This window comes from Cellulomonas sp. PhB150 (assembly GCF_003755175.1).
Taxonomy (GTDB): domain Bacteria; phylum Actinomycetota; class Actinomycetes; order Actinomycetales; family Cellulomonadaceae; genus Cellulomonas.
This window is the reverse complement of record NZ_RKHX01000004.1, coordinates 226187-282317: the sequence shown is the minus strand read 5'-3', so window position 1 is coordinate 282317 and position 56131 is coordinate 226187. Positions and strand designations below refer to the sequence as shown.

Below are 56131 nucleotides of genomic sequence, written 5' to 3'. Positions count from 1 at the left end.
AGATGACCACCATCGACAGGGCGAGCATGATCACCTGGTTGACGCCGGCCATGATCGTCGGCATGGCGAGCGGCAGCTGGATCTGCCGCAGGATGCGGCCCTCGCTGGAGCCGAACGCGTGGCCCGCCTCGACGACCTCGCCGTCGACCTGCCGGATGCCGAGCTCGGTGAAGCGGACGCCGGGCGCCATCGCGAAGATGACGGTGGCGACGAGGCCGGGCACCACGCCCACGTGGAAGATGACCACGGTCGGGATCAGGTAGACGAAGGCGGGCATGGTCTGCATGAAGTCGAGGACCGGCCGCACGACCCGGGAGACGTGGTCGTTGCGCGCCGACCAGATGCCCACGGGCACGGCCAGGGCGAGCGCGACGAGGCTCGCGAGCAGGACGAGCGCGAGCGTGTCCATCGCGTTCTCCCACTGGTCGACGCCCGCGATGACGACGAAGCCGACGAGGGAGCCGACCGCGAGGCGCCAGCCCTTGACCGCGTAGGCCAGTGCCGCGAGCAGCAGCGCCACCATCCAGAACGGCGGCCCGGCGAGCACGTGCTGGAGGAGCTCGTAGCACCACTCGATCACGGAGCGGACGTGGTCGAACACGTCGCGGAACGTGGTCGTGACCCAGTCGACCGCCGACTCGACCGCACTGCCCAGGGGCAGGCGGGGGACGAGATCGGTCGCAGCCTGCGCGCTCATCGGGCCACCTCCATGTCGTCGACGGGCACGACGGGCGTCTCACCGGTCGTCACCCCGGGCGGGACCATCGCCTCGAGGAGCGTCACGCGCGGTACGACGCCGACGAGGCGCCCCGCGTCGTCGGTGACCGGGAGGGGCAGGGGCGTCTCGGCGGACGGTGCGAAGACCTCCGCGAGCGGGGTGTCCACCGACACCGTCGGCACGGAGACGTCGAGCAGGGAGTCGAGGGTCTCGACCTTCCCGGCCCGCACGGCCGCGACGGCGTCGGCGTCGCGGACCACGCCGCGCAGCACCCGCGTGCGGTCGACGACGTACGCGGCCGCCACCTGGTGGTCGCGCATCGTGCGCAGGGCGAGCCGCGGGCCTCCCGAGAGCTGGACGACCGCGGCCGGGCGGCGCATCACCGAGCCGGCGGTGAGCACGCGCGTGCGGTCCACGTCGGCGACGAACTGCGCGACGTAGTCGTTGGCGGGCTCGGACAGGATCTGCTCGCTCGTGCCGACCTGGACGATGCGCCCGTCGCGCATCACCGCGATGCGGTCGCCGAGGTACATCGCCTCGTTGAGGTCGTGCGTGATGAACACGATGGTCTTGCCGAGCGTCTGCTGGAGCTCGAGGAGCTGGTCCTGCATCTCGCGGCGGATCAACGGGTCGAGCGCCGAGAACGCCTCGTCCATCAGCAGCACGTCGGTGTCGGCGGCCAGGGCTCGAGCCAGGCCGACGCGCTGGCGCATGCCGCCCGAGAGCTGGGACGGCAGCGAGTCGGCCCACTGACCGAGCCCGACGAGCTCGAGCGCCTCGCCGGCCCGGCGCCGCCGCTCACCGCGGTCCACGCCCTGGATCTCCAGCGGGTAGGCGGCGTTGTCGATCACCGTGCGGTGCGGGAGCAGGGCGAAGTGCTGGAACACCATGCTCACGCGGCGCCGGCGCAGCTCGCGCAGCTGTGCGCTGCTCACGGCCGACAGGTCGTCGTCGCCGAGCCAGATCTGCCCGGCCGTCGGCCGCCAGAGCCCGTTGAGCATCCGGATCAGCGTCGACTTGCCCGACCCCGACAGCCCCATGACGACGAACGTCTCGCCCGAGCGCACCTCGAAGCTCGCGTCGATGACGGCCGCAGTCCCCCACTGCCGCACCTCGTCGCGGCTCACGCCGGCCCGGAGCCGCTTGACGGCCTCGCCCGGCCGCCGGCCGAACACCTTGTACACGCCCTCGGCGCGCAGTCCTGTCACGTTCATCCCGTCTGTCAGCGGCGCACCGGGAACGCCGCGGCACGGGCTCGAAGCGGTCCCCCGAGGGGACCGTCCTGCCCGGGACGAGGGTCTGGCGCGCACCGACCGGCCGCACCGCACCAGGCCCGTCAGGGTCGCGCGGTGATTGCGTCGGAACGCTGCACCGCCGCGGGGGCGGTCCGCTGCGCCGAGCTCGGGAGCGGGTGCTCCGACTCGGGCTGCGCACGAGGTTCCGGACCAGCCGGTCGTCGATCTGGTCGCCGCCCACCCTGCCCCTGGATCGTTGCCTGACCAAACCTGCGATGCCGGGTCTGTCCGGGAATGTCCCGCCGGGGTGCCGCGGCGGCGTGCCCGCTGACCTGCACTTTTACCTGATCTTGGATCGTTACTGCTTCGTTACAGGCGTTAGCGTCCGTCGTCGCCGGCCAGCGCGCGGCGGACGGCGTCGACCGTGGCGGTGACTGCGGCCGTGTCTGTCTGGAAGTTGCTCACGGAGAAGCGGACCACGGCGCGGTCCCGCCAGCGCGAGGGGTAGGCGTACGCGACGCCGTCGTCCCGGATCCGGGCCGCGAGGGCGGTCGTCTCGTCGTCGTCGGGCAGCGCGATGCAGACCTGGGTGTAGACGACGTCGTTGACGACCTCGATCCCGGGCAACGCCGCCAGCTGCGTGGCCAGGTCCACCGCCGAGGCGTGCAGCCCGTCGACGAGGGCGGCGACCCCGGAGCGCCCGAGCGTGGCCAGCACCGCCCACACCGGGACGCCGCGAGCGCGCCGGGACATCTCCGGGACGTGCTCGTGCGGGTCGTGGCCCGTCGCGGCGGCCGGCAGGTACGCGGCGCTGCTGCCGAACGACGCGCGCGCGGCCGCCTGGTCGGCGACGATCGCGAGCCCGCAGTCGTAGGGCGTGTTGAGCGTCTTGTGCGCGTCGGTCGCCCAGGAGTCCGCCGCCGCGTACCCGCTGGTCAGGTGCGCGAGGCTCGGTGACGCGGCCGCCCACAGCCCGAACGCCCCGTCGACGTGCACCCACGCGCCGGCCGCGTGCGCGACGGCGATCGCCCCGGCCATGTCGTCGAAGGCGCCCGAGTGCAGGTTGCCGGCCTGGAGGCAGACGATCGTCGGGCCGCCGTCGAGGGCGGCGGCCAGCGCGCCGACGTCGATGCGCCCCTGCTCGTCGGCAGGCACGAGCTCGGCGGCGCCGAGCCCCAGGTAGCGCGCCGCGATGTCCACCGACGCGTGCCGCTCGGCGCCGGCGACCCAGCGCACCCGCGGACCCCCGCTCAGACCCAGCGTGGCCGCGTCCCACCCGGCCCGCGCGAGCAGCCGGTCGCGGCCCGCGCCCAGCCCGACGAAGTTCGCCATCGTCGCGCCCGTCACGAACCCGACCCCCGCTCCCGCGGGCAGCCCGAGCAGGTCGAGCAGCCAGTCCGCGGCCAGCTCCTCGACGGCGGCCGTGCCGGGCATCGGCGTGCGCATCGCGGCGTTCTGGTCCCACGCGCCGACCAGCCAGTCCGCGGCCAGCGACACCGGGTACGTCCCACCGATCACCCAGCCGTAGAACCGGGGCGACTGGCTCGCGAGCAGCCCGGGCTCGACGGCCTCGACCAGCCGGGCGACCACGTCGCGCGGGTCCTGCGGCTCGTCGGGCAGGTGCGGGCCGAGCGCCTCGATCACCTCGGGGATGCTCGCGGCGGCGGGGATCGGCCGTTCCGGCATGCCCGTGAGCCACTCGACTGCGCGGCGTTGCGCCAGGTCGAGCAGCTCGGGGTAGTCGCCGGACGTCCCGCCGCGGGTCATGGGGCGAGTGTTCTCCCCGGCGGTGCGCGGGTCAACGGTCGCGTCAGTGCCGGATCGAGAAGCCTTCCGCGCCCTCGCCCTCGGCGGCCTGCACGTCGGTCGACGTCACGACCGCCCCGGGCGGGCCGGCGCGGAACCACGCGACCAGCTCCTCGACGGCCTCGTCGGCGCCGGTGAGGAACGCCTCCACGCTGCCGTCGTCCTCGTTGCGCACCCAGCCGCGCACGCCCAGCCGCTCCGCCTCCGCGCGTGCCGACCAGCGGAACCCGACGCCCTGGACCGAGCCGTGCACGACCACCCGTCTGCTGCTCATGGCGACAGTGTCGACCGGCGGCGGGGTGCGCGCTCCCTGTACGGCTCGCGCGCACGGTCCTACGCTGCCGGTGTCGACACCCGCTCATCGAGGAGCACGGACATGGCTCACGGCGACATCACGCACATCGACATCCCGGCCGACGACATCCCCCGCGCCACAGCCTTCTACCGAGAGCTGTTCGGCTGGGACATCAAGGAGTACCCCGGCTACGAGGGCTACCCCATGTGGACGGCACCCAACACGATCAGCGGCGGCGGGATCAGCCCGCGCGACGACGTGCTCACGACCCCCCGCAGCTACGTCGAGGTCGACTCGATCGAGGAGACCCTCGCCAAGGCGGTGGAGCTGGGCGGCACGGTGGTCACGCCGAAGCAGGAGATCTCGCCCACCAGCTGGTGGGCCTCGTTTACGGACTCCGAGGGTAACCAGCTCGCCCTGTACGAGGGGACCACGGCATAGCCTCGACCCGTGACCGCACTCCCGATCGAGCTGCGCGCCGACTGCTCGCGCTGCGTCGGGCTGTGCTGCGTGGCGTCGTCGTTCAGCCGCTCGTCGGAGTTCGCGTTCGACCGCGACTTCGGCACGCCGTGCCGCAACCTGCAGGACGACCACCGGTGCGCCATCCACGCGCGGCTGCGGACGAGCGGGATGTCCGGCTGCACGACGTACGACTGCTTCGGCGCCGGGCAGCGCGTCACGCAGGAGCTGTACGGCGGTCGCAGCTGGCGTGAGGGGCCGGCGGTCGCGGAGCCCATGTTCGCGGACTTCTGGGCCGCGCAGAGCGTGCACGAGCTGCTCTGGTACGTCAGCGAAGGGCTCGAGCGGGTGGCCGCGGGGCCGGTGCAGGCGAGGCTGCAAGCGCTGGCCGACGAGCTCGACGCCCTCATGTCCAGCAGTGCGGCACTGCGGGCGGTGGACGTGCTGGCGCTGCCCGCCCTCGTGCAGCCCGCGCTCGACGAGGTCGTCGCGCTGGTCGGCGGCGGCGGACCGCAGCACCGCCGCGCCGACCTGGCCGGCCGGCGGCTCACCGAGCTGCGCGGGGCCACCCTGCGCGGTGCGAGCCTGCTGGGTGCGGACCTGCGCGGCGCGGACCTGCGCGAGGCCGACCTGCTCGGGGCCGACCTGCGGGGTGCGGACCTGCGGGGTGCGGACCTGACCACCGCGCTGTTCGTCACGCCGCGCCAGGTCGCCTCGGCGCACGGGGACGCGACGACGAGGTTGCCCTCGCGTCTGGGGGCGCCGCCGCAGCAGTGGGGATGAAGGGAGCGGGTGACGGGAATCGAACCCGCGCTATCAGCTTGGGAAGCTGAAGTTCTGCCACTGAACTACACCCGCACGACCACCGGCCGGGGCCCGCAGAGGCCCCTGCCGTCGTCGGCCCGGACAGCATACCCGGACCGTCGCGACCGGCGAACTCCGCATGTGAGAAGGTCGAGCGTGCCCCGATCGATCCGCCCGTTCCACCCCTCCGACCTCGGTGCGATCTACCGCATCTGCCTGCTCACCGGGCACGCCGGCGGGGACTCGTCGCACCTGTACGCGAACCCCGACCTGCTGTCCCACCTGTACGCCGGCCCCTACCCGGTCGCCGATCCGGGCATGACGTTCGTCGTGGCCGACGAGCAGGGGGTGGCGGGCTACATCGTCGCGACGGCGGACTCGGCGGGGTTCGAGCGGTGGCGCGAGGAGCACTGGTGGCCGGTGCTGCGCGCGCAGTACCCGCTGGTCGAGGACCCGCACGACGGCACCGAGGACCACGTGCTCGTCGCGCGCTTCCACGAGACGTGGCCGACCGAGGACCCCGTCTACGCCGAGTACCCCGCGCACATGCACATCGACCTGCTGCCGCGGCTGCAGGGGCAGGGGCTCGGGCGGGCGCTCATCGAGACGCTGGCCGACGCCCTGCGGGCCCGCGGCGTGCCTGGCCTGCACCTGGGCGTGTCCAAGGACAACCCCGGTGCGATCGCGTTCTACCACCGCGTCGGGTTCGTGACCCTCGAGGAGCACGCCTGGGGGCTGACCCTCGGGCTCGCGCTCGGGTGAGACGCCGACGGCCCGCCCCCGGAGCGGGGACGGGCCGGCGGGGAGCTGACGTCAGGACGTCGGCATCTCGGTGATCTGGGCCGCCGAGGGCGCCTCGATGGTGACCTTCTTGCCCCAGTCGGTCATCGTCATCTCGGTCGTCGTGCCGGCCTGGTCCATGACCATCTTGCGCGGCTTGTTGTCCGGGCCGATCCAGTACGTGTAGGTGAACGTCGCCGGGATGGCGTCGCCCGCGGCCTTGATCGTGTCGGCCATCGCGCCGGTGATCTTCGTCGTGTCCACGACGACCTCGTACGGCTGGGCGTCGACGCCGTCGAGCTTCTCGGGAGCGCCCGACTTCTTGACGCTGACCACGGCGTCCTCCATGGCCTTGACCGAGGCCGACGGGTCCATCTGGTCGGTGACGCCGGCGAAGCTCTTCGCCATCTCGTTCGAGTCGTCGCTCGGGTCGACCTTGATGAACTTGTCCTGCGTGAGCTCGCCGAGGTTCATGTACCAGATCCCGTCCAGGACGCGGACCTCCATGTCCATGCCCTGCGAGCTCATCGTCATGGCCATCGCGATGTCGTCGTCGTCGACCGCGGCGTCGCCCTCGGCGGTCATCGCGACCGTGCCGTTGGCGGAGGTCTTCATCACGGTGTGGTAGCTCGCGTCGTCCGCCATGGAGCCGGCGACGGTCTCCATGAAGTTGTCGGCGGTCAGCTCGCCGGAGGCGGACTCGTCCGAGGTGTCGTCCGCGGGCGCGGAGGCGGACGAGGCCCCGGAAGGCTTCGACGACGCGTCGTCGGACGCGCCCGAACAGCCGGCGAGAGACAGCGTCGCCGCGACGGCGGCGGCGACGAGGACGGTGGAACGGCGAGCACGCATGGCGGAGAGTCCCCCTGGGTAGTGGTCCTGAACCCCGACATGGTGACACGGAACGGGCGCGACCTGGGGATCGGCTGTGCGTGAACGGCGGGCGAAATCTGCAGACCCGCAGGTCAGCGGCTTAGATGCCTGGGGCTACACCGAGACGCGGAACGTGAAGGCGCCCGTGCGCTCCTCGCCCGGCTCGAGCACGAACACGCCCGTCCCGGGAACGCCCGCACCGTGCAGCGCGAAGCCGCCGTTGACGTTGGTCGCCGGCTCGATCGCGAAGCACGCACGCCGACGGGGCGCGTAGACGACGAGGTGCTCGTAGATCGGGTCGGCCCGCACGTCGAGGGTCACGCCCGCCTCGGGGTACGAGATCCGCACGTCGCGCCAGTCGCGCAGCACGTCGTCGATGAAGGCGCTGCCCAGTGCGCGCGGCGTGCTGAAGTCCGCCCGGGTGGGCACCGCGCCCGCGGCGCCGGTCGCGATCCCGTGGTCGAGCGGGTAGCCCCGGCCGGAGGGGATGTGCACGACGGGCTGCCCGGGAGGGCAGATGGGCGTCTGCTCGTGCGCGGGGTGCAGCGAGCGCTGCAGGTAGGGATGGTGCCCGAACCCGGCGGGGAACGAGGAGGTGTCGATGTTGCGGACCGACGTCGTCACCGTGAGCGCGTCGCCGTCCAGCGCGTAGCGGATGCGCGAGGCGAACCGCCAGGGGAAGTTCACGCCGGTCAGCGACGACGTCTCGAGCTCCAGGTCGATCGACGACTCCGACTGGTCGACGACCGACCATGCCGAGTACCGCACGGCACCGTGGATCGCGGTGCCGTCGGCGCCGTTGCGCTGCAGCTGCCAGGTCCGACCGCCGAACGAGAGCACGCCCTCGCGGAGCCGGTTGGACCACGGCACCATCGGGAAGCTCGCGCACTTCTCGGGGTCGCCGATGCCGCTGCGGCGGGTGGGGCGCAGCAGGTCGCGCCACACCCCGTCCGCCGTGCGGATGCGGCCGCCGGTGAGGGCCGCCCCCGAGCGGGGGGCGACGTCGAGCTCCCACGTCCCGCTGCGCAGGGTGGTGACGCGAGGGTCGGTGGGTGCGGGGGCGCGCACGGTCGACGGCGCCTCGAGCAGCGTCATCCGTGCGTCACCTCCCCCTGCCCACCGACCGCTCGTGCGGTCAGAGGGTGACCTCGACCCGGACCGTGGAACCGGCGGGCGCGTACGGGACGGTGTTGCCCTCGATGGGCGTCCCGTCGACGACGAGCGCACCGCGCGAGCCCTGCGCGCCGGAGTTGGTCACCGAGATCTCGTACGTCGCGCCGCGGGCGACGCGCGTGACCGTGAACGTCGGGACGTCCGGACCGATCTGCGGGTCGACGACGAGGCCGTCGTAGTCGGTCCGCACGCCCAGCAGGTGCTGGGAGACGGCGACGAAGTTCCACGCCGCGGTGCCGGTCAGCCAGGAGTTCTTGGCCTCGCCGTGGCGGACGGCCTCCTTGCCCGCGATCATCTGCGCGTACACGTACGGCTCGAGCTTGTGGACCTCGGAGATGTCCTCGCGGTAGGCCGGCGTGATCCGCTTGTAGTAGTCGAACGCGCGCTCGCCGCGGCCGAGCACGGTCTCGCCGATGATCACCCAGGGGTTGTTGTGGCAGAAGATGCCACCGTTCTCCTTGTAGCCGGGCGGGTAGGTCGAGACCTCGCCGAGCTGCACCTGGTAGGTCGTGTACGCCGGGTACTGCAGCACCATGCCGTGGTCGGTCGCGAGCAGCTCGCCGACCGAGTCGAGCGCCTGCTCGGCCGCACCGGACTCGAGCCCGATGCCCGCCATCGTCGCGAAGCCCTGCGGCTCGATCCAGATCTTGCCCTCGGGGTCCGCGTCGGTGCCGACGGGCGTGCCGTAGTAGTCGTACGCGCGCAGGAACCACTGGCCGTCCCAGCCGTCCTTGAGCACGGCGGTGCGCATCTCCTCGACGAGCTCGGAGGCGCGCGAGGAGACGTCCGCCAGGCCGCGGCGCGCGGCGAGGTCGGCGTACTGCTGGCCGTAGAGGACGAACTGCGCGGCGATGAACACCGACTCCGCGGCGCCGCCGGCCTGGTTCTCCGTGGTCTGGAACGACTCACCGGGCGTGGTGGAGAAGCAGTTGAGGTTGAGGCAGTCGTTCCAGTCCGCGCGGCCGATGAGCGGCAGGCCGTGCGGCCCGCGGTTCTCGACGGTGAACTCGAAGGAGCGCGTGAGGTGCTCGAACAGCGGGACCTCGGAGCCGGGCTCGTTGTCGAACGGCACGGGCTCGTCGAGGATCGAGAAGTCGCCGGTCTCCTTGACGTAGGCGGCCACGCCGGCGATCAGCCACAGCGGGTCGTCGTTGAAGCCGGAGCCGATGTCGTTGTTCCCGCGCTTCGTCAGCGGCTGGTACTGGTGGTACGCCGAGCCGTCCGCGAACTGCGTCGAGGCGATGTCGATGATCCGCTCACGCGCACGCTCGGGGATGAGGTGCACGAAGCCGAGCAGGTCCTGGTTGGAGTCGCGGAAGCCCATGCCGCGGCCGATGCCGGTCTCGAAGAACGAGGCCGAGCGGGACATGTTGAACGTGACCATGCACTGGTACTGGTTCCACACGTTGACCATGCGGTCGAGCTTCTCGTCGGTCGACCGCACCGAGTAGGTCGACAGCAGGCCGGTCCAGTGGGCGCGCAGCGCCTCGAACGCCGCGTCGGCCTGCTCCGCGGTGGCGAACCGGCCCAGCAGGTCGTGCGCGCGCTGCCGGTTGATCAGCTGGTGGTCGTCGTCGGCCCACTTCTCCTCGTCGGGGTTCTCGACGTAGCCGAGGGTGTAGACGAGGTCGCGGGACTCGCCCGGCGCGAGCGTGAGCTTCACCGAGTGCGAGCCGATCGGGTACCAGCCCGAGGCGACCGAGTTGGCCGAGACACCCGAGCGCGGCACGGCGGCCTCGCCGAGGCCGTTGTACTGGCCGACGAACGTGTCGCGGTCGGTGTCGAAGCCGTCGGCGGGCGTGTTCACGCCGAACACCGCGTAGTGGTCGCGGCGCTCGCGGTACTCCGTGCGGTGGTAGATCGCGGAGCCGTGGGGGCCCTCCTGCTCGATCTCGACCTCGCCGATCGACAGGTTCCGCTGGTAGTTCGTCTGGTCGTCCTGCGCGTTCCACAGGCAGAACTCGACGAACGAGAAGAGGGTGACCGTCTTCTCGGCGTCCGACTCGTTCGTGACGGTCACGCGCTGGATCTCGGCGTCCTCGCCCAGCGGGACGAAGAACAGCGTGTCGACCTTGAGGCCGCCGCGGGTGCCCGTGATGCGCGAGTAGCCCAGGCCGTGGCGCGCCTCGAAGTGGTCGAGGTCTGCCTTGACCGGCAGCCAGGACGGGGTCCAGACGTCGCCCTCGTCGTGCACGTAGAGGTAGCGGCCGCCCGCGTCGGCGGGGATGTTGTTGTAGCGGTAGCGCGTGAGGCGGCGCATCTTCGCGTCCCGGTAGAACGAGTAGCCACCGGCCTGGTGGGACACGAGCGAGAAGAACTTCTCCGACCCCAGGTAGTTGATCCACGGGTACGGCGTGTGCGGGGTGGTGACGACGTACTCACGTGCGTCGTCGTCGAAGTACCCGTAGCGCATTGGTGAAGCCCCTCGCGTGCTCGTCAGGATCACGCACTTCCCCCGGCGGTCCCGGCCGCTGTGCCGGTTCCTCGCCGCGGGGACGGCGTGGATATCAGTGGTGTGGGATCGCTCCCACGCAGCCCACGGACGAGAGCATAGCCCCCCGTCCGTGGGCCGTCACGTCACCTGGTCGGGGTCTCGGCGCCGGCCGGCACGCGCGAGGGCACGCCGGTGCGGCGCGCGTGGCGGGGGTCGAGGCCGGTGACGATGACCGCGCCGACGACCCCGTGCATGACGGACAGGGCGATGACCGCACCGGCGTCCAGCGCGCCGAGGGGGCCGAGGAGCGAGATCGCCAGGACGACCGCGCAGGTCACGCGCCATCCGACCGGGGCGGCGCAGGGATCGAGCTGCGCACGGTCGGCGCGTCGGGCGAACCACGTGCGCACGGGCCAGGCGACCAGGACGACGAGTGCCGCGAACAGGACGACCGCGGCGGGGCCGACCGTGGAGCCGTCGCCCGCACCGGGCACGGCCAGCTCGACGCCGGCGATCGGGACGGCGACCACCCAGACGGCGAGCGCGGCGATCGGGGCGGCGAGGACGACGGACCAGACGGGGACGTGGACGGGGCGCATGGCGTCCCTCCTTTCGTTGACGGGGTGGTGCGGTGCTCCGACGCTCCCGCCCCGGCGCGGTCGGCCGCCTCGGCCAGGCGGTCCCCGCACCCCCTCCTTTGGTCGGTCGCCCAGCGGCGCTGCAGTTCCTACGCTCGGGGCCATGGACATCGACTGCCCCCCGCCGCGCCTCGGCCGCGTGCTCGCGCCGGCCCTCGCCGTGCTGACACTGGTCACCGCGCTGACGGTGTGGGCCGCGGGGTCCGACGGCACGCGGACCATCCCGTGGGTGCTCGACGCGCTGGCCGGGCTCGCGGCGCTCGCGGTGCTGCTCATGGTCACGTCCCGGCCGCTGCTGGCCGGCGTGCTGCTCGGGGCGCTCGCCGCGGTGAGCCCCGCCGCGACGCCGGCGGCGACGGCCGGGACGCTGGTCGCCGCGCGGTGGTTCCCGCTGCGCACCGCGGTCCCGGTCGCTCTCGCGAGCGTCGTCGGGCACGCGATCCAGGGCCTGTGGCTGCCGATCGGCATGCCCTACGGGTGGTGGCTGGTGTGCGACGTCGCGGTGCACGCGGCGCTGCTCGGCTGGGGTGCGTACGGCCGCGCGCGGGCGACCGCGGTGCAGCTGTGGCGCGAGCGGGCCCAGCGCGCCGAGCGCGAGCAGGCGAGCCGGGTCGAGGAGGCGCGGGTCGCCGAGCGCACGCGCATCGCCCGGGAGATGCACGACTCGCTCGCGCACCGGCTCTCGCTGCTGGCGACCACCGCGGGCGCGCTCGAGTACCGGCCGGACCTGAGTCCGGAGCAGGTCGCCGCCGCGGCGGGCGTGGTCCGCGCGGGGGCGGGCGAGGCGCTCGAGGACCTGCGGGCGGTCATCGGTGTGCTGCGCGAGCAGCCCGACGAGCTGCGGCCGGCGCCGGGCCTCGCGGACCTGCCAGCGCTCGTCGCCGAGTCGCGCGCCGCGGGGATCGACGTCGACCTGCGGCTGTGGGCGTACGGGCTGCCGCCCGCCGTCGACCTCGCCGCCTACCGGGTCGCGCAGGAGGGGCTGACCAACGCGCTCCGGCACGCACCCGGCGCCGCGGTCCGGATCCACGTCGACCAGCGCGAGAACGGGATCGAGGTCGAGGTGCTCGACCGTGGTGGGCGCGCGGGCGGCCACAGCGCGGGGGCAGGGGTGGGGCTCGTCGGGCTGCGCGAGCGCGTCGAGCTGCTGGGCGGAGCGCTGTCCGCGACGCCGACGAACGACGGCTGGGTCCTGTCCGCCTGGATCCCGGCATGAGCGTCCGCGTGCTCGTCGTGGACGACGACGCCCTCGTCCGGGCCGGCCTCACGCTCATGCTCGACGGCGCCGAGCAGGGCGCGATCGTCGTCGTCGGCGCGGCGGCGGACGGCTCGCAGGTGCCGGCCGCGCTCGACGCCCACCGCGCGGACGTCGTCCTCATGGACCTGCGCATGCCGGGCACGGACGGTGTCGCCGCGACCCGGGTCGTCCGCTCCCGCACCGACCCGCCGGCCGTCGTCGTGCTGACCACGTTCGACACCGCTCCCGAGATCGAGGGCGCGCTGCGCGCCGGGGCCGCGGGCTACCTGCTCAAGGACGCCGAGCCGGCCCGCATCGTCGCCGCGGTGCTGGCCGCGGCCGCGGGCGAGCCGGTCCTGTCTCCGCAGGTGGCCCGTCACCTCATGGACGCCGCTGCCCGGGCCGGGGGCGAGCGCGAGCGGGCGCGAGCGGCGCTGGCGTTGCTCACCCCGCGGGAGCAGGACGTCGTGCGGGCCGTCGCTCGGGGGGAGAGCAACACGGGCGTGGCCCGGACGCTGTTCCTCAGCGTCCCCACCGTGAAGGCGCACGTGTCGAGCGCGCTGCTCAAGCTCGGGCTCGAGAACCGCACGCAGCTCGCGCTCCTGGTCCACGACGCGGACCGGGCCTGACCGACCCCGCCGCGGGGCTACCGTTGGCCCGTGCTGCTCTCCGACCGTGACATCAGGGCCGAGCTCGAGTCGGGCCGCGTCGCCCTCGAGCCCTACGACGCCGCCATGCTGCAGCCGTCGAGCATCGACGTGCGCCTCGACCGGTACTTCCGGCTGTTCGACAACCACAAGTACCCCTACATCGACCCCTCGACGGACCAGCCCGAGCTCACGCGGCTCGTCGAGGTCGAGCAGGGCGAGTCGTTCGTCCTGCACCCCGGTGAGTTCGTGCTCGGCTCGACGTACGAGCAGGTCACGCTGCCCGACGACGTCGCCGCGCGCCTCGAGGGCAAGTCGTCGCTCGGGCGCCTGGGCCTGCTCACGCACTCCACGGCCGGATTCATCGACCCCGGCTTCAGCGGTCACGTGACGCTCGAGCTGTCCAACGTCGCGACGCTGCCGATCCTGCTGTGGCCCGGGATGAAGATCGGGCAGATGTGCTTCTTCCGCCTGTCGTCGGCGGCCGAGAACCCCTACGGCTCGAGCGCCTACGGCTCGCGCTACCAGGGGCAGCGCGGCCCCACGGCGTCCCGCTCCTGGCAGAACTTCCACCGCACGGACGTGTGAGTGGACCTCCCTCGTCTGCCCCTGACCGACGACCCGCACCTGCCGGGTCGGCACCTGCTCGCGCTGCCCGAGGGGATCGACTCCGAGGAGGTCGAGGTGCTGGCCGCGAGCCGGTTCGCGGCCGCCCGCTGGGAGCCGCTCGGCGACGTGCCCGCGCAGCGCGGGCGCCGGCCGCTGACCGCCGCGTTCGGCATCCGGATCACCGCTGCACCGGCCGCGCCCGTGCTGCGGCTGTCCCGGCACTCGACGCTGACCGGGCCGTACGGCGTCACGCCCGACGACCTCGTCGCGCTCGGCCTGCCCGGTGCGACCGGCCAGGTGTACGACGTGGCGTGCACGCGTGAGCGCGGCGAGAAGCCCTACCCGGGCGGCGACCGCGACGGCATCAACCGCGCCTTCGCCGACGGGTTGCCCGTGCGCGAGGAGCAGCGCGTCGTGCAGTGGCTCGTCGACGCCGCCCGCCGCCTCGGCGGCTCGGTGCGCGTGGGTGGGCGCGGGACGATCCTCGCCCCGGACATCGAGGGCGCCATCGACCTCACCGTGCTCACCGACCGGTGGGTCGAGCCGAACCAGGCGCTGGCGATCGTCCAGTCCGCCGTGCCGCGCGCCCGCCTGTCGGTGCCGCCCCGCGCGTGGGACGGGCCCCTCGAAGGGGCCGGCCGGCACGGCGTCGGCGACGCCCCGCACGGCATCACCGAGCCGGGCGGCCGTGGCCTGCGCTCGGCGCTCGACCAGCACGGCGTGCGGGACCCCGAGGAGCGGCGCCGGCTGCTCGCCGAGGCCGCGGCGTTCGACGAGATGATGCTCAGCACCCCGCAGGCGGTCGAGACGTTCGGGGTGCTCGTCGACCTCGGGGTGGACGGCATGATCGCGGTCGAGGTGGGCGAGCCCGAGGAGGTGCCGCCGCTCCTGCAGGCGGTCGAGTGGGCGCAGCGCGGGGTCGTGGCGTACCGGATCCACTGGGAGCCCGTCGTCGTCGACGAGCTCGAGGCCGAGCGCCCGACGCTCGAGCACCGCGTGGCCCGTCGTCGGGCGGCCTCGACCATGCACGCGGTCGCGCGTGCGGTGCACCAGGCCGTCGGCGGGGAGATCGCCGACGAGGCCGACTTCCTCGTGGATCCCCGCGACCTCTGAGTCCTTGACCCCCGGGGCCCGCTGGCCCTACGTTCCGACCGGGCGATCTGCCCGGATCGAGGGGGCTCGTGATGATTCGACGGTCAGTGCTGCGCGGGGTCGCGATCGGGGCGGTAGGACTGCTCGCCGTGGGCGCGACGCAGCAGTCCGCGTCGGCGACCTACTACGACGGCGGGTTGTCGACGCTGAGCTTCTCGGTGCGCCCGGTCAGCATCAACGACGTGTGGATCGGGTACCTGGACACCGCGCGCGGCTACTGGAACGCGACGAGCGCCGGCACGCACATCACGCGCTCGTCGACCTCGAAGAACTCGTACACCGCCGGCCGGTGGAACTACAGCTGGGGCGGCCGCTACACGCCCACCGGCAGCGGGTCGAGCCGCACGTTCAGGGTCGAGGTCAACGTGCAGTACCTCGAGGCGCGGGCCGGCTCGAGCCTCAAGACCTGGATCCTGTCGACGAGCACGCACGAGCTCGGCCACGCGCTGAAGCTGGCCGACAACCCGTCCACCACGAAGGCGTCGCTCATGAAGTACGACCGTGACCCCGCCAAGATCTACAAGCCGCAGTCCTACGACATCAGCGAAGTGGTGAAGTACTCATGAGGGCTCTGCTCGTGCTCGTCGCGGCGTCCGGGCTCGCGCTCGCGGGCTGCTCCTCGGCCCCCGAGGTCGTGACCTCCTACGCCGACTACCCCTCCTACGAGACGCCGCAGGACATCGTCGACGCCGCGGACGTCGTCGTGCGCGGCGAGGTCACCGGCGCGCGGGTCAAGGAGGACCAGCCGATCGTGTCGACCACGGGTGACCCGTCGCTCAACCCGCAGGCGGGGCTCGACGAGGGGACGGACGTCCCCGGGGTCGTGGTGACGATCTCGACCGTGCGGGTCGAGGAGGTCATCAAGGGCGACGTGGCCGTCGGTGACGTCATCGAGGTGGCGCAGCTCGGTGGGCTGTACGACGGGGTGCGGTACGTCGAGGCGTCGACGGTCACCCTGGAGAAGGGCAGCGACGACTACATGCTGCTCCTCGCCGACCACGGCCCGGGCGTGCCGTACGACCTGCTGCACCCGGTGCAGGCCATGTACACGGTCGACTCGGGGGACCTCGACCCGGTCGCGGACAACGACGTGGCCGTGGACACGGTCGACGACCTGGCGGAGCTCGCCCAGGACTGAGGCGTCAGGCCGCCGCGGCCGGTTCGCGGAACTGGGTGCGGTACAGCTCGGAGTACAGGCCGCCCGCGGCGATGAGCTCGGCGTGCGTGCCGGTCTGGACGACGCGGCCGTCCTCCACGACGACGATCGCGTCGGCCTTGCGCACGGTCGACAGCCGGTGGGCGATGACCAGCGACGTGCGGCCGACGAGGGCCTCGTCGAGCGCGGCCTGGACGGCGGCCTCCGACTCCGAGTCGAGGTGCGCGGTGGCCTCGTCGAGCACCACCACGTCCGGGGCCTTGAGCAGCAGCCGGGCGATCGCCAGGCGCTGACGCTCGCCGCCGGACAGCCGGTAGCCACGGTCGCCGACGACGGTCTCGATGCCCTCGGGCAGGCTCGCGACCAAGGTCCAGACGTGAGCCTGGCGCAGCGCGCGCTCGAGGTCCGCGTCGCTGGCCTCGGGGCGGGCCAGGCGCAGGTTCTCCGCGATCGTGTCGTGGAACAGGTGCGCCTCCTGGCTGACCACCCCGACGGTCGCGCGCAGCGACTCCATCGTGACGTCGCGCAGGTCGTGGCCTGCGATCCGCACAACGCCGCGCGTCGGGTCGTACATGCGCGTGACCAGCTGGGAGATGGTCGTCTTGCCGGCACCGGAGGGGCCGACGATGGCCACCATGTGCCCGGCGGGGACCCGGAACGTGATGTCGTGCAGGGTGTCGGCGACCGGGTCGTGGCTGAGGGTCGCGACGGCCTCCAGGGAGGCGAGCGAGACCTCGTCGGCCGCGGGGTAGCGGAACCCGACGCCCGCGAGCTCGACGTCCGCGCCCCGCTGGGTCACGTCCAGGTGCAGGTCGACGGCGTCGGGCTTGTCGGTCACGGTCGGCTCGAGGTCGAGGACCTCCAGCACCCGCTCGAAGCTGACCAGCGCGGTCATCACGTCCACCTGGATCGTGGACATCGCGGTCAGCGGCCCGTAGAGGCGGCCGAGGTAGGCGGCCAGCGCGACGACGACGCCGACGGTCAGCTCGCCGCGGATGGCCATCACGCCGCCCGCGCCGTAGATGATCGCGATGGCGATCGACGCGAGCGTGGTCAGGCCGACGCGGAACCACGTGGCGTACAGCGCCCTGGTCACGCCGATGTCGCGCACGCGCGCGGCCTGGTCGGCGTACGCGGCCGACTCGCGGGTGGGGTCGCCGAAGATCTTGACCAGGTGGGCGCCGGCGACGTTGAACCGCTCCTGCATGATCTGGGCTGCGTCGGCGTTGCGCTCGTAGCTCTCGCGCGTGACGGCGGCGATCCGCTTGCCGAACCAGCGGGCCGGCAGGACGAACGCCGGCAGCAGCACGAGCGACAGGGCGGTCAGCTGCCAGGACATCGAGAACATCGCGGCGAGCACGAAGACCACGGTGAGCGTGTTGCTGACGACGTTCTGCAGCGTCGAGGTGAACGCCTGCTGCGCGCCGAGCACGTCGCCGTTGAGCCGCTGCACGAGCGCGCCGGTGCGTGCGCGGCTGAAGAACGCGAGGGGCATGCGCTGCACGTGGTCGTAGACCTCGGTGCGCAGGTCGTAGATCAGGCCCTCGCCGACCTTCGAGGACACGTAACGGTCCGCGACGCTCAGGCCGGCGCCGAGCAGGGCGAGCCCGGCGATGGCCGCCGCGATGACGACGACGCGATGCGTGTCGCCCGTCGCGATGCCGTGGTCGATGAGGTTCTTGACCAGCAGGGGCGTGATGGCCCCTGCCGCCGCCTCGACGGCGATGAGGCCGACGAACAGCGCGAGCTGCCAGCGGTAGGGGCGGGCGAACGCGAGGATGCGGCGCAGCGTGTCGCGGGTGAGGCGGCGGTGGGTGACCGCGCCGTCCTTGAAGAAGCCGCGCATCACCTGCGGGCCGCCGCCGCCGAGGGGGGTGGACATGGGGCGCCTCCGGGGGATGGTGGAACTGGCTTGCGCCGATGGTGAGGTTAACTCACTATGTGCCTGGTTCACAACCGGGCGGGGGTTCGGTAGCCTCACGGCCGTGAGCACCCACCCGACCGACGGCGTCTCCGGCGAGTTCCTGGACCTGCTCTACGGTGTCCTGCACTCGGTCCGGCGCGAGACGGCCGTGCTGCTGCGCTCTGTGGGAACCACGCCGGGGCAGCTGCGATTCCTGCGGACGCTCGCGCGCTGCGACTCCCCGCAGCGACTGGGCGAGATCGCCGAGCGGCTCGACGTCGCGCCGCGGTCGGTGACCTCGAAGGTCGACCAGGCCGAAGCCGACGGCCACGTCCGCCGGATCCCCGACCCGACCGACCGGCGCGCGACGCTCATCGAGCTCACCGACGGGGGTCGCGACCTGCTCGCGGCGGTCGCGGTGCAGCAGCACCAGGGTGCCGCCGAGCGGCTGAGCGTGCTCTCGGACGCGGACCGCACGACCCTCGTCGAGCTGCTCCGCCGCGTCAACGAGGCGTGAACCCGGTCCGGCTGCCGCTCCCGCCCCGCCGCCGCGGCCCGGTCCGCGCGACCGAGATAGCCGCACTTGTGACGAGAGTGCACTCGAGTCGACTCGAATCCGCCACAGGAGCTGACTCCTGTCACAAGAGCGGCTGTTTGCGTCCAGTTGCCGCGCGCCGACCTCGTGGGTCCGGCCCGCTGGCGGGGGTCAGGCCGGGCTGACCACGCACCACTCGTTGCCCTCGGGGTCGGCCAGGACCTGGAACGAGCCGGCGACGTCGTCGTGGCGCGTGCCGATGCGGGTCGCGCCGAGCGACTCGGCCTGGACGGTGGCGCCCTCGAGGTCGTCGACCAGGACGTCCAGGTGCAGGCGGTTCTTGGTCGACTTGGCCTCGGGGACGCGCTGGAAGGCGATCAGCGGCGATCCCGGCGCCTGCAGGCGGCACCAGTCGGGGTCGCGCAGCTCAGGCGTGCCGCCCAGAACCCCCGACCAGAACGTCGCGAGCCCGAGGGGATCCGCGCAGTCGACGACGACCTCGTCGAGCCGGCCGATCACGGCGACGTCTCGCGCACGCGGTCGAGCAGGAGCAGGGCGATGTCGGTCACCTCGGGGACACCGACCCCCTCGGTCGCGGCTGCCGCGACCCCGTCGCTCAGCATCACGGTGCAGAACGGGCACGCGGTCGCCACCACGGAAGCGCCCGTGCCGATCGCCTCGGTCGCGCGCGTGGTGCTGATCCGGGTGCCGATCGACTCCTCCATCCACATGCGCGCGCCGCCCGCGCCGCAGCAGAAGGACTGCTCCCGGTTGCGGGGCATCTCGGCGATCGTCACGCCGGGCAGTGAGCCGAGCAGCTCGCGCGGGGGCGAGTAGATCTCGTTGTGCCGGCCGAGGTAGCACGGGTCGTGGTAGGTGACGTCGGTGGCCTCCTGCGGGGCCGGCCGGAGCCGACCCTCGGCGACCAGCGTGTTGAGCAGCTCCGTGTGGTGCAGCACCTCGTACCGGCCGCCGAGCTGGGGGTACTCGCGCGCGATCGTGTTGAAGCAGTGCGCGCACGTGACCACGATCCGCTTCGCGCCGACCTCGTTGAGCACCTCCACGTTCGCGCTCGCGAGCATCTGGTAGAGCAGCTCGTTGCCGGCCCGTCGGGCCGGGTCGCCCGTGCAGCCCTCGCCGTCGCCCAGCACCGCGAAGCTGACGCCGGCCGTGTGCAACAGCTCGGCGACGGCCCTCGTCGTGCGCTTGGCGCGGTCCTCGTAGGCGCCCGCGCAGCCGACCCAGAACAGGTAGTCGACCGCGTCGGCGGACTCCACGTCCGCGCCGACGACGGGCACCTCGAAGTCCAGTCCCTTGGCCCAGTCGAGCCGCGCCCGGGCCGGCAGCCCCCACGGGTTGCCCTGCCGCTCGAGCTTGGTGAACGCGCCGCCGAGCTCCTTGGGGAACGCGGACTCCATGAGCACCTGGTAGCGGCGCATGTCGACGATGGCGTCCACGTGCTCGATGTCGACCGGGCACTGCTGCACGCAGGCGCCGCACGTGGTGCAGGCCCACAGGGCGTCGGGGTCGATGACGCCGCTGCCGATGAGGTCGAGGCCCGCGTGCGACTCGTCGGCCGCCCGCAGGTACGGGGCCGTCGCGGCGGCGTGGTCGCGCAGCGCGAGGGTGACGAGCTTGGGGGACAGGGGCTTGTCGGTGGCCCACGCGGGGCACTGGTCCTGGCAGCGGCCGCACTCGGTGCAGGTGGAGAAGTCGAGCAGGCCCTTCCAGGTGAAGTCCTCGATGGCGCCGACGCCGAGGCGCGCGTCGTCGGGCAGGTCGTCCAGGCCCTCGAGGTCCACCGGGCCGTGCTGGGTGGTGATCGGCTGCAGGGGGCCGAGGGCGGGGCGGCCGTCGGGCTCGCGACGCGCGTAGACGTTGACGACCGCGAGGAACCGGTGCCACGCGACGCCCATCGTCGGCTGCAGGCCCACGACCACGAACCAGGACATCGAGACGACGATCTTGACGGTCGCGACGACGACGGTCGCGGTCTCGAGCGTGCCCGTCTCGACGCTGCGCCAGGAGCCGCCGAACCAGGCGGTGAGCGGGAAGTGCCATGCGGACTCGTCGCCCGTCGCGTACTCGAGGCCGCGCAGCAGGATCACGCACAGCACGACGACCGCGACGGTCGCCTCGACGAAGTACGCCTGGGCCTGGTTCGAGCCGAAGAACCGCGAGCGTCGCGCGTCGTCGCCGCGGGGGCGGAGCCGCAGGCGCAGGACGAACAGCGCAGCGATGCCCAGCAGCGAGGCCCATGCGAACGCCTCGATGGCCCACTCCAGCGGCCAGAGGTGCCCGACGAGCGGGAGCGTGAACCCGGGGTCGACCACCTGTCCGTAGCCGGTGAGCAGCGTGAGGAACAGCAGCGGGAACGACAGCATGACGACCCAGTGCGCGACCTTGACCACCGGCCGGTGCTGGAACCTGCCGTGGCCGAGCACCTCGGCGACCAGGCGCCGCGCGCGCGGTGCGACCGGCCGCCACCGCCCGGGGGCCGACCGTCCGATGCGGACCGTCCGGGCGATCGTCGTCGCGCCGCGCGCGAAGACGCCCACCCCGACGACGGTCGCGACGACCACCACGACCAGCGCGACCCACTGCACCCCGTCCACGCCGACACGCTATCGGCCACCCCCGCCCCCGACCCGGGACCCGCCGCAGGCCGGACGCGGACCCACCGTCACGCGGGCGACGGCTCGCCGATCCCGCATCAGCTCGCTGGTTGCGATCGGCGAGGTGATGCGGAATCGGCGAGCAGTCGCGGGAGGCCGGGAGTCCGCCGGGGCGAACGGGAACAGGAGGTGAACCCTCGGGCGTTGCGGCGGGCGTGGGGGTCCGGCCGTCCGGGCGGTTGGTAGAGTCTTGACCAATCCGCTGGACCTCCTGGGGACGCCATCCGGCGCCCCCTGCGTGCCGTACCCGCGTGCCGTACCCGCGTGACCCCTGACAACAGATCCACGGAACGACCCGACCGCCCACCCCCGCCCCGACAGGACGGAGACCGGACGCGTGCTGCTGCTGCTCGCCATCCACCTGGCCGCAGCCGTCGTCGCGCCCGTGCTCGTGCGCTGGTGGGGCCGTCGGGCCTTCTGGGCGCTGGCCCTCGCTCCGGCGAGCGCGGCGGTGTGGGCGCTGTCGTGGACGTCGGCGGTGCGCGAGGGCAACGGGCCGGTCGAGCGGATCTCGTGGATCCCGCAGCTCGGCCTGGAGCTGACGTTCCGGCTCGACACCCTGAGCTGGTTCATGACGCTGATCGTCGGCGGCGTGGGCGCGCTCGTGCTCATCTACTGCGCGGGCTACTTCTCGACCACCGCGCACGGGCTCGGCCGGTTCGGCGGCGTGTTCGTCGCGTTCGCGGGCGGGATGCTCGGCCTCGTCACCTCGGACGACATGCTGCTGCTGTTCGTGTTCTGGGAGCTGACGACGGTCACGTCGTACCTGCTCATCGGCCACTACAGCGACCGCAAGGCGAGCCGACGAGCCGCGATGCAGGCCATCGTCATCACGACGGCCGGCGGCCTGGCGATGCTCATGGGCGTGCTGCTGCTCGGCGAGTCCGCGGGCACCTACCGCCTGTCCGAGGTGATCGCCCACCCGCCCGGCGGCACCGCCGCGACCGTTGCGATCTTCTGCCTGTTCGCCGGCGTGGCCACCAAGTCCGCGCTCATCCCGTTCCACTTCTGGCTCCCCGCGGCGATGGCGGCGCCGACCCCGGTCAGCGCCTACCTGCACGCCGCGGCGATGGTGAAGGCCGGGATCTACCTGGTCGCGCGGTTCGCGCCCGCCTACTCGACGCACGAGTCGTGGCGCTGGTGCGTCGTGGTCCTGGGCGGGGGCACGCTGCTGCTCGGGGGGTACCGCGCGCTGCGGCAGCACGACCTCAAGCTGGTGCTCGCGTTCGGCACCGTGAGCCAGCTCGGCCTGATCACGCTGCTCGTCGGCCTCGGCTCGCGCGCCACGGCCCTGGCCGGGCTCGCCATGCTCGGGGCGCACGCCATGTTCAAGGCCGCCCTGTTCCTCGTCGTCGGCGTGGTGGACGCCGCGACCGGGACGCGTGACCTGCGCCGCCTCTCGGGCGTCGGACGTGCCCTGCCGCTGACCGCGCTGGCGGGTGCCCTGGCCACCGCGAGCATGATCGGCCTGCCGCCGTTCGCGGGGTACGTCGCCAAGGAGGCCGGGCTCGAGGCTCTCGGCCACCTCGACGAGGGCTCGGCCGGACCGGTGGTGCTCGTCGCCGTCGCGCTCGGCTCCGTCCTGACCGTCGCCTACGGCCTGCGCCTGTGGTGGGGCGCCTTCGCGACGAAGCGTGCCGTGGTGCCCGCCTCCGCGCTCGTCCCGGACGCGGTCGCGACTCAGGTCGACGGCGCGAGCAGCCCCGGCACGACGACCCGGCTCGAGCCCGTGATCGGCGCGGAGCCGGCGCCGATCACCAAGCCGTCCCTGATGCTCGTCTGGCCCGCGATGATCCTGGCCGTCCTCGGCCTGGCCGTCGCGCTCCTGCCGCAGCTCGGCGAGCACCTGCTCCAGCCGTACGCCGAGACGTACCCCGAGGGAGAGGCCGGCCACCTCGCGCTGTGGGCGGGCTTCACGCCGACGTTCGTGCTGACGCTCGGCATCCTCGCCGCCGGTGTCGCGCTCTGGCTCGTGCGCGACCGGGTCGAGCGCTGGCAGTCCGGCGCGTACCGCGGGCCGGAGGCGGACCGCGTCTACCGCCGGTTCATGCGCCGCCTCGACGACGTCGCCGCCGACGTCACGGCCGTCACCCAGCGTGGTTCGCTGCCGCTGTACCTCGGGATCATCCTGGCCGTGTTCGTGCTCGCGGTGGGCATCACGACGATCACGCAGACGAGCTGGCCGGACCAGCTCAAGGCGTACGACCAGCCCGCGCAGGTGGTGTTCGCCGCCGCGACGATCGTCTCCGCCGCGCTCGCGGCCCGCGCCCGCCGGCGGCTCAAGGCCGTCATCCTGCTCGGCATCGGCGGGTACGCGGTCGCGGGGCTGTTCCTGCTGCAGGGCGCGCCGGACCTCGCGCTCACGCAGGTGCTCGTCGAGACGGTGACGCTCGTCGTGTTCGTCCTCGTGCTGCGCCGCCTGCCTCCGTACTTCTCCGACCGACCGCTGGCCGCCTCGCGCTGGGTGCGGCTCGGGATCGGCCTGGCCGTCGGCCTGACGGTGGCCGGCGTCGCACTCGTCGCGCCCGGTGCGCGGATCCACGCGCCCGTGTCCGAGGACTTCGCCGAGGAGGCCGTGCGTTGGGGCGGCGGGCACAACATCGTCAACGTCACGCTCGTCGACATCCGCGCCTGGGACACGATGGGCGAGATCTCGGTGCTGCTGGTGGCCGCGACCGGCGTCGCGTCGCTCGTGTTCCTCTCGCGCCGCGGGGGGCAGATCTTCCGGGCCGACGAGGCGCGCCAGGAGCGCCGCGTCTGGGCTGGGCCGGACCCGATGGCCCGGCTGCGCCGTGCCACCGACCAGGCGCGGGTCGACGCGCCGAGCACCGACCGCGAGTGGCTGCGCGCCGGGAGCACCCTGGCCCCGCAGCGTCGGTCGGTCATCTTCGAGGTCGTCGTCCGGCTGCTCTACCAGACGATGATCGTCTACTCCCTGTTCCTGCTGTTCAGCGGCCACAACGCACCCGGCGGCGGCTTCGCGGCGGGCCTGGTCACCGGCATCGCGCTGATCGTGCGGTACCTGGCCGGCGGCCGGTACGAGCTCGGCGAGGCCGCGCCCGTCCAGCCTGGCCTGCTGCTCGGGCTCGGGCTGTTCCTGTCCGCGGGCGTCGGGCTGTTCGCGCTGGTTCTCGGCGGATCGGTGCTGCAGTCCTGGATCATCGACATCCACCTGCCGCTGATCGGCGACCTGCACCTGGTGACGAGCCTGTTCTTCGACGTCGGGGTCTACCTCGTCGTCGTCGGGCTCGTGCTCGACATCCTGCGCTCGCTCGGCGCCGAGCTGGACCGCCGCGCGGAGACCGGTGAGGACGCCGCGTTCGGCTCCGACGACGGCGTGCGATCGGGGGCCGAGCGATGATCGACATGACCCCGAACCTCGTCCTGGTCGTCACGATCGGCGTGCTGTTCACCGCCGGTGTCTACCTGCTGCTCGAGCGCTCGCTGTCCCGCGTGCTCATCGGCGTGATCCTGCTCGGCAACGGCGCGAACCTGCTGTTCCTCGTCGCCGGGGGCGCCGCGGGCCGGCCGCCGATCGTCGGCGTGGAGCCCGAGGGGCAGATGAGCGACCCGCTGCCTCAGGCTATGGTCCTCACGGCCATCGTCATCACGCTCGGCATGACCGCGTTCCTGCTCGCCATGGCCTACCGCTCCTGGCAGCTGCACCGGCACGACGAGGTGCAGGACGACGTCGAGGACCGCCGCATCGCGCGCCTCGCGGCGATCGACGAGCGCGCGACGGCCGACGACGACACCGAGGAGGGCTCGGAGACCCTGGACGACGAGGCCGCCACGGCGCGCGACGAGACGGACGACGGCCTGCCGGCCGACGAGGTGCGCCGATGACCGACTGGAGCTGGCTCGTCCCGCTGCCCGTGGTGATCCCGCTGTTCGCCGCGGGGCTCGCGCTCGCGCTCTTCCGCCGCCCGCGCCTGCAGCCGATCGTGTCGGTCACGGCGCTGTCGCTGGTGCTGATCGCGTCGGTCATGCTGCTGGTGATCGTCGACGACGGCCCGCTGGTGGTCGACGTCGGGGACTGGGCCGCGCCCGTGGGCATCGACCTGGTCGCGGACCGCCTCTCGGCGCTCATGCTGACGATCTCGTCGGCCGTCACCCTCTGCGTCCTGCTCTACTCGCTCGCGCAGGGTCGGGACGACGACGAGGAGTCGGCCCCCGTCTCGATCTACCACCCGACCTACCTGGTGCTGACCGCGGGGGTCGCCAACGCGTTCCTGTCGGGCGACCTGTTCAACATCTACGTCGGCTTCGAGATCCTGCTCGCCGCCTCGTTCGTGCTGCTCACGCTGGGCGGGACCGGGGAGCGTATCCGCGCGGGCAGCATCTACGTCGTCGTCGCGCTGCTGTCCTCCGTGCTGTTCCTCGTCGCGATCGCGCTGATCTACGCCGCGACCGGCACGGTGAACCTCGCCCAGCTCGCCATCCGGCTGCCGGAGATCGACCCCGGGATACGCCTCGTGCTGCAGGTCCTGCTGCTCCTGGCGTTCGCGATCAAGGCGGCGATCTTCCCGCTGTCCGCCTGGCTGCCCGACTCCTACCCGACCGCCCCCGCGCCCGTCACCGCCGTGTTCGCCGGCCTGCTCACCAAGGTCGGCGTCTACGCGATCATCCGGACCCAGACGCTGCTCTTCCCGGACGGGCGGCTCGACGACGTCCTGATGTGGCTCGCGCTGGCGACGATGGTCGTCGGGATCCTCGGAGCGGTCGCGCAGGACGACATCAAGCGACTGCTCTCGTTCACGCTCGTGAGCCACATCGGCTACATGGTCTTCGGCATCGCCCTGTCCACGGATGCCGGCTGGACCGCCTCGATCTACTACGTCGCCCACCACATCACCGTGCAGACCGCGCTGTTCCTGGTGGTGGGCCTGGTCGAACGCGTGGGCGGGTCGACGTCGCTGACGAGGCTGGGCGGCCTCGCTCGGGTGGCGCCCGTGCTCGCGATCCTGTTCTTCGTGCCCGCCATGAACCTCGCCGGGATCCCCCCGCTCTCCGGGTTCCTCGGCAAGCTCGGGTTGCTCGAGGCCGGCGTACATGTCGGTACACCGCTGGCGTACACGTTGGTCGTCGGCGGCATCGTCACCTCGCTGCTCACCCTGTACGCGCTGATCAAGGCGTGGAACAAGGCGTTCTGGCAGACCCCCGAGGTCGAGCCGCGACCGGTCCACCTGCCGTTCGGGATGGTCGGTCCGGCTGCTGCGCTCATCGGCGTCGGCCTCGTCCTGACCTTCGCGGGCGGACCGTTGTACGCCTACACGGAGCGCGCGTCGGTGGCCCTCGTCGAGCGGACGCCGTACATCGACGCCGTGCTGCCGGACGGCGAGCGCGGCACGGGCGACTCGGCGGACGTCGCTGACCGCGACGACCACATCACCATCGACCTGGGCGGAGGCCACGGATGAGCCTGCACCCGCGCCGCGCCCGGCCGCGTCCCCAGTGGGGGACGGTCGCGTGGCTGACCGTCGTCTGGGTCCTGCTGTGGGGTGACCTGTCGCTCGGGAACGTGATCGCCGGCGTCCTCATCGGCCTCGCCGTGACCACCGGCCTGCGGATGGCGCCGCTCGCGTTCCACGGGCACGTGCGGCCCCTCGGCGTCGCCCGCCTCGCGGTCCGGTTCGCGGTCGACCTCGTGCGCGCGTCGTTCGAGGTCAGCCTGCTCGCGCTGCGGCCGCGCTACACGCCGCGCGGCGCGGTGATCGGCGTGCAGCTGCGCAGCCACTCCGACCTCTACCTGACCATGACCGCCGAGCTGTGCTCGCTGGTGCCCGGCTCGCTCGTCGTCGAGGCGCACCGCCTCACCGGCATGCTCTACCTGCACGTGCTCGACGTGCAGCAGTCGGGCGGCATCGAGGCGGCGCGCCAGTCGGTGCTCGACCAGGAGGAGCGCGTGCTGCGCGCGTTCGCCTCGGACGCCGAGCTGATCGGCGCCGGCCTGCTGGAGGTGCGCGCATGAGTTGGATCATCGCCGCGTGCGGCGTGCTGCTGACCGCGGGCGCGGTGCTGGCCGTCGTGCGTGCGGAGAAGGGCCCCTCGATCCTCGACCGGACCGTGGCGCTGGACATCGTCGTGACGACGATGATCGCGGCGGTCGCGCTGTACGCGGCGGTCGAGCGCCGGGCCGACGTCGTGCCCGTGCTCGTCGTGCTCTCGCTCGTCGGCTTCGTCGGCTCGGTGACGGTCGCACGCTTCGCGTCCGTCGAGCCCGAGGGCGAGGGCCGCGTCCGCACGCGCGAGGAGGTCGCCGCGGAGGACAAGGCCCGCCGCGAGGCCGAGGAGGAAGAAGAGCGCCGCCGCGTCTCCGGGACCGACGAGCACCACGGTGGCGGAGCCGAGGGGGAGGTCCGATGAGCTGGGACACCGTGGCGGACGTCGCCTCCGCGATCTGCCTGCTGGGCGGCGCGTTCCTCGCGTTCGCGGCCGGCGTCGGCGTGCTGCGCTTCCCCGACCTCCTCTCGCGCATGCACGCGGGGACCAAGCCGCAGGTGCTCGGGCTGGTGCTCGTGCTGATCGGCCTCGCGCTGCGGCTGCGGTCCGGGGGTGCGGTGTGGGCGCTCGTGCTCGTCGCGATCTTCCAGATGCTCACCGCGCCCGTGGCCGCGCACATGGTCGGGCGCGCCGGGTACCGGACCGGGAAGGTGCGCAACGACCTGCTGGTCGTGGACGAGCTGACGAACGACCTGGACCGGGTCGTACGCGAGGACGACGAGCGGCCGCCCGCGTAGGGTTTGCCCGGCTCTCGTCGAGCGACTCCCGACCCTGAGGAACCCCGTGAGCCTGATCCGCCTGAACAACGTCGGCATGCAGTTCGACGACAAGGTCATCCTGCGCGAGGGGTTCCTCAAGCTCCGCGAGGGCGACCGGGTGGGGCTCGTCGGGCGCAACGGCACCGGCAAGACGACGTTCCTCGAGCTGATCCTCGGGCGCCAGGAGCCGACGTCGGGCACGGTCGACCTCAACGCAGGTCTGACGATCGGCTACTTCTCGCAGTTCTCCGAGCTCGAGGGCCACCTCAGCGTCGTCGAGGAGCTCAGCAACCTGTTCCCTGAGGTGCACGCCACGCAGGCGCGGCTCGACGCGATCGGCGAGCGGCTGGGCGAGGCCGGGGCCGACGAGATGGACCGGCTGCTCGCCGAGCAGGCCGAGCTGTTCGAGACGATGGACGCGCTCGACGGCTGGTCGTACGAGAACACGATCGACACCGTGCTGACCCGGCTCGGCTTCGACGCCGATCGGCGCGCGCTGCCCGTCGACCAGCTCTCCGGCGGCTGGCGCAACCGCGCGGCGCTCGCCCGGATCCTGGTGCAGGGTCCCGACGTGCTGCTGCTCGACGAGCCGACGAACTTCCTCGACCTGGTCGGCGTGCGCTGGATCGAGGGCTGGCTGCAGACGTACCCGGGCGCCGTGCTCGTGGTCTCGCACGACCGGCAGTTCCTCGACGGCGCGGTCACGCGGATCGTCGAGATCGAGAACCGGCGGCTGCACGAGTACGAGGGCGGCTACTCCGCGTACGTGCGCGCCAAGCAGACCCGCATCAAGACGCTCGAGCGCCAGTTCGCGCACGAGGAGGAGCTGCTCGCGTACGAGGCCGAGGCGAGCGACGCGCGCCGGCAGGCGGTCAAGGAGCGGGGGACCGCGCGCAAGCTCGCGGACATCAAGAAGCGGCAGGCGCCGCGCCCGGTCGACGAGATCATCACGACGATCTACGCCGACCTGCACGTCAGCGAGAACCTCGTGCAGGTCGAGGGCATCACCAAGGGATTCGGCGGCGACCCGCTCTTCGAGAACCTCACCTTCTCGCTGCACCGCGGGGACCGCGTGGCCGTCGTCGGCGCGAACGGCTCCGGCAAGTCGACGCTCCTCGACGTGCTCACCGAGGTGACCGACGCCGACGCCGGGAGGATCGTCTGGCGCAAGGGCGCGGGCTTCGTGTCGTACAACCGGGTGGTCGACGAGCTCGACCTCGACGACACGGTCGCGCACTTCATCAGCGCCGCACCCGGGACCCTGGCATTCAGCGCGACGAAGAAGAACGTCAACCGCTTCCTCACGATGCTCCAGTTCTCCGAGGCCGAGCTCAAGCAGAAGATCGGCACCCTCTCGGGTGGTCAGCGTGCACGCGTCGCGATCGCGTCCTGCCTGCTCTCGGGCGCGTCCGTGATCGTGCTCGACGAGCCGACCAACCACCTCGACCTGGCCAGCGCGCAGGTCATGGAGCGTGCGCTGATCCACTTCCCGGGTGCCGTGGTGGTCGTCAGCCACGACCGGTTCTTCATCGACAAGGTCGCCGACCGGCTGCTGACCTTCGACGGATCCGGCGCGGTCGTGGAGAGCGCCGCGACCGGCGCGCTCTGAGGCGCACACTGGGCTCATGTCCGACTGGAACCAGACCATCATCGACGAGTTCCGCGCCAACGACGGCACGGTCACCACAGGCGGCTTCGGCCGTGGCCTCGTGCTGCTGCACCACCGCGGCGCGAAGACGGGCGAAGCACGCGTCAGCCCGGTCGCGGCGATCCGCGACTCGGGCGAGGTGTGGCTCGTGGCCGCCTCCAAGGCCGGCGCAGACACGAACCCCGCGTGGTTCCACAACCTGCTGGCCCACCCCGACACGAGCATCGAGACGCCCGACGACGGCACGGTCGACGTGCACGTGACCGAGCTGATCGGCGCCGCGCGCGACGAGGCGTGGGAGCGGTTCAAGGCGCGGTCGTCGGGGTTCGCGTCCTACGAGGCGAAGACGACCCGGGTCATCCCGGTGCTGGAGCTGCGCCGCCGCTGACCGCGAGGACCCCAGCCCCGGCGATTGCACCTAGCGGCACGTGCGCCGACAGGAATACCGTCGGCAGCAGGGGCAGGGCATCGTCATTTCTTCTTCTGGGCCGGAGGCCCCTCTTGTCGCTCGATCGAGCCGACACGACGGGAACCCATGGAGGAAACGATGAAGCGCTTGGTATCGCTCATGGCCGCCGCAGTCCTGGCACTCTCTCTCACATCGTGTTCGAGCGACTCCCCCACGGTCACGAAGCCGAGCGACTCGGCCGCCGAAGAGACACCGGGTGGGGATGACAGCTCGGCTGACGACACCGCCGACGACGACACCGGTGGCGAAGACCCAGCGAGCTCCTCGGACCCGGTCTTCGGAGACACCGTCACCTACGACGACGGCATGGAGATCACGGTCGGCAAGCCGAAGAAGTTCACGCCGAGTGAGTACGCGGCCGGCGCCGACGGGGATGGGACGCCCATGAAGTTCACCATCACCGTGAAGAACGGCACCGACAAGGCGTTCGATCCGACTCTTGTCTACGCCACGGCGTCGTCAGGTGGTGAGGAGTCCGAGTCGATCTTCGACACAGACGCAAAGCTCGGGATGAGCCCGCAGACGGCGCTCAAGCCGGGCAAGTCCGTGAAGTGGGACGTCGGGTTCATGATCGCGGACCCGAAAGACATCACGCTCGAGGTCGCGCTCAACGACGACTTCAGCCGTGACTCAGCGGTCTACAGCAACTAGCGACGAGAGTCGGGGCCCCTCCCTCGCCGCGCGCGGGGGAGGGACCGACCGACCGCTATGCGAGCTCGCGCGCCGGGCTGGCCGCGGGTGAAGGCACGCGGGATCGCGCGAACAGCGGCCGGTCGGCGCGCAGGCTCATCGGCACGGCGACGGCCGCGACGGTCAGGATCCAGGGCGAGTAGTCGATACCGAGCAGCAGCCAGATGCTCGAGTGCATGAGCAGTGCCGCGGCCGCGAACAGCGCGCGCGTCCGGCGGATCGCCAGCCACAGCGGGGCGGTCAGCTCGAGCGCGAGCGCCCCGCCGGCCATGCCCTGCGCGAGCCACGCGTGGTCGGCGACGAACGAGGCGAGGCCCGCCGCCCGGTCCACGGCGCCCTGGCGCAGGATCCATGCCATGTTGTCGCCGAACACCCAGTGCAGGCCCGAGTGCCGCAGCTTCTGGAGCCCGGTGAGGAAGTAGACGCTCGCCATGACGACCAGCGCGGCGCGCGGGGGCCAGCCCCAGGCGACGGTCGAGCCTGTCTCCCCGCGCGCGGGCGGCCGGGCGAAGAGCAGCGGGAACGCCACGGTCACGGTCAGCACGTCGTTGTGCATGACCTTGCCCGACGCGCCCCACCACGCGCACAGCGCCACGTAGACGAGCCACGCGACGAGGAACGCGACGCGGGGACGGCGACGCGCGACGACGGCGACGACCGCGGCGATGCCGAGGACCTGGAGCGCGACCAGCAGCCATGCCGGTGGCGCGCCCGGGTACCAGGCCATGACGTTGAGGTGCTGGGTGAGCACCGCCGGGCGGTCCGCGATCAGCGTCCAGTCGCGCGTGAGCAGCCGCCAGCCGATCACGAGCGCGAGCAGGGTCTGGACCTCGACGAGGCGGAACCAGGGACCGGGGGCGGTGAGTGCGCCGTCGACGCGCGCGACGAGGCCCCTCACGGCCGGACCACCGTGACGACCTCGCTCCCGACGACGTGGGACACGCCCGTCGGGTCGGTCGAGCGTGTCGTGCGGACGAGCTCCACCTCGGTCACGGCCGCGGGGTCGATGCCCGCGGTGGACAGCCACGCGCGGACCTTCGCGCGCTGCACCTCCGGGCGCGCGTGCGCGAGGTGCGCGAACTGGTGGGTCGTGGTGCTCATGACCTGGTTGGCCGGGACTCGCACGGGCGTCCGGGTGCCGTCGGGTCCGACCGCCTGGAGCTGCAGGCCGACCGAGGTGCCCGTCCGGACCGTCGAGAACAGGCGGAAGGACGTCAGCGGCCAGGCCTCGAGCCCGGACAGTGCGACGAGCAGCAGGACGACGACGGTGCCGACCGTCACCCGCCTGGCTACCCGTCGCTGCGCGGACTCGGCCGCGTCGAACGTGGTCGTGCTCATCGTGCCCCCTTGCCGACCATCCCCCAGAGAGGTCGCTGGGCGTCACTATGCCAGCGCCGGGCACCCCGCGGGGGTGATTAGATCGATGCGTGTCACGTGCCGAGGTCGTCGTCGTCGGGTCCGGTCCCAACGGGCTCGCCGCAGCGGTGACCTGCGCCCGTGCGGGACTGCGGGTCCAGGTGCTCGAGGCGCAGCCGACGGTCGGGGGTGGTGCTCGCACGCTCGACCTCGGGCTGGCGGACGGGATCGTCCACGACATCTGCTCCGCGGTGCACCCGATGGCGTGGGCGTCGCCGTTCTTCGCCGAGTTCGACCTGCGGGCGCGGGGCGTCGAGCTGCTCTCGCCCGACGTCTCCTTCGCGCAGCCGCTGCCGGACGGCCGGGCGGGCCTGTCCTACCGGTCCCTCGACCGCACGGTCGACGCGCTGGGGGTCGACGGCGGGGCGTGGCGCTCGCTCGTCGGGCGGCTCGCCGAGCACCACGAGCACACGGTCGCGGTGGCCCTGGGGGACAAGCGGTCGATCCCGTCGGGCCTGCTCCCGGCTGGGTTCGGCACCGCGACGGCGTTCGGGCTGGCCGTGCTCGAGCAGGGGACCCGGGCGTGGGACCGGCGGTTCGTCGACGACGTCGCGCCCGCGCTGCTGACCGGCGTCGCGGCGCACGCGATCACCCCGCTGCCCTCGTTCGCCGCCGCCGGGACCGCGCTGCTGCTCGCGTCGCTCGGGCATGCCGGTGACGGCTGGCCGATCCCTCGGGGAGGCTCGGGCGCGATCACCGCGGCCCTCGTCGCCGACCTGCTCGCGCACGGCGGGGAGATCGTCACCGACCTGCGCGTCGCCCGGTGGGAGGACCTGCCACCCGCGCACTGCTACCTGTTCGACACCACGCCCCGCACCCTGACCACCGTCCTCGGCGACCGGCTCCCCCCGCGCGCGCGGCAGCGGCTCGACGCGTTCGAGTACGGCAACGCCGCGGCCAAGGTCGACTTCGTGCTCGACGGTCCCGTGCCCTGGACGGTGCCCGACGTCGGCCGCGCCGGCACGGTGCACGTCGGCGGCACCCGTGCGGAGATGGCCCACGCGGAGTCCGAGGTCGCGGCCGGACGGCACGCCGAACGCCCGATGCTCCTGCTCAGCGACCCGAGCGTGGTCGACGAGACGCGCCGGGTGGGCGGACGGCGCCCGCTGTGGACCTACGCGCACGTCCCGTCGGGCTCGGACGTCGACGTCACCGAGGCGGTCACCGCGCACATCGAGCGGTACGCGCCCGGGTTCCGCGACGTGGTCGTCGCGAGCCGCTGCATCCCCGCGGCGCACATGAGCGAGCACAACGAGAACTACGTGGGCGGCGACATCTCAGCTGGGGCGGCGACCATCAAGCAGATGTTCGCGCGGCCCACCGCGTCCTGGGAGCCGTACTCGACCGGCCGCGACGGCGTGTACCTCTGCTCCGCGTCGACGCCTCCCGGGCCCGGCGTGCACGGGCTGAGCGGCTGGTACGCGGCGCGGCGCGCGCTGCGCGAGGCCTTCTCGATCACGGAGGCACCCGCGCTGGGACCGGCGGCGTGAACCGGTTCCGCGACCCGCAGGTCGTCCTGTTCAGCACCGACGTCGAGCGCTCGGCGGCGTTCTACGCGCGGCTCGGGTTCGTCGAGACGTTCCGCGTGCCCACCGAGGGCGACCCGATCCACGTCGACCTGCGGCTGGACGGCTGCACGCTCGGGATCGCCTCGGTCGCGTCCACGCGCGACGACCACGGACTGTCCCCGGTCGAGTCGGGTCAGCGCGCGGCCGTCGTGGTGTGGACCGACGACGTCGTGGCCGCGCTGGCCGAGCTCGGCGCGGTCGTGCTCAAGGAGCCCCACGAGTGGCTCGGCCGGTTGCTCATCGCCTGGGTCGCGGACCCCGACGGGCAGCCCGTCCAGGTCGTGCAGGAGCTCAGTCGAGCGGGTTGAGGTCCTTGTCGTCGTGCTTCGCCGTGAACCGGGCGGTGCCGCGGGTCGCGAGCACGCGGGCGACGGCGACGAGAGCGCCGGTCAGCGCGGCGGCGGCCACCAGCTCGGCGACGCCGGCGTCGCTGTCGTCGTCGGGCTTCGGGGGCTTGTGACCCGTCTTGGCCTTCCAGCCCTGCGCGATGGCCTGCTGCACGATCCAGGCGGCACCGAGCGCGGTGGCGGTGCCGACGAGGCGCGCGACCATCGTCTGGCTCTTCTTGTCGGACACGGGTGCCTCCTGGTGACGAACGGGGTCTGCTCCGACCGTATCGTCCGGCGGGCGTCGGTGCTGGTTGGAGCCGGTTGGAGCTGGTCGGAGCTACGATGGGCGACGAACGACAGGGGAGCGTCAGGCCAGGTGCCTGGACGCTGAGAGTGCGGACAACCGCAGACCCTCGAACCTGATCCGGTTTGCACCGGCGTAGGGAGTCGGGCTTCTCATCTCCGTGGTCGTCGTCGGGCGCCTGCAGGTCACCGACGACGAGCGCGGAGACCCCTCCAGACGATGGAGGAACACGCACCATGCCGAAGAAGATCTCGGTGGTCGCCACGACCGCCCTGATGGCGACCCTCGCGGCGGCCTCGCTCGCCGCATGCTCGTCGTCGTCCGACGACCCGGACCCGGCCGCCGGCGGGACGACGAGCGCGGCACCCGGGTCCGTCACGCTCGTGACCCACGACAGCTTCGCGCTGTCCGACGGGATCCTCGACGACTTCACCGCGCAGACCGGCATCACGGTCAAGGTCGTCCAGCAGGGCGACGCGGGCGCGCTGGTCAACCAGCTCGTGCTCACCAAGGACGCGCCGCTGGGCGACGCGACGTTCGGCATCGACAACACGTTCGCGTCGCGGGCGATCGACGAGGGCGTCGTCGTGCCCTACACGTCGGCCGCACCCGCCGCTGCCGACGCCGCCCAGCACTCCGTCGGCGACGGCCTGACCGCGGTCGACTACGGCGACGTCTGCATCAACGTCGACCACGCCTGGTTCACCAAGAAGAAGCTGGCCGAGCCCACGAGCCTCGACGACCTGACCGACCCGAGGTACAAGGACCTGCTCGTCGTCCCGAACGCGGTGACCTCGTCGCCCGGGTTCGCGTTCCTGCTGGCGACGATCGGCGCCAAGGGCGACGACGGCTGGCAGGCCTACTGGGAGGCGCTGAAGAAGAACGGCCTCAAGGTCGCCGACGGCTGGTCGGACGCCTACTTCACCGACTTCAGCGGCGGCGGCGCCGACGGCCCGCGGCCCATCGTGCTGTCCTACGCGTCCTCGCCCCCGTCGACCGTCCCGAAGGGCGGCGGCGACGCGACGACCGGCGCGCTGCTCGACACCTGCTTCCGGCAGACCGAGTACGCCGGCGTCCTCGCCGGCGCGAAGAACCCCGCCGGCGCCGAGAAGCTCATCGACTTCCTGCTGTCCGACGAGGTCCAGGCCGACATCCCCGGGTCGATGTACATGTACCCGGTCAGCAAGGCCGTCGCGATCCCCGCCGACTGGGAGAAGTTCGCACCGCTCGCGACGACGCCGTTCGACGTCGACCCCGCGGCGATCGCGGCGAACCGCGCGACGTGGCTCGCCGACTGGTCGCAGACGGTGATCGGCTGACGGTGTCCGCCCCGACGCTGACCCGTCCCGCCCCCGCGGCGGCGCCCTCGGGCGCGCCCGTGCGTGGCCGGCGGGGCGGGTTGGCGTGGTTCTGGGTGGTGGCCGTCGCGCTGCCGCTCGTCTTCCTCGGGCTGTTCTTCGCCTGGCCCGTGGTCGCGATGATCTCGCGCGGGTTCGTCGTCGACGGGTCGCTGGACCTGTCGGGTTTCGCCGACGTGTTCTCCCGGCCGCGCACGTGGCGCATCGTCGGGCTGACGATCCTGCAGGCGACGGTCGCGACGACGATCGCGGTGCTGCTCGGCGTCCCGGGTGCCTACGTGCTCTACCGGCGCCGGTGGCGCGGGCGCGCCTTCGTGCGCGCGCTGGTCACGGTGCCGTTCGTGCTGCCGACCGTCGTGGTCGGCGTCGCGTTCCGCTCGCTGCTCGTCTCGGGCGGGCCGCTCGGGTTCCTGCACCTGGACGGCACCCTGGTCGCCATCATCGCCGCGCTGGTGTTCTTCGACTACGCGGTCGTCGTGCGCGGCGTCGGCGGGATGTGGGAGCGGCTCGACCCGCGTGCGGAGCAGGCGGCCCGGGCGCTCGGCGCCTCGCCGTGGCGCGCGTTCCGCACCGTCACGCTGCCCGCGCTGACGCCGGCCATCGCCTCGTCGGCGTCGCTCGTGTTCCTGTTCTGCGCGACCGCGTTCGGCACCGTCCTCGTCCTCGGCGGGCTGCAGTTCGGCACGATCGAGACCGAGATCTGGGTGCAGACCACGCAGTTCCTCGACCTGCGGGCGGCGGCCGTGCTGTCCGTGGTGCAGCTCGTGATCGTGGGCGCCGCGCTGAGCCTGGCGGGGCGTGCGCGGTCCCGGCGGGAGCGGGCGCTGGCGCTCTCGTCGTCGGCGTCGTCCGTCCGGCCCCTGACCCTGCGGCGCGCGCCCGGGACCCCGCCGCGCGACGGGCACGGGCTCGCGCTCGCGGCCGCGGGGGTCACCGCGCTCGTCGTCGTGCTGCTGTGCCTCCCGCTGGTCAACCTCGTGGTGCGGTCGCTGCACGTGGGGGACGGGTGGGGGCTCGACCACTACGCGGCGCTCGGGTCGACCAGCGGGGGCATGACCGTCTCGGTGTGGACCGCGACGCTGACGTCGCTGCGGACCGCGCTCGTCGCGACCGTGCTGGCGCTGGTGGTGGGCGGGCTCGTCGCACTCGTCGTCTCGCGGCGGCCGCGGGCGGTGGCCGGCCGACGAGCCGTCGCAGGGCTGGACGCGCTGTTCATGCTGCCGCTCGGGGTCTCGGCCGTCACGGTCGGGTTCGGGTTCCTGCTCTCGATGCACGAGCCGTTCGGGCTGCCGATCGACCTGCGGACGTCCGGGGTGCTGGTGCCGATCGCCCAGGCCGTCGTCGCGGTGCCCCTCGTCGTGCGGACCGTGCTGCCCGTCCTGCGGGCCATCGACCCGCGGCTGAAGCAGGCCGCCGCGACCCTGGGGGCGTCGCCGGGGCGCGTGCTGCGGTCGGTGGACCTCGCGCTCGCGACCCGGTCCATCGGGCTCGCGGTCGGGTTCGCGTTCGCGGCCTCGCTGGGGGAGTTCGGTGCGACGTCGTTCCTCGCGCGGCCCGACGACCCCACCCTGCCCGTCCTGATCTTCCGGCTGATCGGCCGACCCGGGCCGGACAGCTACGGCATGGCGCTCGCGGCGTCCGTGGTGCTCGCGGTGCTGACCGCCGGGATCGTGGCCGCGTGCGAACGGCTGCGTGCCCCTGGTTCTGGAGGTGACTGGTGATCGGTCTCGGACTGCACGACGTGGTCGTGCGCTACCCCGGGCTCGACGCGCCCGCGGTGGATCGCGTGTCGGTGGACGTCGCCCCGGGGGAGGTGCTCGCGCTGCTCGGCCCGTCCGGGTGCGGCAAGTCGTCCCTGCTGCGCGCGGTCGCGGGCCTCGAGCCGCTGGCCTCGGGCTCGGTGACCTGGGACGGCGTCTCCGTGGCGGACGTGCCGGTGCACCGACGTGGGTTCGGGCTCGTGTTCCAGGACGGTCAGCTGTTCACGCACCGGGACGTGCTCGGGAACGTCGCGTACGGACTTCGCGGGTCCGGGCAGGCTCGGGTCTCCGAGCTGCTCGAGCTCGTCGGCCTGGCGGGGTACGAGCGGCGGGCCGTCGCGACGCTGTCCGGCGGGGAGCGGCAGCGGGTCGCGCTGGCCCGTGCGCTGGCGCCCTCGCCGCGGCTCCTGCTGCTCGACGAGCCCCTGTCCGCGCTCGACCGCTCGCTGCGGGAGCGGCTCGCCGTCGACCTGCGCGCGGTGCTCGTCGCGACCGGCACGACCGCCGTGCTCGTCACGCACGACCAGGACGAGGCGTTCGCGGTGGCCGACCGCGTGGCGGTGATCGCCGCCGGGGTGCTCCTGCAGGTCGCGTCGCCGCCCGACCTGTGGCGTCGGCCCGCCTCGCGCGAGGTCGCGCGGTTCCTCGGGTACGAGGCGTTCGTGCCGGCATCGTCCGCGGCGGCCGCGCCCCTGCGCGATCTCGTGCCACCGGGCTCCGGCTCCGTGCTCGCACTCGCCGAGGGGGCGTTCGTCGTCGACCCCGTGGCGCCGGTCGCCAAGGGGACCGTCGTGGGGATCACGTCGCGGCGCGGGCGGTCCGAGGTACGGGTCGACGTGCCGGGCATCGGGCCCGTCACCGCGCTGGGTCCGGTCGGTGCGCGCTGGGCCGCCGGGGACGTCGTCGGGCTCGGCGTCGACGGGGACGCTGTCGCGGCGCTCGACTGACGTTGCTACGGTCGACGGGTCAGCCGCCGAGCACACCGAGGTGATGAGCGATGACGCTGGACCGCCGCGAGGTCGTCGCGCTGGACATCTCCGCCCCGCCCGCCACCGTCTGGCAGCACCTCCGCCAGCCCGACCTCGTCCGCCGCTGGTACCGCTGGGACTCGCCCACCCTGGACGACGAGGTGCGCGACTTCGTCGCCGCGAGCGAGGGGCGTGACGACGCCACGAACCACACCCTGACGTGGCACAACCACGACGTCCTCACCGTGGGTCCCGCGCCCGGACGTCCGTCCGCCGCGCACCTGACGGTCACCCGCAGCAGCCATGACCTCGCCGGCTACGACGGCGTGCACGACCACGCGGACGCCGTGTGGGGCGCGTCCGCCGAACAGCTGCGGTTCGCCGTGACCGTGCAGAACACGCAGCCCCGCCGCACGCTGTCGGTGTTCGGCCTCGACGCGGGCGACCTGCGCGACCGCCTGCTCGACCGGGCCGGGCTGCACGGGATCCGCGGCGTGCCCATCGGAGGGAACGTGCAGGCGCGTCGGCCCGACGGGACGCTCCTCGGCGGGACGCTCGTGCGCAAGAGCGACGACCTGATCGTGCTGCACCTGCACGGGATCACCGAGGCGATGCTCGTGCTCTTCGAGACGCCCGCCGCCAGCGCGCCGCCGCACGGCACCGTGGGCGCGGTGCTCTCGACCTACGGGCTGGACGACGCGACGTTCGAGCAGGTCCGTGAGCGGTGGACCGGGTGGTGGCGCGGGGCGCTGCGTTAGCGCGGAGGCGCTGCGTGAGCGCGGGGCGCTGCGTGAGCGCGTCAGGCCAGGTCCAGCTGCCACTCGCCCGCCCCGCCGGCGGGGCGGAAGCCGAGCTCGATGTTGATGGACAGCATGGGCGCGTTCTCCTCGGCGTTCCACGTGCCGATGCGGCGGACGTTCGGCAGCTCCTGCGGGAGACGCTGCAGGTTCGCCGCCTTGAGCAGCATGCCGAGCCGGCGGCCGCGGTGCTCGCGGACCACCAGGGTGTCGTGCTGGTGCACGTACTCGTCGGTGTGCGGGACGACGAGGAAGCTCGAGTACCCGACGAGCGTGCCGGTCGGGACGTGCTCGGCGGCCACCGTGGGGTACGACATCCCGCGGTCGGCGAACTCCGCCTCGCGAGCCCGCACGCGCGGGCCGTCCCAGGACTCCTCTCCCCAGTCCAGCCCCGCGGTCGGCACGTCGGTGCTCATCCGGGTCTGCAGGATCGCGAACTGGTCGAGCCACTCGTCGGGGCAGCGGTCGGTCCACGTGATCACGCGGTACTCGTCGCCCCCGACCTGCTCCGCCTTCATCCGGTGCTCGGCCAGGACGTCGGGGTCGAGGGGGACGTCGAGGACCGAGCGCCGCTCGACCTGCTCCAGCCGCCAGCCGCGGCTCGTCGCGAACCGCACGGGCGCGGCATCGGTCGCGACGCGGCCCTCGCCCGTCGGCGCCGTGAGCGTGCCGGGGCCGGCGGGAGGCTCGACGGCCTGGTCGGTGGACGCCAGGACCTTGGTGCGGCCCGCTGCCCGGGCGGCGGCGATGACCTCGCCGTAGAGGGCTGAGCCGATGCCCTGTCGTCGTGCGCCCGGGACCGTGCCGACCTCGAGGTAGCCGGTGTGGGTGTTGTCCTGCTGCGGGAGGTTGAGCGCGGCGTACCCGACGGGGTTGCCGTCCTCGTCGAGCGCGACCCGGCGCCACTTGAGCTCGTACTGCTGGTCGCGGAGGCTGCCGGCGACCTCGCGAGCGTTCCGGCAGAAGTCCGTCACGCCCCACGTGTCGACGACGACGGTGTTCGCCGCCTCGACGTACGCGTCGAGCAGCCGCGGGTCCCGGCCGTCGACCTCGCGCAGCGTCCACATGGCCTCACCGTGCGCCTGACCCGCGTCCTGCGTCCAGCGGATATAGAGTTCGGGCTTCCGAACTTTGATTGGCGGTCGGACGGATCATGGCGGTCGGCGCTGCGGGGATCCGGCGCGCGACGCGTCGCGGTCCGCTGCTGCTCGGTCCTGCGTTCGTCGCCGCGATCGCGTACGTCGACCCCGGCAACGTGGCGGCCAACCTCACGGCGGGGTCGCGTTACGGGTACCTGCTGCTGTGGGTGCTCGTCGTCGCGAACGCCATGGCCGTCCTCGTGCAGTACCAGTCCGCGAAGCTCGGGCTCGTCACGGGGCAGTCCCTGCCCGGAGTCCTCGGAGCACGGCTCGGACGACGCTCGCGGCTCGCGTTCTGGGCGCAGGCGGAGCTGGTCGCGGCGGCGACCGACATCGCCGAGGTGGTCGGCGGGGCGATCGCGCTCCATCTGCTGTTCGGGGTGCCGCTGCCGCTCGGGGGCGTCATCGTCGGGGCCGTGTCGATGGGGCTGCTCTCGACGCAGAACCGGTACGGGCAGCGGCGGTTCGAGTACGTCGTCGTCGCGCTGCTCGCCGTCATCGCTCTCGGCTTCCTCGCGGGCCTGGTCGTGAGCCCGCCCTCGGCCCGGGGCGTGCTGTCCGGGCTCGTGCCGCGGTTCGACGGGCCGGACTCGGTCCTCCTCGCCGCGAGCATGCTCGGCGCGACCGTGATGCCGCACGCGATCTACGTGCACTCCGCGCTGGCCCGCGACCGGCACGGCCGGGCCCCCGACGCGGTCTCGCTGGGCCGGCTGCTGCGCGCCACGCGGTGGGACGTGGGGGTGGCGCTCGTCGTCGCCGGGCTGGTGAACATCGGGCTGCTCCTGCTCGCGGCCTCGGGGCTGCGCGGCGTGTCCGGGACCGACTCGATCGAGGGTGCGTACGCGGCGATCGTCTCCGTGCTCGGGGTGGGGATCGGCATCGCCTTCGCGGTCGGGCTGCTCGCCTCGGGCCTCGCGTCCACGTCCGTGGGCGCGTACGCCGGCGCGACGATCATGGAGGGACTGCTGCACCGCCGGGTGCCGCTCCTGGTGCGGCGCGTGGTGACCCTGATCCCCGCGGTGCTGCTCCTGGCCCTCGGCGCCGACCCGACCTGGACCCTCGTCGTGAGCCAGGTGGTGCTGAGCTTCGGCATCCCGTTCGCCGTGATCCCGCTGGTGGCCTACACGCGGTCCCGCTCCCTCATGGGCGACGCCCGCAACGGCCCCCGCCTCCACGCGGTCCTCGTGACGGTGGTGACCCTGGTCGTCGCCCTCAACCTCACCCTCCTCACCCTCCTCCTGACAACCTGACGCCGCCTGTGCCGCCCCCCACTCGCCCCCGCCGCGGTAGTGGGTCTGGTGACGGGTAGTCGGTTACAACCGACTACCCGTCACCGATTCGACTACCTGGCGAGGTGAGTCGTCATGCCGCGAGTGCGCGGCGGGGCTGGACTGACCGTTGCACCGAGCGCGGCAGATGAGGCAGAACTCTGCGCGAGAGAGTCGCGAGGTCCTCGTGGGTCACGCGAAGCACCGTGCCACCCGCCTCGACAAGTGCGTCGCCGCGGCGCTTCTCCTGCATCAGATCGGCTCGCGACGCGTACTTGACGCGGCCGTCGTACTCGAGGAGCAGCCCCCACTCCTCCCACCCCAGATCGACCCAGTACGTGCCCAGCCGCGTGCTGACAGGGATCTGCGTCGTGGGCGCGGGCAACCCGTCCCGCAGCAGCACGAATCGGCTGGCTGACTCGCCAGAGGACTCGGCTCCGTCGTCGGCCACATCGAGCACGGCGCGAGCCCGTGTGGAGCCGGCGCGTCCCCTGCGGGCACGAAGTGTCGACTCGAGGGACTCCAGGGTGAGTCCGCGATGGAGCGCGGCATCTGCCACGACGAGGGCATCGAGCGGGGGAAGGGTCATGAGGCAGTCCGCGACCGTTCGCGCCAACGTCGTCACAGGCAGGCCGCTCACCTCGGTGACCTCGCTGTCGACGACCTCGCCGTGATGACTGGTCAGCCACGAGGCCCTTTGGCTTCCGGCGCGTTCTCTGCACAAGACGTGGGCGCTGCTCGGCAACCGCCAGGTCGGCAGCCCCCAGACGAGCGCCGCCGACGTGTGCGAGAACCAGTGGTCGCAGTTCAGGCGGCGATGGCTGCCGACGATCACCCCGAGTGCGTGCCGGCGCGCGCGCTCGATCGGAAGCTCGCCGTCAGGGCCCTTCGCCGCCAGGTAGATGCCACGTGCGACTCGCGCCCACCGGCCGGAGCGGACCAGTTCGCGCACCACGTCCGGCGGGCGGTCCCGAGCGAGCCACACCTCGGGCAGGAAAGCGGGTTCGATATGGGCTCTCGCTCCCGGGCGACGTGGCATCGAGCCAGATTGGCCGAGCCGTCAGGCAGCAAGCGCCGTCGATGCGCCATCTGGGGACACCCCGCCGCACACGCAACCCTGTGGTCGCCTCGACCCGATCGGGGGCCACCCTCGACCGCTCGGCGCCAGGTAGTCGCGTTGGTGACGGGTAGTCGATTGCAACCGACTACCCGTCACCGAACCGACTACCTGGCCGGGGCACGCGCGTGGCGAGGCGCCGGGCCGGGCCGGGGCGGCCGGGGCGGGGCGGCCGGGCCGGGGCGGCCGGGCCGGGCCGGGCGTCAGGGGAGGGTGGAGAGGCGGGCGATGAGGTGGGTGCGTTCGGCGTCGTTGGTGACCAGGGTGAGGGCTCGCTCGTACTCGGCCGCCGCCGCCGTGAGGTCGCCGGCGCGGACCAGGAGCTCGGCGCGGACCGCGGGGAGGCGGTGGTGGCGGGGCAGTGCCTCGTCGAGTCCGTCGAGGAGGGCGAGACCCGCGCCCGGGCCGTACGCCTCGGCGACGGCGACCGCGCGCGCCAGGCGGACCACCGGGGAGCCGGTCAGGTCCTCCAGCGAGGCGTACAGGGTGCAGATGCGGGCCCAGCGGGTGTCGGCCGACGAGGGGGCGGTCGCGTGCTCCGCCGCGATCAGGGCCTGGAGCCGGTACTCCTGCGCGAGCTGCGAGCCAGCGGTCGCTGCGTCGTCGGGCACCGGCCGAGCCGCCAGCAGCGCGACCGCCTCCGCGATCTCGGCACCGTGCCACCGCGAGCGGTCCTGGTCCGGCAGCAGCACGATCTCGCCCGACGACGACAGCCGGGTGTCCCGGCGGGAGTGCTGCAGCAGCATCAACGCGAGCAGCGACGAGAGCACCGATCGCCCGGGCAGCAGGAGGGAGAGCTGCCGCACCAGCCGGATCGCCTCGTCGCCCAGGTCCATCCGCAGCGTCGCCGGCCCCGAACCGGGCTGGTACCCCGAGGTGAACATCAGGTACAGCACGGTCGCCACCGCATCGAGCCGGGAGTCCAGCTCGCCGGGGGGCGGCACCGCGAACGGGATGCCCGACGACGCCAGCCGCTTCTTGGCCCGGGTCAGCCGCGCGGCCATCGCGGTCTCCTGCACGAGCAGCAGGCGCGCGATCTCGCCGGTGGTGAGCCCGACGACGAAGCGCAGGGTCAGCGCGACCCGGTCGTCGGCCGCCAGCGCGGGGTGGCAGCACGCGAACACGAGGCGGAGCTGCTCGTCGGCCACGTGCGCGCCGTCGAAGGGGTCGACGACGGCCGCGGCCGCGGCGCGCATCTCGTCGTCGACGGCCATGAGGGGTTCCTTCCGGCGGTGGACCGCCTCCGTGCGCAGGCGGTCGAGGACGCGGCGGCGGGCCGCTGTCAGCAGCCACGCGCCGGTGTTGGTGGGCACGCCGTCGGTCGGCCAGTGGCGCGCGGCGGACTCGAACGCGTCCGCGACGGCGTCCTCGGCGAGGTCCGGCCGCTGGTACTGGCCGATGAGGAGCCCGACGATCCGGCTCCAGCTGGTCTGCCACGCGTCGGCGAGCGCGGCGTCGACGGGTGCAGTCACCGCAGCTCCGCGGGGCGGATCTCGAACACACCTGCGAGCCCGCGGAGGGACTCGGTGACCGTGTCGAGGTCGGGCGCGTCGACGACCGCGACCGACGACAGCTCAGGGGCCAGCGAGCCCGGTGCGAGCTCCCCGTCCCGCACGGTCGTCGCCGCGTCGGCCGACGAGAGCTCGAGGCACCCGGGCGCGGAGCCGCCGTACCCGAGCACGACGAACTGCCTCATGCCGCGACCGGCGACAGCTCGGCGCACCCGGACCCGAGCATGCCGGAGACGAGGCCGGCCAGGTCGTGCACGGCCCCGCTGAGCTGCTCGATGGCCTCGCACGCGGCGTCCTCGTGCAGCAGTACCAGGTAGGTGCTCATCGTCGTCCTCCCGTCCGGTCACCCACTGTGCCCGTTCCCCCTGGTGACGCGCGAGACCCCCGCGGATCGACAGGTGGTCAGGCGTGGATCGCGAGGGTCAGCACGACGACGTCGTCGCGCCGGTCCCCGGTCGGGCCGAGCGCCTCGACGACGGCCGCCGCCCCGAGATCGGTGAGCTCGGAGACGACCGTGGCGGCACCGGCGATGCCGTCGCGCAGCGACTCGGCCCGCCGCTCGAGCAGCCCGTCGGTGTAGACGACCAGGGTGTCCCCGGGGGCCAGCTCGACGACGTGGTCGTGCCGCTGGCGCTCGGGGATGAATCCCAGGGGCAGCCCGGGCCGTGCGTCGAGCACGATGCAGGAGCCGCCCGCACGCCGGACGAACGCGGGCGGGTGCCCGGCCGAGGCCCAGGTCAGTCGTCGGATCCCGCTCGTCGTCGGCGGCTCGAGGCGTGCGAGGAACGCGGTGGCGGTCGCCTCCAGACCGGTCCCGACGTTCGCCTGGTCGAGCAGCTCGAGGACCAGGGACGGCGGCTTGTCGTGCTCCCACAGCAGCGCGCGCAGCATGGAGCGGAGCTGCCCCATCCGCGTCGCGGCGGGCATGTCGTGACCGGTCACGTCGCCGACGACGAGCGCGAAGCCGGCGTCGGCCAGCTCCATCGCGTCGTACCAGTCGCCGCCGACCTGCTCGGTGACCTCCGCGGGCAGGTACACCGCGTCCAGGTCGACGCCGGCGGGCTCCGGGAGCTGCGAGAGCATGGCTGCCTGCAGCGTCCGCGCCACGTCCGAGCGGCTCTGCAGCAGCTGGGCGCGCTCGAGGGCGGTCGACGCGTCGCTCGCGAGGGTGACGAGCAGGTCGCGGATCGAGCCCGTCAGGGCGCGGGGCTCGTGCCAGCGCAGCAGGATCGCGCCGAGGGTCGCGGTCGACGTGGTCAGGGGCAGGAACGCAGCGGCACCGGGGCCTCCGACGCCAGCGACCCGGGGGAACGCGGCCCCCATCGCCTCGGCGTCGTCGAAGAAGAGCGGCCGACCCGAGACGACCGCGCGCACCGCCGGCGACTCCGTCCGGTTGAGCGGCTCGTCGGCCCAGATCGTCTCCGGCGCACCGGGCACCACCGCGTGCCGCACCCAGGCGAGCGAGCCTCGCTCGGGGTGCGCCAGCGCGACCGACGAGCGGGCCGCGCCGGCGACGTCGGCCGCCGCGCGCTGCACGGCGTCGAGCACGTCGTCGGGCGTCCGGGTCTGCGTGAACGCGTCCGACAGCGCGAGCAGGATCTGCGCGTGGGCCTCCCGCCGCGTCGCTGCGGCCACCGCCTTCGTCGCGGTCTCGCCGGACTCGCGCAGCTGGACCTCGGACGCGCACGCGAGCGCGAGGTCCTCGAGGACGGCGAGCTCGTGCTCGGTCCACGTGCGCGGCTTGCCGTCGATCGCGCACAGGGATCCCACGGCCCGGCCCTGCAGGTCGTGCAGCGGGTAGCCCGCGTAGGCGATGACGTTGAGGTCGGGGATCGCGAGGTTGTCGCGCAGGAGGTCGACCGTGCGCGAGTCGCTGACCACCAGGGGCCGGTCCTCGGCGACGACGTGCTTGCAGAACGAGTGCGACAGCGGCGTCCCGCGCCGCGACTGCCACGGCTCGGGCAGCCCGAGCGCTCCGGGCAGTCGCTGGCCGTCGTCGCCCACGAAGCTCACCAGCGCGACCGGCACGCCGAGGTACGCCTGCACCAGGCGCGCGAACCGCTCGTACGTCGGGTCGGACGCCGTCGTCGGTCCGAGATCAGCCACCTGCGAATGATGACACGCGGGTCAGACGTCGGGCTCCGCGTCGGCGTGCGCGACGTGCCGGAGCTGGTTCCAGATGAGCACGACGAAGATCGCCGAGCCCACGAACGCGAACCAGAACGGAGCCGTCACCCCGTGGTGCTGGGCCAGGATCCCGCCGATCGTCGATCCGATGACGAGCCCGCCGAACACCCCGACGAGGTTCACGGACCCGACCCGCCCCTGCAGCTCCATCGGCACCGCGCGCTGCCGCACGGTCACCGAGGTCGCCCCCCAGACGAACGCGTGCGCACCGAACACGAAGAACACGAGCAGCGCGACCCAGGGCGTCGTGGTCAGCGCGAGGGCCAGGTGCGTGAGGGTCTCGATGATCAGGCCGATGCGCAGCAGGTTGCCCAGGCTGATCCGCGCGGTGAGCCAGCCGTAGCAGGCGATGCCGACGAGCCCGCCGACCGCCCCGACCGTGGTGATCAGCCCGAAGCCGACGGCCCCGAGGCCCAAGCGCTGCGTCGCGTACAGCACGAGCACCGACCACGCGGCGCCGAACGTGACGTTGAAGATGAAGATCGTGAGCACCAGGGTGCGGACGGCCGCGTGGTGCCAGACCCACCGGCAGCCCTCGGCGATGTCGGCCCGGATGTGCGTCCGCTCGGCGCGCTCGGGGCCGTGCGCGGGCAGGACCACGCGGGAGATCAGCACGACGCCGGCCGCGACGAGGACGGCGTCGACGGCCATCGGCCACGCCTGCCCGGCGGCGAACAGCGCGGCGCCGATCGGGGGACCGGCGAGCTGGTTGACCGTGATGAAGCCGGCCTGGATGCGGGCGTTGCCCAGGGCCAGGTCGTCGCGCGCGACGAGCATCGGGACCAGCGTCGAGGACGCGTTGTCCGCGAACGTCTCGGCCGTCCCGAGGACGAACATCGCGACCAGCACCACCCACACCGGTGCGCTGTCGACCACGACGGCGGTGGCCAGCGCCGCGAGCACGAGCGCGCGCAGCAGGTCGACGACCATGACGAGGCGCCGACGGTCGACGCGATCGGTGATCGCACCGGCCACCAGCCCGAACAGCAGGGGCGGCAGCCACTGCAGCGTCGCGGCCAGCGCGACGACGAACGGGTCGTGCGTGCGCGCGGCCACGAGCAGAGGCCCTGCCGCGATGAGGATCCCATCGCCGAGGTTCGTCGTCCACGACGACGCGAGCACCCAGCGGAACGGCACGCCCAGCCGGCGCGGCACCACCTTCTCGACGAGCTGACTCACGAGCGACTCACAAGGCGGAGACCTTAGTCGCACCGCGCGACCCGGGGCGCCATGATTGCGGGCGATGCAGACGCGCTGGGACCACAACCTGCACTACCACCGCCTCGTCCTCGACGCGGTGCCGGTCGGTGCGCGGACGGCCCTCGACGTGGGCTGCGGCGAGGGCATCCTGGCGCGCGAGCTGCGGGATCGCGTGCCGCAGGTGACCGGAGTGGACGTCGACGCGCCGCAGCTCGAGCTGGCCCGCGCCGCCGGCGGGGACGTGGCCTACGTCCTCGCCGACGTGCTCACGGCGGACCTCCCGCAGGTCGACCTCGTCGCGTCCGTGGCGACCCTTCACCACCTCGACGCCCGGGCGGGGCTGCGCCGGATGGCCGAGCTCGTGGCGCCGGGAGGGCGGCTCGTCGTCGTCGGGCTGGCGCGCTCCGACGGCGCCGTCGACGCCCCGCGCGAGGCCGTAGCCGTGCTGGCGAACGCTGTCGCGGTCCGTCGGCGCGGCTACTGGGAGCACTCCGCGCCGCAGGTCTGGCCGTCGCCCGAGACCTACAGAGGCATGCGCGCGATCGTGCGTGACGTCCTGCCCGGTGCGACGTTCCGCCGGCACCTGTACTGGCGCTGGTCCCTGGAGTGGGACCGACCCGCCTGACTCAGCGTGACGACGGACCGCCCTCGGTGAGGTCGTCGGCCGTGTCCGGCTGGTGCACGCACACCCACAGCGCCGACGGCCGCACGGTGACCTCGAGCGTCGTGCCCGGGTCGATGACGTCGCCGTCGAGCTGACGCGGCTGCGACTTCTCGGAGTGGATGACCACGTGCTCGCCGCGCAGGTACTCCACGCGCGGCAGCTTCTTGCGGCCGCGGAGCACGCCGAACAGGATCTGGATCCAGTGGCCGAGGTTGCGCGGCGCGATGATCGCGACGTCCATCTTCCCGCTGTCGGGCTCGGCGTCGGGCAGCACGTTGACCCCGCCCTGCAGGCGTCCGACGTTCCCGACGAGGATCGTGCGCGCGTGCCGCCGCAGCGCCGGGGCGTCGTCGATGGTCACCTCGAGCAGCATCTCCGAGTCGAAGGCGTGCCGGAGCGCGGAGAAGACGTAGGCGACCGATCCGGCCTTGGCCTTGAGGGCCGTCGGGGCGTCGTCGACCATCGCCGCGTCCAGGCCCATCCCGGCCATGATCGCGAACGACTGGCCCTCGACCTCGCCGACGTCGATGCAGCGCCGGCCGCGACGGATCGCGGTGTCGACGCCGTCGGGCACGTTCGTCGGGACGTCGAGGTTCGCGGCGAGCAGGTTGCCCGTCCCGCCCGGCAGCACCGCGAGCGCGGCGTCGGTCCCGACGAGGCCCTCGATGGCCGATCGGACCGTCCCGTCGCCGCCGCAGACGAACACGACCTCGGCGCCGTCGGCCACGGCCTGCTCGGCCTGCCCGCGCCCCGGGTCCTCCGCGGACGTCTCGAACCACGCGGGCTCGGGCCAGCCGGCCCCGGCCAGCTGTGCGGTGATGTCCTCCCGCAGCTTCTCCCAGCCCTCGACACGGTTGGTGTTGACGATCAGGGCGGAGCGCAGGGGGCCGCTCCCGTGGCGCTGGGCGGAGGCTGGTTCGGTCACGGGCCGAGTATTCAGGTGAGCCCCGGTCCGCGCGCGGTGAGCGCGTGCCAAGGTGGGTGCCGTGACCGACCTCACCGCCGTCTCCACCGGCCGGCTCCCTGACCGCGACCGCGTCCGCCGCATCGTCGACGACGCCCACGCGCGGTTCGCCGGCGTCGACGAGGGCCGCGTGGCCGACTACATCCCCGCCCTGGCGTCGGCCGACCCGGGCCTGTTCGGACTGAGCATGGTCGCGGTCGACGGCGCGTCCCACGACGTGGGTGACACCGACCACCCGTTCTCCATCCAGTCCATCTCCAAGGCGTTCGTCTACGCGCTCGTCTGCCAGGACCTCGGGCACGACGAGGTGCTGCGCCGGATCGGCGTGGACGGGACCGGGCTGCCGTTCGACTCGGTCATGGCGCTCGAGCTCAACCGCGGCGCCCCGATGAACCCGATGGTCAACGCGGGCGCCCTGGCCACCACGAGCCTGGTCGCCGGAGGCTGGGAGGCCGTCGTCGACGGGCTCTCGGCGTTCGCCGGACGGCGGCTCGAGGTCGACGAGGGCGTCTACGCCTCCGAGGCCGCCACGAACCGCCGCAACCAGGCGATCGCCCGCCTGCTGCAGAGCTACGGCACGATCTACGCCGACCCGTTGGAGACCACCGACGTCTACACCCGCCAGTGCTCGCTGCTCGTCACCACGCACGACCTCGGCGTCATGGCCGCGACGTTGGCCGACGGCGGCGTCAACCCCATCACCCACGAGCGGGTCGTGGACGCCGCGGTCTGCCTCGACGTGCTCGCCGCGCTCGCCACCGCTGGTCTCTACGAGCAGTCCGGCCAGTGGCTGGCGACGATCGGGCTGCCCGGCAAGAGCGGCGTGTCCGGAGGCATCATCACGATCGCGCCGGGCAAGGGCGGTCTCGCGACGTTCTCCCCGCCGCTGGACGTCGCGGGCAACAGCGTGCGCGGCCGGCTGGCGACGCACCACCTGTCCCAGGCGCTCGGGCTGAACATCTTCGCGTCAGCCCCCCACCCGGACCACGGCTAGCTCGGGCAGCCGGTCCTCGGCGTCCACGTCGACCCGGGGCAGCAGGCGGTCGAGCCAGCCCGGCAGCCACCAGTTGGCGCGGCCGAGCAGCGTCATCGTCGCGGGGACCAGCACCATCCGGACCAGCGTCGCGTCGAGGAGGATCGCGGTAGCGAGCCCGACGCCGAACATCTTGGTCGCCGCGTCCTCGCCCAGGACGAACGCCAGGAACACGCTGCCCATGATGAGCGCGGCCGACGTGATGACGCGCCCGGTCTTCGCGACCCCCGAGACCACCGCCTCGGTGCTCGATCCCGTCGCCGCGTACTCCTCGCGCACCCGGGACAGCAGGAACACCTCGTAGTCCATCGAGAGCCCGAACAGGATCGCGAACATGAACATCGGGATGAACGACACGATCGGCACGGTCGCCTCGAGCCCGATCAGGTCCGCGCCCCAGCCCCACTGGAACACCATGACCATCACGCCGTACGACGCCCCGATGCTCAGCAGGTTGAGCAGCACCGCCTTGAGCGGCACGAGCACCGACCGGAACACGAGCATGAGCAGCAGGAAGGACATGGCCAGCACGGCGCCGACGAAGGCGGGGAGCCGGTCGTTCACGCGGACGCCGACGTCGGCGAAGTTCGCGGCCTGGCCGCCGACGTGGGCCTGGGCGCCCGTGCCGGCGAGCGCCGCGGGGAAGACCTCGGCCCGCAGCCGCTCGACCGTGTCGTAGGTCGCCTTCTCCTGCGGTCCCGTGGTCGGGTACGCGACGATCGTCCCGATGTCGCCGCGCACCACCGGGGGGTCGACGTCGGCGACTCCCGGGTCGTCCGCGATGGCCGCGGCCAGGGTCGGGAGGATGCTCGCGTCGCCCTCCACCGCCACGACGAGAGGCCCGTTGTGGCCCGGTCCGAAGCCCTGCGCGACGAGGTCGTACGCCTGCCGTTCCGTCCGGCTCGGCGGCAGCGCACCGTCGTCGGGGATGCCGACCCGCAGCGCGACGACGGGTGCGGCGAGCGCCAGGAGCAGCGCGGTGCCGGCGACCAGGTAGGCGCGCGGGTGGCGCGTCACGTGCCGGGTCCAGCGCGCCCAGCCCGGGCTGGCGGCGACCGCGGGTCGGCGACCCACGACTCGTCGGCCCGCCACCGCGAGCAGCGCGGGCAGCAGCGTCACGGACGCCGCGACCATGATCAGCACGACGAGCGCGATGGCGACGCCACCGGCGGTCATGAACGGCACCTGGGCGACGGCCAGGCCCAGGATCGAGACGACGACGATGCCCCCCGCGAACACCACGGGCCGCCCGGCCGTCGCCATCGACCGGGCGATCGACTCCTCGACCGGAACGCCGCGGGCCAGGTGCTCCCGGTGGCGCGTCACGACGAACAGCGCGTAGTCGATCCCCACGCCGAGCCCCACCATCGCCCCGAGCACCGGCGCGTAGGACGGGATGACCATGAGCTGACCGAGCAGCGGCATCGCGCTGACCCCGATCGCCAAGCCGAGGACGGCCATCCCGATCGGCAGCGCGGCGGCGACGAACGACCCGAAGGCCAGGAGCAAGATCGCCAGCGCCGCGAGGATCCCGACGAGCTCGCCGGCGTTCGCGGCCGACTCCTCGTACGCGAAGTAGAGGTCGCCGCCCTTCTCGACCCGCAGCGACGGATCGCCCTCGACCGCCTTGAGCGCGGCGAGATCGGCAGGGCTGAGCTCGTCGAGAGTGGGGTACTGGACGCGGATCAGCGCGACGCGGTCGTCGGGCGAGACGACCCCCGGCTCGTCGCTCGTCCCGGCGAGCACGCCTGCCGGGTCGGTGGTGCCGAGAACGTGCGGGAGCCCTGCGAGGTCCCGCTGGAGGCGCGCGACGGCTCCCGCGTCGAGCACGCCGCCGTCCGCGGACGTCACGGCGACCACCGCGGTGACGCCCGCCTGCCCGGAGCCGGCGGCCTCCAGCAGGTCGTTCGCCTGCTGCGAGTCGAGGCCGGGCACGCGGAACGAGTCCTCGAGCTTCGCTCCGAACGCGCTGGACGCGCCGACGACGAGCGCGGCGAGCACGAGCCAGGACGTGATGACCGCCCACGGGCGGCGGGCCGCGAGGCGGCCGAGTCGGTACAGGGTCTGCGACAGCATCGGGTGCCTCCAGGTGGGGTGGTCGGTCGCTCCGAGCGTGGCGGCGGGGCCGTGCGCGCCGCATCGGCCGCAGAGCGGTCGTCGGCCCGGCCGGACGGCGGGGGAACGCGTGGACCTTTCGGCCGATCCGGTGCGTGAGGGCGATCCCTAGGCTGGGCCCGTGATCCTCGGAGCGGTGCGACGGCTGTGGGCGGAGCCGCGCGCGCCGCACGCACCGGCGCGGGTGTGGCGCGACTGGGTGCTCGTCGTCGTCATCGTCGGGATCTCGGTGCTCGAGGTGACGCTGCGCGAGGACGTCGTGTGGCCCGCCGTCTCGTTGGCCATGGCCCTCGGCCTCAGCCTGACGATGCTGTGGCGGCGGACCCGGCCGCTGGCGATGGTCGCCTGGACCTTCGGGCTGGTCATCGTCGTGTCGCTCGCCGGCGTCGCGCTCGGCGAGCAGCAGTCCATCGGCCTGGGCGCGATGGCCTTCGTCCTGGTGCTGGGGTACGCGCTGTACCGCTGGGGCTCGGGACGCGAGATCGTGCTCGGCACCGCGGTCGTGCTCGTCGCCTTCGCGCTCGGCATGAGCACCGACTACACGACGCTCGGCGAGGCGGCGGGCGCGTTCATCTTCATGGCGTCCCCCCTGGTCATCGGCGTCGCCGTCCGCGTCGTGGCGCAGTCCCGTGCCCGGGAGCTCGACCAGGTGCGACTGCGCGAGCGGGAGCAGCTGGCGCGCGAGCTGCACGACACCGTCGCCCACCACGTCTCAGCGATGGTGATCCGCGCGCAGGCGGGCCGCGTCGTGGCGGCGGCCCGCCCGGAGGCCGCGGCAGAGGCGCTGGCCGTCATCGAGGCCGAGGGCTCGCGCACCCTCGCCGAGATGCGCGTGCTCGTCGGCGCGCTGCGGGACAGCGACGACGCATCGCTGGCCCCGGCGCGCGACGTGTCCGACGTCCCGTCGCTGTCCGCGGCCGACCCGCGCGTGGACGTCCGGCTCGCGGGCGAGCTCGACGAGCTGGGCCCGGCCGTCGGCGCGGCGGTCTTCCGCATCGCGCAGGAGTCCGTGACCAACGCCGTGCGCCACTCGCGGGGAGCCACGCGCATCGTCGTCGCCGTCACCGGATCGCCCGACGAGGTCCGATGCACGGTGACCGACGACGGCGACACCGTCTTCGCGCCCCGGTCGGCGGGGTACGGCATCGTCGGGATGACCGAGCGAGCGGCCCTGCTCGGCGGCTCGATCGCTGCCGCACCGGGGCCGTCGCGGGGTTGGGTCGTCGAGGCCGTCATCCCGCGCGGCGCGGTCGCATGACCATCCGCGTGCTGGTCGCCGACGACCAGGAGATGATCCGCACCGGGCTGCGGATGATCCTCGACGCGCAGCCGGGCATCGAGGTCGTCGGCGAGGCGGCCGACGGCCGGGCGGCGATCCGGCTGGCGCGCGAGCTGCGGCCCGACGTCTGCCTGTTCGACATCCGCATGCCCGACGTGGACGGCCTCGAGGCCACCCGCGTGCTCGCCGGCCCGGGCGTCGAGAACCCGATGGCGGTCGTCGTCATCACCACCTTCGACCTCGACGAGTACGTGCACGGCGCGCTCAAGGCGGGCGCCCGCGGCTTCCTCCTGAAGGACGCCGGCCCCGAGCTGCTGACCCAGGCCGTGCACGCGGCCGCCAACGGCGAAGCCCTCATCGCCCCCAACGTCACGGTCCGCCTGCTGTCCGCGTTCGCCGCCGCCCGCTCCGCCCGCCCGCCGGCCCAGCCGCTCGACCCGCTGACCGCCCGCGAGGAGGAGGTGCTCCTCACCGTCGCGCGCGGCCTGACCAACGTGGAGATCGCCGCCGAGCTGTTCATCAGCCTCAGCACCGTCAAGACCCACCTCCAGAGCCTGATGGCCAAGCTGGGCGCCCGGAACCGCGTCGAGATAGCCATGTGGGCCTACGAAACAGGCCGCATCCCCACCTGACGCCACCCCCGCCGGCCCCCGCCGCCCCCCGGCCCGCCCGGCCCCGCCCCGACCCGCGCCGCCCCTCCGCCCGCGCTTCCCCGCCCGCGCGCCCATCGCCTCGCTGAGAACGACCCCCCGGTGTGAGACCGACCCTCCGGGACGGTCGCTCTCACACCGGAGGGTCGTTCTCGAGCAGCAGTCGCTGCCGGCGCGGGTCACCAGCGCAGCTCGCGACGGGGGTGGAGCGCGGCCGCCGCTCCCCCTGGGACGAGCTTCGCGACGCGCGTCTCGAAGGCCCGCCGGGTCGCGAGGTCCTCCTTGGTCACCCGCAGCACGCGCCAGCCCTTCTCGACGACAGCGTCGTGGCGACGCTTCTCGGCCATGAAGGTCTCCGTCGCGTTCCCCTCGTACTTCACTCTGCCGTCGTACTCGAACAGCACCCTCCACTCGGGCCAGCCGAGATCCCCGAAGTAGGTGCCGAATCGCGTCTCGACCGGGATCTGGGTGGTCAGCGGCGGGTACCCGGCAACCAGGAGCCGGTACCGGCACATCGACTCGGGCGCCGACTCGGGCCCGTCGTCGGCGACGTCGAGGATGCGCATGGCTCGCGAGTGACCGCGCCCGCCGCGCCTGGCGAAAGCGCCGAGCTCGGCCGCCGTGACTCCTGCGTGCAGCGCTGCATCCGCGACGACGAGCGCGTCCCCGGCGGGCAGGACGCACATGCAGTCCCACGCCGTCCGTGCCAGGGTCGTGGCGGGCAGGCCGACGACCGTGGCGCGGTCCGCGACCGGGGGCATCGGGACGTGCCGGAGCAGGTGGGAGGACCCGTGACCGCTCCGCGACGTCGTTTGGTAGATCTCGGCCTTCGCGGCGGTGCGCCACGTCGTCAGGCCATGCAGGAGTGCCGCGGACGTATGGCTGAAGACGTGCTCGCCCCGGAGCTGGTGGTGCGCCGCGACGATCCGGGCGAGCGCCACGTCGCGCGGCGTGTCGTCGTCCCCTGGACGTCGATAGGCACCTCGATGCACGGGGACCGCAGCGCCCTTGGCGACCATCCGGGCGATGAGTTCCCGTGGATGGTCACGGGCCAGGAAGACGCGCGGCGGCCCGCTCGGGGATTGAGGCCGGACGACGACCCAGGACGACGAGGCATGCCCGTCAGCGTGGCGCGCCGGCGCCAGCCGTGGCGGCCCTCACGCCGATCTGTGGACAACCCCCGCCGCCCGTCCTCGAGAACGACCCCTGCGCTCGAGAACGACCGCCCCGAACGGTCGCCCTCGGACGCGAGGGTCGTTCTCGGGGGGCGGGGGGGGGAGGGCGGCGCGCGGGAGCGCCACGCGGCGGGGCGTCCGCGGACGACACGATGGGCGGCCTCGCGCTGCACCTCGACCGCGAGGCGATGCACCACGGCGGTGAGACGTGCCTGCTGCGCGACCTGTACCGCGACGCCGGACCCGGCACGATGAGCAGGTGAACCGCGGAGCGCTGCACCACGTCGAGATCTGGGTCGAGGACCTGGCGTCGGCCGCAGGCCCGTGGGGGTGGCTCCTCGGCGAGCTCGGGTACGCCCGGACCGATACCTGGCCGCGCGGCGAGAGCTGGCGGCTCGGCGACGCCTACGTCGTGCTGGAGGCCGGGCCGGACGTGCGCGACGAACGGCACGACCGGACCCGTCCCGGCGTCAACCACCTCGCGTTCCACGCGGGCACGCGCGCGGAGGTCGACGACCTCGTGGCCGCGGCCGGCCAGCACGGCTGGTCGCTCCTGTTCGCCGACCGGCACCCGTTCGCCGGGGGCCCGCAGCACTACGCCGCGTACCTCGAGGACGCGGCCGGCTTCGAGGTCG

At 73.1% G+C, this 56131-nt stretch carries 55 protein-coding genes, 1 tRNA gene and 1 riboswitch (2 of these 57 cut by a window edge); of the genes, 31 read left to right on the top strand and 25 right to left on the bottom strand.

Features of this window, described 5'->3' with window-relative positions; genetic code table 11:
• From EDF34_RS14385 to EDF34_RS14370, 4 genes are all read right to left on the bottom strand, one after another.
• A protein-coding gene (locus EDF34_RS14385; RefSeq protein ID WP_123372183.1) for a proline/glycine betaine ABC transporter permease crosses the window boundary here: on the bottom strand, positions 1-697 show its 5' portion. It extends 185 nt beyond the left edge of the window; only the first 697 of its 882 coding nucleotides appear in the window; it begins with the start codon at positions 695-697; its stop codon lies off the left edge, out of view.
• Complete coding sequence (locus EDF34_RS14380; protein WP_123372182.1) at positions 694-1932, bottom strand: glycine betaine/L-proline ABC transporter ATP-binding protein; 1239 nt, start codon at positions 1930-1932, stop codon at positions 694-696. Before EDF34_RS14380 ends, EDF34_RS14385 begins: the two co-directional genes overlap by 4 nt.
• A gap of 399 nt (positions 1933-2331) precedes the next feature.
• Complete coding sequence (locus tag EDF34_RS14375) at positions 2332-3720, bottom strand: aminotransferase class V-fold PLP-dependent enzyme (RefSeq protein ID WP_123372181.1); 1389 nt, start codon at positions 3718-3720, stop codon at positions 2332-2334.
• A 43-nt stretch (positions 3721-3763) separates the two neighbouring features.
• The gene (locus EDF34_RS14370) at positions 3764-4033 is read right to left on the bottom strand and encodes an acylphosphatase (protein ID WP_123372180.1); all 270 of its coding nucleotides are present in this window, start codon (positions 4031-4033) and stop codon (positions 3764-3766) included.
• A gap of 102 nt (positions 4034-4135) precedes the next feature.
• On the opposite strand from EDF34_RS14370, the gene EDF34_RS14365 reads away from it, so the two are divergent.
• Both EDF34_RS14365 and EDF34_RS14360 read left to right on the top strand, forming a co-directional pair.
• Positions 4136-4495, top strand: a complete 360-nt coding sequence (locus tag EDF34_RS14365) for a VOC family protein (RefSeq protein ID WP_123372179.1) — start codon at positions 4136-4138, stop codon at positions 4493-4495.
• Positions 4496-4504: 9 nt separating this feature from the next.
• Positions 4505-5296 (top strand): pentapeptide repeat-containing protein, encoded by a 792-nt coding sequence (locus EDF34_RS14360; protein WP_123372178.1) that lies wholly within the window; start codon positions 4505-4507, stop codon positions 5294-5296.
• Between the two features lie 4 nt (positions 5297-5300).
• Here the strand turns inward: EDF34_RS14360 and EDF34_RS14355 are convergent.
• Positions 5301-5371: transfer RNA gene (locus EDF34_RS14355), tRNA-Gly, on the bottom strand.
• 102 nt (positions 5372-5473) lie between these two features.
• Between EDF34_RS14355 and EDF34_RS14350 the strand changes: the two genes are divergently transcribed.
• Positions 5474-6079: a GNAT family N-acetyltransferase gene (locus tag EDF34_RS14350; RefSeq protein ID WP_123372177.1), complete on the top strand. Its 606-nt coding sequence runs from the start codon at positions 5474-5476 to the stop codon at positions 6077-6079.
• A 51-nt stretch (positions 6080-6130) separates the two neighbouring features.
• Here the strand turns inward: EDF34_RS14350 and EDF34_RS14345 are convergent, their stop codons facing one another.
• The 4 genes from EDF34_RS14345 to EDF34_RS14330 form a co-directional block, all read right to left on the bottom strand.
• The gene (locus EDF34_RS14345; protein WP_123372176.1) at positions 6131-6946 is read right to left on the bottom strand and encodes an LppX_LprAFG lipoprotein; all 816 of its coding nucleotides are present in this window, start codon (positions 6944-6946) and stop codon (positions 6131-6133) included.
• Positions 6947-7081: 135 nt separating this feature from the next.
• Positions 7082-8062, bottom strand: a complete 981-nt coding sequence (locus EDF34_RS14340; protein WP_123372175.1) for an aldose 1-epimerase — start codon at positions 8060-8062, stop codon at positions 7082-7084.
• Positions 8063-8102: 40 nt separating this feature from the next.
• Entirely contained in the window at positions 8103-10553 is a 2451-nt protein-coding gene (locus tag EDF34_RS14335) for a GH36-type glycosyl hydrolase domain-containing protein (protein WP_123372174.1), read from the bottom strand.
• A 164-nt stretch (positions 10554-10717) separates the two neighbouring features.
• Complete coding sequence (locus EDF34_RS14330) at positions 10718-11173, bottom strand: DUF6069 family protein (RefSeq protein WP_123372173.1); 456 nt, start codon at positions 11171-11173, stop codon at positions 10718-10720.
• Positions 11174-11315: 142 nt separating this feature from the next.
• Here EDF34_RS14330 and EDF34_RS14325 point away from each other — a divergent pair, with 142 nt between their 5' ends.
• The 6 genes from EDF34_RS14325 (at position 11316) to EDF34_RS14300 (ending at position 15995) form a co-directional block, all read left to right on the top strand.
• Positions 11316-12428 (top strand): sensor histidine kinase, encoded by a 1113-nt coding sequence (locus tag EDF34_RS14325; RefSeq protein ID WP_123372172.1) that lies wholly within the window; start codon positions 11316-11318, stop codon positions 12426-12428.
• Positions 12425-13078, top strand: a complete 654-nt coding sequence (locus tag EDF34_RS14320; RefSeq protein WP_123372171.1) for a response regulator transcription factor — start codon at positions 12425-12427, stop codon at positions 13076-13078. Before EDF34_RS14325 ends, EDF34_RS14320 begins: the two co-directional genes overlap by 4 nt.
• 30 nt (positions 13079-13108) lie before the next feature.
• Entirely contained in the window at positions 13109-13684 is a 576-nt protein-coding gene (gene dcd, locus EDF34_RS14315) for a dCTP deaminase (protein ID WP_123372170.1), read from the top strand.
• Complete coding sequence (locus EDF34_RS14310; RefSeq protein ID WP_123372169.1) at positions 13685-14818, top strand: hypothetical protein; 1134 nt, start codon at positions 13685-13687, stop codon at positions 14816-14818.
• Between the two features lie 71 nt (positions 14819-14889).
• Positions 14890-15423 (top strand): hypothetical protein, encoded by a 534-nt coding sequence (locus EDF34_RS14305; RefSeq protein ID WP_148076646.1) that lies wholly within the window; start codon positions 14890-14892, stop codon positions 15421-15423.
• Positions 15420-15995, top strand: a complete 576-nt coding sequence (locus tag EDF34_RS14300) for a hypothetical protein (RefSeq protein ID WP_123372167.1) — start codon at positions 15420-15422, stop codon at positions 15993-15995. The genes EDF34_RS14305 and EDF34_RS14300 overlap by 4 nt, the downstream gene beginning before the upstream one ends.
• 4 nt (positions 15996-15999) lie before the next feature.
• Here the strand turns inward: EDF34_RS14300 and EDF34_RS14295 are convergent, their stop codons facing one another.
• Positions 16000-17895 (bottom strand): ABC transporter ATP-binding protein, encoded by a 1896-nt coding sequence (locus EDF34_RS14295; protein ID WP_123372166.1) that lies wholly within the window; start codon positions 17893-17895, stop codon positions 16000-16002.
• 103 nt (positions 17896-17998) lie between these two features.
• On the opposite strand from EDF34_RS14295, the gene EDF34_RS14290 reads away from it, so the two are divergent.
• The gene (locus EDF34_RS14290; protein ID WP_233575401.1) at positions 17999-18433 is read left to right on the top strand and encodes a MarR family winged helix-turn-helix transcriptional regulator; all 435 of its coding nucleotides are present in this window, start codon (positions 17999-18001) and stop codon (positions 18431-18433) included.
• 189 nt (positions 18434-18622) lie between these two features.
• On the opposite strand, the gene EDF34_RS14285 is transcribed toward EDF34_RS14290, so the two are convergent.
• Both EDF34_RS14285 and EDF34_RS14280 read right to left on the bottom strand, forming a co-directional pair.
• Complete coding sequence (locus EDF34_RS14285; RefSeq protein WP_123372164.1) at positions 18623-18970, bottom strand: VOC family protein; 348 nt, start codon at positions 18968-18970, stop codon at positions 18623-18625.
• Positions 18967-21066, bottom strand: coding sequence for a (Fe-S)-binding protein (locus EDF34_RS14280; protein ID WP_123372163.1), 2100 nt, complete (start codon positions 21064-21066; stop codon positions 18967-18969). Before EDF34_RS14280 ends, EDF34_RS14285 begins: the two co-directional genes overlap by 4 nt.
• A 397-nt stretch (positions 21067-21463) precedes the next feature.
• Here EDF34_RS14280 and EDF34_RS14275 point away from each other — a divergent pair, with 397 nt between their 5' ends.
• The 9 genes from EDF34_RS14275 to EDF34_RS14235 all read left to right on the top strand — a co-directional run bounded on the left by EDF34_RS14275 (position 21464) and on the right by EDF34_RS14235 (position 30655).
• Entirely contained in the window at positions 21464-24487 is a 3024-nt protein-coding gene (locus EDF34_RS14275; RefSeq protein ID WP_123372162.1) for a Na+/H+ antiporter subunit A, read from the top strand.
• Entirely contained in the window at positions 24484-24972 is a 489-nt protein-coding gene (locus EDF34_RS14270) for a Na(+)/H(+) antiporter subunit C (protein ID WP_123372161.1), read from the top strand. The genes EDF34_RS14275 and EDF34_RS14270 overlap by 4 nt, the downstream gene beginning before the upstream one ends.
• A complete protein-coding gene (locus tag EDF34_RS14265) occupies positions 24969-26546 on the top strand; it encodes a Na+/H+ antiporter subunit D (RefSeq protein WP_123372160.1) in 1578 nt (525 codons plus the stop codon). The genes EDF34_RS14270 and EDF34_RS14265 overlap by 4 nt, the downstream gene beginning before the upstream one ends.
• The gene (locus tag EDF34_RS14260) at positions 26543-27097 is read left to right on the top strand and encodes a Na+/H+ antiporter subunit E (RefSeq protein ID WP_123372159.1); all 555 of its coding nucleotides are present in this window, start codon (positions 26543-26545) and stop codon (positions 27095-27097) included. The genes EDF34_RS14265 and EDF34_RS14260 overlap by 4 nt, the downstream gene beginning before the upstream one ends.
• A complete protein-coding gene (locus EDF34_RS14255) occupies positions 27094-27492 on the top strand; it encodes a monovalent cation/H+ antiporter complex subunit F (RefSeq protein WP_123372158.1) in 399 nt (132 codons plus the stop codon). The genes EDF34_RS14260 and EDF34_RS14255 overlap by 4 nt, the downstream gene beginning before the upstream one ends.
• Positions 27489-27866 (top strand): monovalent cation/H(+) antiporter subunit G, encoded by a 378-nt coding sequence (gene mnhG, locus EDF34_RS14250; protein ID WP_123372157.1) that lies wholly within the window; start codon positions 27489-27491, stop codon positions 27864-27866. The genes EDF34_RS14255 and mnhG overlap by 4 nt, the downstream gene beginning before the upstream one ends.
• A 46-nt stretch (positions 27867-27912) precedes the next feature.
• Positions 27913-29496, top strand: a complete 1584-nt coding sequence (locus EDF34_RS14245; protein WP_123372156.1) for an ABC-F family ATP-binding cassette domain-containing protein — start codon at positions 27913-27915, stop codon at positions 29494-29496.
• 16 nt (positions 29497-29512) lie between these two features.
• Entirely contained in the window at positions 29513-29923 is a 411-nt protein-coding gene (locus EDF34_RS14240) for a nitroreductase/quinone reductase family protein (protein WP_123372155.1), read from the top strand.
• A 159-nt stretch (positions 29924-30082) separates the two neighbouring features.
• The gene (locus EDF34_RS14235) at positions 30083-30655 is read left to right on the top strand and encodes a hypothetical protein (RefSeq protein WP_158615096.1); all 573 of its coding nucleotides are present in this window, start codon (positions 30083-30085) and stop codon (positions 30653-30655) included.
• 55 nt (positions 30656-30710) lie between these two features.
• Here EDF34_RS14235 and EDF34_RS14230 read toward each other — a convergent pair whose 3' ends face one another.
• Together EDF34_RS14230 and EDF34_RS14225 are read right to left on the bottom strand one after the other, a co-directional pair.
• The gene (locus EDF34_RS14230; protein ID WP_123372153.1) at positions 30711-31592 is read right to left on the bottom strand and encodes a hypothetical protein; all 882 of its coding nucleotides are present in this window, start codon (positions 31590-31592) and stop codon (positions 30711-30713) included.
• Positions 31589-32032 (bottom strand): hypothetical protein, encoded by a 444-nt coding sequence (locus EDF34_RS14225; RefSeq protein ID WP_123372152.1) that lies wholly within the window; start codon positions 32030-32032, stop codon positions 31589-31591. Before EDF34_RS14225 ends, EDF34_RS14230 begins: the two co-directional genes overlap by 4 nt.
• Before the next feature lie 89 nt (positions 32033-32121).
• Between EDF34_RS14225 and EDF34_RS14220 the strand changes: the two genes are divergently transcribed.
• Together EDF34_RS14220 and EDF34_RS14215 are read left to right on the top strand one after the other, a co-directional pair.
• Positions 32122-33600, top strand: a complete 1479-nt coding sequence (locus EDF34_RS14220) for an NAD(P)/FAD-dependent oxidoreductase (protein ID WP_123372151.1) — start codon at positions 32122-32124, stop codon at positions 33598-33600.
• Complete coding sequence (locus EDF34_RS14215; protein ID WP_123372150.1) at positions 33597-33986, top strand: glyoxalase/bleomycin resistance/extradiol dioxygenase family protein; 390 nt, start codon at positions 33597-33599, stop codon at positions 33984-33986. Before EDF34_RS14220 ends, EDF34_RS14215 begins: the two co-directional genes overlap by 4 nt.
• Here the strand turns inward: EDF34_RS14215 and EDF34_RS14210 are convergent.
• A complete protein-coding gene (locus tag EDF34_RS14210) occupies positions 33970-34254 on the bottom strand; it encodes a DUF4235 domain-containing protein (protein WP_123372149.1) in 285 nt (94 codons plus the stop codon). The two genes, EDF34_RS14215 and EDF34_RS14210, sit on opposite strands and share 17 nt — an antisense overlap.
• Before the next feature lie 101 nt (positions 34255-34355).
• A riboswitch (TPP riboswitch) is annotated at positions 34356-34470 on the top strand.
• Positions 34471-34547: 77 nt separating this feature from the next.
• Here EDF34_RS14210 and EDF34_RS14205 point away from each other — a divergent pair.
• Genes EDF34_RS14205 through EDF34_RS14190 form a run of 4 tightly spaced genes read left to right on the top strand, consistent with a single transcriptional unit; the run spans position 34548 to position 39155 of the window.
• Positions 34548-35630, top strand: coding sequence for a thiamine ABC transporter substrate binding subunit (locus EDF34_RS14205; protein ID WP_123372148.1), 1083 nt, complete (start codon positions 34548-34550; stop codon positions 35628-35630).
• A gap of 2 nt (positions 35631-35632) precedes the next feature.
• On the top strand, positions 35633-37390 hold the full coding sequence (locus EDF34_RS14200) for an iron ABC transporter permease (protein ID WP_123372147.1): 1758 nt from the start codon (positions 35633-35635) through the stop codon (positions 37388-37390).
• Complete coding sequence (locus EDF34_RS14195) at positions 37387-38376, top strand: ABC transporter ATP-binding protein (protein WP_370450078.1); 990 nt, start codon at positions 37387-37389, stop codon at positions 38374-38376. The genes EDF34_RS14200 and EDF34_RS14195 overlap by 4 nt, the downstream gene beginning before the upstream one ends.
• Before the next feature lie 50 nt (positions 38377-38426).
• The gene (locus tag EDF34_RS14190; RefSeq protein ID WP_123372145.1) at positions 38427-39155 is read left to right on the top strand and encodes a hypothetical protein; all 729 of its coding nucleotides are present in this window, start codon (positions 38427-38429) and stop codon (positions 39153-39155) included.
• A 41-nt stretch (positions 39156-39196) separates the two neighbouring features.
• Here the strand turns inward: EDF34_RS14190 and EDF34_RS14185 are convergent, their stop codons facing one another.
• A complete protein-coding gene (locus EDF34_RS14185) occupies positions 39197-40261 on the bottom strand; it encodes a GNAT family N-acetyltransferase (protein WP_123372144.1) in 1065 nt (354 codons plus the stop codon).
• Between the two features lie 86 nt (positions 40262-40347).
• Here EDF34_RS14185 and EDF34_RS14180 point away from each other — a divergent pair, with 86 nt between their 5' ends.
• Positions 40348-41583 carry an Nramp family divalent metal transporter gene (locus EDF34_RS14180; RefSeq protein WP_123372143.1) on the top strand — a complete coding sequence of 412 codons (1236 nt, stop codon included), beginning with the start codon at positions 40348-40350 and terminating at the stop codon, positions 41581-41583.
• A gap of 112 nt (positions 41584-41695) precedes the next feature.
• On the opposite strand, the gene EDF34_RS14175 is transcribed toward EDF34_RS14180, so the two are convergent.
• From EDF34_RS14175 to EDF34_RS14155, 6 genes are all read right to left on the bottom strand, one after another.
• Positions 41696-42640: a hypothetical protein gene (locus EDF34_RS14175; RefSeq protein WP_148076645.1), complete on the bottom strand. Its 945-nt coding sequence runs from the start codon at positions 42638-42640 to the stop codon at positions 41696-41698.
• 281 nt (positions 42641-42921) lie between these two features.
• A complete protein-coding gene (locus tag EDF34_RS14170; protein ID WP_123372141.1) occupies positions 42922-44190 on the bottom strand; it encodes an RNA polymerase sigma factor in 1269 nt (422 codons plus the stop codon).
• Complete coding sequence (locus tag EDF34_RS14165) at positions 44187-44414, bottom strand: hypothetical protein (protein ID WP_123372140.1); 228 nt, start codon at positions 44412-44414, stop codon at positions 44187-44189. Before EDF34_RS14165 ends, EDF34_RS14170 begins: the two co-directional genes overlap by 4 nt.
• Entirely contained in the window at positions 44411-44554 is a 144-nt protein-coding gene (locus tag EDF34_RS17550; protein WP_158615095.1) for a hypothetical protein, read from the bottom strand. The genes EDF34_RS14165 and EDF34_RS17550 overlap by 4 nt, the downstream gene beginning before the upstream one ends.
• 77 nt (positions 44555-44631) lie before the next feature.
• Positions 44632-46335: a GAF domain-containing SpoIIE family protein phosphatase gene (locus EDF34_RS14160; RefSeq protein ID WP_123372139.1), complete on the bottom strand. Its 1704-nt coding sequence runs from the start codon at positions 46333-46335 to the stop codon at positions 44632-44634.
• Between the two features lie 21 nt (positions 46336-46356).
• Complete coding sequence (locus EDF34_RS14155; protein ID WP_123372138.1) at positions 46357-47595, bottom strand: MFS transporter; 1239 nt, start codon at positions 47593-47595, stop codon at positions 46357-46359.
• A gap of 64 nt (positions 47596-47659) precedes the next feature.
• On the opposite strand from EDF34_RS14155, the gene EDF34_RS14150 reads away from it, so the two are divergent.
• Positions 47660-48241, top strand: a complete 582-nt coding sequence (locus EDF34_RS14150; protein ID WP_123372137.1) for a bifunctional 2-polyprenyl-6-hydroxyphenol methylase/3-demethylubiquinol 3-O-methyltransferase UbiG — start codon at positions 47660-47662, stop codon at positions 48239-48241.
• A gap of 1 nt (position 48242) precedes the next feature.
• Here EDF34_RS14150 and EDF34_RS14145 read toward each other — a convergent pair whose 3' ends face one another.
• Positions 48243-49205: a diacylglycerol kinase family protein gene (locus tag EDF34_RS14145; RefSeq protein WP_233575400.1), complete on the bottom strand. Its 963-nt coding sequence runs from the start codon at positions 49203-49205 to the stop codon at positions 48243-48245.
• A 61-nt stretch (positions 49206-49266) separates the two neighbouring features.
• Between EDF34_RS14145 and glsA the strand changes: the two genes are divergently transcribed.
• On the top strand, positions 49267-50238 hold the full coding sequence (glsA, locus tag EDF34_RS14140) for a glutaminase A (RefSeq protein ID WP_233575399.1): 972 nt from the start codon (positions 49267-49269) through the stop codon (positions 50236-50238).
• Here glsA and EDF34_RS14135 read toward each other — a convergent pair.
• Positions 50212-52353 carry an MMPL family transporter gene (locus EDF34_RS14135; protein ID WP_199737909.1) on the bottom strand — a complete coding sequence of 714 codons (2142 nt, stop codon included), beginning with the start codon at positions 52351-52353 and terminating at the stop codon, positions 50212-50214. The two genes, glsA and EDF34_RS14135, sit on opposite strands and share 27 nt — an antisense overlap.
• Before the next feature lie 160 nt (positions 52354-52513).
• Here EDF34_RS14135 and EDF34_RS14130 point away from each other — a divergent pair, with 160 nt between their 5' ends.
• Positions 52514-53650, top strand: coding sequence for a sensor histidine kinase (locus EDF34_RS14130; RefSeq protein WP_123372134.1), 1137 nt, complete (start codon positions 52514-52516; stop codon positions 53648-53650).
• Positions 53647-54303 (top strand): response regulator transcription factor, encoded by a 657-nt coding sequence (locus EDF34_RS14125; protein ID WP_123372133.1) that lies wholly within the window; start codon positions 53647-53649, stop codon positions 54301-54303. Before EDF34_RS14130 ends, EDF34_RS14125 begins: the two co-directional genes overlap by 4 nt.
• 197 nt (positions 54304-54500) lie before the next feature.
• Here the strand turns inward: EDF34_RS14125 and EDF34_RS14115 are convergent, their stop codons facing one another.
• Positions 54501-55262, bottom strand: coding sequence for a hypothetical protein (locus EDF34_RS14115; protein WP_123372131.1), 762 nt, complete (start codon positions 55260-55262; stop codon positions 54501-54503).
• A gap of 493 nt (positions 55263-55755) precedes the next feature.
• Here EDF34_RS14115 and EDF34_RS14105 point away from each other — a divergent pair, with 493 nt between their 5' ends.
• A protein-coding gene (locus EDF34_RS14105) for a VOC family protein (RefSeq protein WP_123372130.1) crosses the window boundary here: on the top strand, positions 55756-56131 show its 5' portion. The gene runs 20 nt beyond the window's last position; the window shows 376 of its 396 coding nt (coding positions 1-376); its start codon is at positions 55756-55758; its stop codon lies beyond the right edge, outside the window.

Coding starts and splice junctions, on each gene's coding strand:
- EDF34_RS14240 (WP_123372155.1), top strand. CDS start 29,513: ATGTCCGACTGGAACCAGACCATCATCGACGAGTTCCGCGCCAACGAC.
- EDF34_RS14225 (WP_123372152.1), bottom strand. CDS start 32,032: ATGAGCACGACCACGTTCGACGCGGCCGAGTCCGCGCAGCGACGGGTA.
- EDF34_RS14330 (WP_123372173.1), bottom strand. CDS start 11,173: ATGCGCCCCGTCCACGTCCCCGTCTGGTCCGTCGTCCTCGCCGCCCCG.
- EDF34_RS14305 (WP_148076646.1), top strand. CDS start 14,890: ATGATTCGACGGTCAGTGCTGCGCGGGGTCGCGATCGGGGCGGTAGGA.
- EDF34_RS14270 (WP_123372161.1), top strand. CDS start 24,484: ATGATCGACATGACCCCGAACCTCGTCCTGGTCGTCACGATCGGCGTG.
- EDF34_RS14375 (WP_123372181.1), bottom strand. CDS start 3,720: ATGACCCGCGGCGGGACGTCCGGCGACTACCCCGAGCTGCTCGACCTG.
- EDF34_RS14340 (WP_123372175.1), bottom strand. CDS start 8,062: ATGACGCTGCTCGAGGCGCCGTCGACCGTGCGCGCCCCCGCACCCACC.
- EDF34_RS14335 (WP_123372174.1), bottom strand. CDS start 10,553: ATGCGCTACGGGTACTTCGACGACGACGCACGTGAGTACGTCGTCACC.
- EDF34_RS14165 (WP_123372140.1), bottom strand. CDS start 44,414: ATGAGGCAGTTCGTCGTGCTCGGGTACGGCGGCTCCGCGCCCGGGTGC.
- EDF34_RS14325 (WP_123372172.1), top strand. CDS start 11,316: ATGGACATCGACTGCCCCCCGCCGCGCCTCGGCCGCGTGCTCGCGCCG.
- EDF34_RS14260 (WP_123372159.1), top strand. CDS start 26,543: ATGAGCCTGCACCCGCGCCGCGCCCGGCCGCGTCCCCAGTGGGGGACG.
- EDF34_RS14135 (WP_199737909.1), bottom strand. CDS start 52,353: ATGCTGTCGCAGACCCTGTACCGACTCGGCCGCCTCGCGGCCCGCCGC.
- EDF34_RS14345 (WP_123372176.1), bottom strand. CDS start 6,946: ATGCGTGCTCGCCGTTCCACCGTCCTCGTCGCCGCCGCCGTCGCGGCG.
- EDF34_RS14180 (WP_123372143.1), top strand. CDS start 40,348: ATGGCGGTCGGCGCTGCGGGGATCCGGCGCGCGACGCGTCGCGGTCCG.
- EDF34_RS14255 (WP_123372158.1), top strand. CDS start 27,094: ATGAGTTGGATCATCGCCGCGTGCGGCGTGCTGCTGACCGCGGGCGCG.
- EDF34_RS14300 (WP_123372167.1), top strand. CDS start 15,420: ATGAGGGCTCTGCTCGTGCTCGTCGCGGCGTCCGGGCTCGCGCTCGCG.
- EDF34_RS14190 (WP_123372145.1), top strand. CDS start 38,427: ATGACGCTGGACCGCCGCGAGGTCGTCGCGCTGGACATCTCCGCCCCG.
- EDF34_RS14150 (WP_123372137.1), top strand. CDS start 47,660: ATGCAGACGCGCTGGGACCACAACCTGCACTACCACCGCCTCGTCCTC.
- EDF34_RS14295 (WP_123372166.1), bottom strand. CDS start 17,895: ATGTCCACCCCCCTCGGCGGCGGCGGCCCGCAGGTGATGCGCGGCTTC.
- EDF34_RS14185 (WP_123372144.1), bottom strand. CDS start 40,261: ATGTGGACGCTGCGCGAGGTCGACGGCCGGGACCCGCGGCTGCTCGAC.
- EDF34_RS14365 (WP_123372179.1), top strand. CDS start 4,136: ATGGCTCACGGCGACATCACGCACATCGACATCCCGGCCGACGACATC.
- EDF34_RS14370 (WP_123372180.1), bottom strand. CDS start 4,033: ATGAGCAGCAGACGGGTGGTCGTGCACGGCTCGGTCCAGGGCGTCGGG.
- EDF34_RS14205 (WP_123372148.1), top strand. CDS start 34,548: ATGCCGAAGAAGATCTCGGTGGTCGCCACGACCGCCCTGATGGCGACC.
- EDF34_RS14380 (WP_123372182.1), bottom strand. CDS start 1,932: ATGAACGTGACAGGACTGCGCGCCGAGGGCGTGTACAAGGTGTTCGGC.
- EDF34_RS14235 (WP_158615096.1), top strand. CDS start 30,083: ATGAAGCGCTTGGTATCGCTCATGGCCGCCGCAGTCCTGGCACTCTCT.
- mnhG (WP_123372157.1), top strand. CDS start 27,489: ATGAGCTGGGACACCGTGGCGGACGTCGCCTCCGCGATCTGCCTGCTG.
- EDF34_RS14265 (WP_123372160.1), top strand. CDS start 24,969: ATGACCGACTGGAGCTGGCTCGTCCCGCTGCCCGTGGTGATCCCGCTG.
- EDF34_RS14125 (WP_123372133.1), top strand. CDS start 53,647: ATGACCATCCGCGTGCTGGTCGCCGACGACCAGGAGATGATCCGCACC.
- EDF34_RS14320 (WP_123372171.1), top strand. CDS start 12,425: ATGAGCGTCCGCGTGCTCGTCGTGGACGACGACGCCCTCGTCCGGGCC.
- EDF34_RS17550 (WP_158615095.1), bottom strand. CDS start 44,554: ATGAGCACCTACCTGGTACTGCTGCACGAGGACGCCGCGTGCGAGGCC.
- EDF34_RS14175 (WP_148076645.1), bottom strand. CDS start 42,640: ATGCCACGTCGCCCGGGAGCGAGAGCCCATATCGAACCCGCTTTCCTG.